51 protein-coding genes and 2 pseudogenes (2 of these 53 running past the window's edge) are annotated in these 56,486 nt (G+C 66.7%); 28 read left to right on the top strand and 25 right to left on the bottom strand.

What is annotated here, in order from left to right; translation table 11 throughout:
- Positions 1-336 carry the 5' portion of a ProQ/FINO family protein gene (locus tag A3CW_RS50120; protein ID WP_051481379.1) on the bottom strand. It extends 651 nt beyond the left edge of the window, so the window shows 336 of its 987 coding nt (coding positions 1-336); its start codon is at positions 334-336; its stop codon lies beyond the left edge, outside the window.
- 210 nt (positions 337-546) lie between these two features.
- Between A3CW_RS50120 and A3CW_RS0111055 the strand changes: the two genes are divergently transcribed.
- Positions 547-1,323 (top strand): SDR family oxidoreductase, encoded by a 777-nt coding sequence (locus A3CW_RS0111055; protein ID WP_028203623.1) that lies wholly within the window; start codon positions 547-549, stop codon positions 1,321-1,323.
- Between the two features lie 82 nt (positions 1,324-1,405).
- On the opposite strand, the gene A3CW_RS0111050 is transcribed toward A3CW_RS0111055, so the two are convergent.
- The gene (locus A3CW_RS0111050) at positions 1,406-2,494 is read right to left on the bottom strand and encodes an OpgC domain-containing protein (RefSeq protein ID WP_028203622.1); all 1,089 of its coding nucleotides are present in this window, start codon (positions 2,492-2,494) and stop codon (positions 1,406-1,408) included.
- 574 nt (positions 2,495-3,068) lie between these two features.
- Between A3CW_RS0111050 and A3CW_RS0111045 the strand changes: the two genes are divergently transcribed.
- The 9 genes from A3CW_RS0111045 (at position 3,069) to A3CW_RS45930 (ending at position 12,725) form a co-directional block, all read left to right on the top strand.
- Positions 3,069-5,429, top strand: a complete 2,361-nt coding sequence (locus A3CW_RS0111045; protein WP_028203621.1) for a bifunctional salicylyl-CoA 5-hydroxylase/oxidoreductase — start codon at positions 3,069-3,071, stop codon at positions 5,427-5,429.
- A gap of 2 nt (positions 5,430-5,431) precedes the next feature.
- Entirely contained in the window at positions 5,432-6,211 is a 780-nt protein-coding gene (locus A3CW_RS0111040) for an SDR family NAD(P)-dependent oxidoreductase (RefSeq protein ID WP_035512771.1), read from the top strand.
- Positions 6,208-6,771: a MarR family winged helix-turn-helix transcriptional regulator gene (locus A3CW_RS0111035; protein ID WP_028203619.1), complete on the top strand. Its 564-nt coding sequence runs from the start codon at positions 6,208-6,210 to the stop codon at positions 6,769-6,771. The genes A3CW_RS0111040 and A3CW_RS0111035 overlap by 4 nt, the downstream gene beginning before the upstream one ends.
- A gap of 35 nt (positions 6,772-6,806) precedes the next feature.
- Positions 6,807-7,661, top strand: a complete 855-nt coding sequence (locus tag A3CW_RS0111030) for an enoyl-CoA hydratase family protein (RefSeq protein WP_035512770.1) — start codon at positions 6,807-6,809, stop codon at positions 7,659-7,661.
- Between the two features lies 1 nt (position 7,662).
- Positions 7,663-8,850, top strand: coding sequence for an acyl-CoA dehydrogenase family protein (locus A3CW_RS0111025; protein WP_028203617.1), 1,188 nt, complete (start codon positions 7,663-7,665; stop codon positions 8,848-8,850).
- 41 nt (positions 8,851-8,891) lie between these two features.
- Complete coding sequence (locus tag A3CW_RS0111020; RefSeq protein WP_028203616.1) at positions 8,892-9,308, top strand: RidA family protein; 417 nt, start codon at positions 8,892-8,894, stop codon at positions 9,306-9,308.
- A 52-nt stretch (positions 9,309-9,360) separates the two neighbouring features.
- Positions 9,361-10,998 carry an AMP-binding protein gene (locus A3CW_RS0111015; RefSeq protein ID WP_028203615.1) on the top strand — a complete coding sequence of 546 codons (1,638 nt, stop codon included), beginning with the start codon at positions 9,361-9,363 and terminating at the stop codon, positions 10,996-10,998.
- A gap of 78 nt (positions 10,999-11,076) precedes the next feature.
- Entirely contained in the window at positions 11,077-11,493 is a 417-nt protein-coding gene (locus A3CW_RS0111010) for a helix-turn-helix domain-containing protein (protein WP_245623600.1), read from the top strand.
- Positions 11,490-12,725: a type II toxin-antitoxin system HipA family toxin gene (locus A3CW_RS45930; protein ID WP_028203613.1), complete on the top strand. Its 1,236-nt coding sequence runs from the start codon at positions 11,490-11,492 to the stop codon at positions 12,723-12,725. Before A3CW_RS0111010 ends, A3CW_RS45930 begins: the two co-directional genes overlap by 4 nt.
- 37 nt (positions 12,726-12,762) lie before the next feature.
- Here A3CW_RS45930 and A3CW_RS0111000 read toward each other — a convergent pair whose 3' ends face one another.
- Together A3CW_RS0111000 and ydiK are read right to left on the bottom strand one after the other, a co-directional pair.
- Positions 12,763-15,453, bottom strand: a complete 2,691-nt coding sequence (locus A3CW_RS0111000) for an ATP-dependent Clp protease ATP-binding subunit (RefSeq protein WP_028203612.1) — start codon at positions 15,451-15,453, stop codon at positions 12,763-12,765.
- Positions 15,454-15,653: 200 nt separating this feature from the next.
- Positions 15,654-16,751 (bottom strand): AI-2E family transporter YdiK, encoded by a 1,098-nt coding sequence (gene ydiK / locus A3CW_RS0110995; protein WP_028203611.1) that lies wholly within the window; start codon positions 16,749-16,751, stop codon positions 15,654-15,656.
- Positions 16,752-16,909: 158 nt separating this feature from the next.
- Here ydiK and surE point away from each other — a divergent pair, with 158 nt between their 5' ends.
- Positions 16,910-17,698, top strand: a complete 789-nt coding sequence (gene surE, locus A3CW_RS0110990) for a 5'/3'-nucleotidase SurE (RefSeq protein WP_028203610.1) — start codon at positions 16,910-16,912, stop codon at positions 17,696-17,698.
- A 24-nt stretch (positions 17,699-17,722) separates the two neighbouring features.
- On the opposite strand, the gene A3CW_RS0110985 is transcribed toward surE, so the two are convergent.
- Positions 17,723-18,160, bottom strand: coding sequence for an acyl-CoA thioesterase (locus tag A3CW_RS0110985; protein WP_028203609.1), 438 nt, complete (start codon positions 18,158-18,160; stop codon positions 17,723-17,725).
- A 33-nt stretch (positions 18,161-18,193) separates the two neighbouring features.
- Positions 18,194-18,784 (bottom strand): BPSL1445 family SYLF domain-containing lipoprotein, encoded by a 591-nt coding sequence (locus tag A3CW_RS0110980; protein WP_028203608.1) that lies wholly within the window; start codon positions 18,782-18,784, stop codon positions 18,194-18,196.
- Between the two features lie 464 nt (positions 18,785-19,248).
- Between A3CW_RS0110980 and A3CW_RS0110975 the strand changes: the two genes are divergently transcribed.
- The 4 genes from A3CW_RS0110975 (at position 19,249) to A3CW_RS53045 (ending at position 24,236) form a co-directional block, all read left to right on the top strand.
- Complete coding sequence (locus A3CW_RS0110975; RefSeq protein WP_028203607.1) at positions 19,249-19,620, top strand: DUF2946 domain-containing protein; 372 nt, start codon at positions 19,249-19,251, stop codon at positions 19,618-19,620.
- Between the two features lie 192 nt (positions 19,621-19,812).
- Entirely contained in the window at positions 19,813-22,116 is a 2,304-nt protein-coding gene (locus A3CW_RS0110970) for a TonB-dependent receptor (protein WP_154677906.1), read from the top strand.
- A gap of 101 nt (positions 22,117-22,217) precedes the next feature.
- Positions 22,218-23,747, top strand: a complete 1,530-nt coding sequence (locus tag A3CW_RS0110965; protein ID WP_028203605.1) for a PepSY-associated TM helix domain-containing protein — start codon at positions 22,218-22,220, stop codon at positions 23,745-23,747.
- Between the two features lie 117 nt (positions 23,748-23,864).
- Complete coding sequence (locus tag A3CW_RS53045) at positions 23,865-24,236, top strand: hypothetical protein (protein ID WP_028203604.1); 372 nt, start codon at positions 23,865-23,867, stop codon at positions 24,234-24,236.
- 88 nt (positions 24,237-24,324) lie between these two features.
- Here the strand turns inward: A3CW_RS53045 and A3CW_RS0110955 are convergent, their stop codons facing one another.
- Positions 24,325-25,035 (bottom strand): SDR family NAD(P)-dependent oxidoreductase, encoded by a 711-nt coding sequence (locus A3CW_RS0110955; protein ID WP_028203603.1) that lies wholly within the window; start codon positions 25,033-25,035, stop codon positions 24,325-24,327.
- A gap of 101 nt (positions 25,036-25,136) precedes the next feature.
- Complete coding sequence (locus A3CW_RS0110950) at positions 25,137-26,078, bottom strand: sterol desaturase family protein (protein ID WP_051481378.1); 942 nt, start codon at positions 26,076-26,078, stop codon at positions 25,137-25,139.
- Positions 26,079-26,410: 332 nt separating this feature from the next.
- Between A3CW_RS0110950 and A3CW_RS0110945 the strand changes: the two genes are divergently transcribed.
- From A3CW_RS0110945 to A3CW_RS0110925, 5 genes are all read left to right on the top strand, one after another.
- The gene (locus A3CW_RS0110945; RefSeq protein WP_028203601.1) at positions 26,411-27,388 is read left to right on the top strand and encodes a hypothetical protein; all 978 of its coding nucleotides are present in this window, start codon (positions 26,411-26,413) and stop codon (positions 27,386-27,388) included.
- 102 nt (positions 27,389-27,490) lie between these two features.
- Positions 27,491-27,796: an EF-hand domain-containing protein gene (locus A3CW_RS0110940; protein ID WP_028203600.1), complete on the top strand. Its 306-nt coding sequence runs from the start codon at positions 27,491-27,493 to the stop codon at positions 27,794-27,796.
- A 16-nt stretch (positions 27,797-27,812) separates the two neighbouring features.
- On the top strand, positions 27,813-28,526 hold the full coding sequence (locus tag A3CW_RS0110935; protein WP_028203599.1) for a response regulator: 714 nt from the start codon (positions 27,813-27,815) through the stop codon (positions 28,524-28,526).
- A complete protein-coding gene (locus A3CW_RS0110930) occupies positions 28,526-29,923 on the top strand; it encodes an ATP-binding protein (RefSeq protein ID WP_028203598.1) in 1,398 nt (465 codons plus the stop codon). The genes A3CW_RS0110935 and A3CW_RS0110930 overlap by 1 nt, the downstream gene beginning before the upstream one ends.
- Before the next feature lie 189 nt (positions 29,924-30,112).
- On the top strand, positions 30,113-30,880 hold the full coding sequence (locus tag A3CW_RS0110925) for a DUF4410 domain-containing protein (protein WP_028203597.1): 768 nt from the start codon (positions 30,113-30,115) through the stop codon (positions 30,878-30,880).
- Positions 30,881-30,962: 82 nt separating this feature from the next.
- Here the strand turns inward: A3CW_RS0110925 and dld are convergent, their stop codons facing one another.
- The 5 genes from dld to A3CW_RS0110900 all read right to left on the bottom strand — a co-directional run bounded on the left by dld (position 30,963) and on the right by A3CW_RS0110900 (position 38,040).
- On the bottom strand, positions 30,963-32,705 hold the full coding sequence (dld, locus tag A3CW_RS0110920; protein ID WP_028203596.1) for a D-lactate dehydrogenase: 1,743 nt from the start codon (positions 32,703-32,705) through the stop codon (positions 30,963-30,965).
- A gap of 124 nt (positions 32,706-32,829) precedes the next feature.
- Complete coding sequence (locus A3CW_RS0110915) at positions 32,830-33,729, bottom strand: LysR family transcriptional regulator (RefSeq protein WP_028203595.1); 900 nt, start codon at positions 33,727-33,729, stop codon at positions 32,830-32,832.
- Between the two features lie 129 nt (positions 33,730-33,858).
- Positions 33,859-35,403, bottom strand: a complete 1,545-nt coding sequence (gene hpnR, locus A3CW_RS0110910) for a hopanoid C-3 methylase HpnR (protein ID WP_028203594.1) — start codon at positions 35,401-35,403, stop codon at positions 33,859-33,861.
- 91 nt (positions 35,404-35,494) lie between these two features.
- Entirely contained in the window at positions 35,495-36,985 is a 1,491-nt protein-coding gene (locus A3CW_RS0110905; RefSeq protein ID WP_035512765.1) for a GntP family permease, read from the bottom strand.
- The gene (locus tag A3CW_RS0110900; RefSeq protein ID WP_028203592.1) at positions 36,982-38,040 is read right to left on the bottom strand and encodes a patatin-like phospholipase family protein; all 1,059 of its coding nucleotides are present in this window, start codon (positions 38,038-38,040) and stop codon (positions 36,982-36,984) included. The genes A3CW_RS0110905 and A3CW_RS0110900 overlap by 4 nt, the downstream gene beginning before the upstream one ends.
- 234 nt (positions 38,041-38,274) lie before the next feature.
- On the opposite strand from A3CW_RS0110900, the pseudogene A3CW_RS53830 reads away from it, so the two are divergent.
- Positions 38,275-38,874 (top strand): annotated as a pseudogene (locus A3CW_RS53830) (uracil-DNA glycosylase family protein); the annotation flags it as partial.
- A gap of 42 nt (positions 38,875-38,916) precedes the next feature.
- Positions 38,917-39,285 (top strand): DUF488 domain-containing protein, encoded by a 369-nt coding sequence (locus A3CW_RS53825; RefSeq protein WP_169739104.1) that lies wholly within the window; start codon positions 38,917-38,919, stop codon positions 39,283-39,285.
- A gap of 33 nt (positions 39,286-39,318) precedes the next feature.
- Here A3CW_RS53825 and A3CW_RS0110890 read toward each other — a convergent pair whose 3' ends face one another.
- Entirely contained in the window at positions 39,319-40,641 is a 1,323-nt protein-coding gene (locus tag A3CW_RS0110890; protein ID WP_028203591.1) for a TIGR00366 family protein, read from the bottom strand.
- A 282-nt stretch (positions 40,642-40,923) separates the two neighbouring features.
- Here A3CW_RS0110890 and A3CW_RS54545 point away from each other — a divergent pair.
- A pseudogene (locus A3CW_RS54545) lies at positions 40,924-41,166 on the top strand (SH3 domain-containing protein); the annotation flags it as partial.
- 373 nt (positions 41,167-41,539) lie between these two features.
- A complete protein-coding gene (locus A3CW_RS53820) occupies positions 41,540-41,884 on the top strand; it encodes a hypothetical protein (RefSeq protein ID WP_245623599.1) in 345 nt (114 codons plus the stop codon).
- On the opposite strand, the gene A3CW_RS0110880 is transcribed toward A3CW_RS53820, so the two are convergent.
- From A3CW_RS0110880 to A3CW_RS0110840, 8 genes are all read right to left on the bottom strand, one after another.
- Complete coding sequence (locus A3CW_RS0110880) at positions 41,872-42,861, bottom strand: hypothetical protein (protein WP_035512763.1); 990 nt, start codon at positions 42,859-42,861, stop codon at positions 41,872-41,874. The two genes, A3CW_RS53820 and A3CW_RS0110880, sit on opposite strands and share 13 nt — an antisense overlap.
- A gap of 242 nt (positions 42,862-43,103) precedes the next feature.
- Positions 43,104-43,265 carry a hypothetical protein gene (locus A3CW_RS53275; protein WP_169739102.1) on the bottom strand — a complete coding sequence of 54 codons (162 nt, stop codon included), beginning with the start codon at positions 43,263-43,265 and terminating at the stop codon, positions 43,104-43,106.
- Between the two features lie 159 nt (positions 43,266-43,424).
- The gene (locus A3CW_RS0110870; protein WP_028203588.1) at positions 43,425-43,637 is read right to left on the bottom strand and encodes a hypothetical protein; all 213 of its coding nucleotides are present in this window, start codon (positions 43,635-43,637) and stop codon (positions 43,425-43,427) included.
- Between the two features lie 236 nt (positions 43,638-43,873).
- Positions 43,874-44,305 carry an Hsp20/alpha crystallin family protein gene (locus A3CW_RS0110865; RefSeq protein ID WP_028203587.1) on the bottom strand — a complete coding sequence of 144 codons (432 nt, stop codon included), beginning with the start codon at positions 44,303-44,305 and terminating at the stop codon, positions 43,874-43,876.
- Positions 44,306-44,557: 252 nt separating this feature from the next.
- Positions 44,558-45,304, bottom strand: a complete 747-nt coding sequence (locus tag A3CW_RS0110855) for a beta-ketoacyl-ACP reductase (RefSeq protein ID WP_028203586.1) — start codon at positions 45,302-45,304, stop codon at positions 44,558-44,560.
- The gene (locus tag A3CW_RS0110850) at positions 45,294-45,845 is read right to left on the bottom strand and encodes a hypothetical protein (protein ID WP_028203585.1); all 552 of its coding nucleotides are present in this window, start codon (positions 45,843-45,845) and stop codon (positions 45,294-45,296) included. The genes A3CW_RS0110855 and A3CW_RS0110850 overlap by 11 nt, the downstream gene beginning before the upstream one ends.
- A 388-nt stretch (positions 45,846-46,233) precedes the next feature.
- A complete protein-coding gene (locus tag A3CW_RS0110845; RefSeq protein ID WP_028203584.1) occupies positions 46,234-46,695 on the bottom strand; it encodes a universal stress protein in 462 nt (153 codons plus the stop codon).
- A 153-nt stretch (positions 46,696-46,848) separates the two neighbouring features.
- Positions 46,849-47,835 (bottom strand): zinc-dependent alcohol dehydrogenase family protein, encoded by a 987-nt coding sequence (locus A3CW_RS0110840; protein WP_028203583.1) that lies wholly within the window; start codon positions 47,833-47,835, stop codon positions 46,849-46,851.
- Positions 47,836-48,165: 330 nt separating this feature from the next.
- Here A3CW_RS0110840 and A3CW_RS45920 point away from each other — a divergent pair, with 330 nt between their 5' ends.
- Positions 48,166-50,601 (top strand): phosphoketolase family protein, encoded by a 2,436-nt coding sequence (locus A3CW_RS45920; protein ID WP_035512761.1) that lies wholly within the window; start codon positions 48,166-48,168, stop codon positions 50,599-50,601.
- Positions 50,602-50,617: 16 nt separating this feature from the next.
- Here A3CW_RS45920 and A3CW_RS0110830 read toward each other — a convergent pair whose 3' ends face one another.
- On the bottom strand, positions 50,618-51,595 hold the full coding sequence (locus tag A3CW_RS0110830) for a hypothetical protein (RefSeq protein WP_028203582.1): 978 nt from the start codon (positions 51,593-51,595) through the stop codon (positions 50,618-50,620).
- 204 nt (positions 51,596-51,799) lie between these two features.
- Between A3CW_RS0110830 and A3CW_RS0110825 the strand changes: the two genes are divergently transcribed.
- Complete coding sequence (locus A3CW_RS0110825) at positions 51,800-53,473, top strand: bifunctional aminoglycoside phosphotransferase/ATP-binding protein (protein ID WP_051481377.1); 1,674 nt, start codon at positions 51,800-51,802, stop codon at positions 53,471-53,473.
- A 42-nt stretch (positions 53,474-53,515) separates the two neighbouring features.
- Here A3CW_RS0110825 and A3CW_RS45915 read toward each other — a convergent pair whose 3' ends face one another.
- A complete protein-coding gene (locus A3CW_RS45915) occupies positions 53,516-53,920 on the bottom strand; it encodes a transposase (RefSeq protein WP_051481376.1) in 405 nt (134 codons plus the stop codon).
- Positions 53,921-54,104: 184 nt separating this feature from the next.
- Here A3CW_RS45915 and A3CW_RS0110815 point away from each other — a divergent pair, with 184 nt between their 5' ends.
- Entirely contained in the window at positions 54,105-54,932 is an 828-nt protein-coding gene (locus A3CW_RS0110815; RefSeq protein ID WP_051481375.1) for a DUF72 domain-containing protein, read from the top strand.
- A gap of 177 nt (positions 54,933-55,109) precedes the next feature.
- The gene (locus A3CW_RS0110810; RefSeq protein WP_028203579.1) at positions 55,110-56,396 is read left to right on the top strand and encodes a cation:proton antiporter domain-containing protein; all 1,287 of its coding nucleotides are present in this window, start codon (positions 55,110-55,112) and stop codon (positions 56,394-56,396) included.
- Between the two features lie 51 nt (positions 56,397-56,447).
- On the opposite strand, the gene A3CW_RS0110805 is transcribed toward A3CW_RS0110810, so the two are convergent.
- On the bottom strand, positions 56,448-56,486 hold the end of the coding sequence (locus A3CW_RS0110805) for a TetR/AcrR family transcriptional regulator (RefSeq protein WP_081771600.1). 600 nt of this gene lie beyond the right edge of the window; only the last 39 of its 639 coding nucleotides appear in the window; the start codon falls outside the window, past its right edge; the stop codon is at positions 56,448-56,450.

Raw genomic sequence — 56,486 nt, 5'->3', positions numbered from 1 at the left:
CTGCTGCGGCCGGCGCGGCTGCTGCGCGCGCTGCCCCTGCTCGCCTTGATTCTGCTCCTGCGCTCGCGCGCCCTGAGGCCGGCCGTGGCGCGAGCGCGCACGCTCGTCCTTGCCGCCGGCCGCGCCAGCGGCCGCCGAACCCTCTCTCGGCGCACGCGGGCCCTTTTGGGCTTGCGAGCCGCCATGGCCCTTCGCGCCCTTGTGAGCGGGCTTGCCTTGCGATTTTTGCGCCTGTTCTTCGGCTGGCTGGCCTGAGCCGCCCCCCATGCTCTTCTTGATCTCAAGAAGACCATCCTTGAAGCTCAGGGTACGGCGTTGTTGCGATGCGGCTTTCACGTCCAGATCTCTTCCATATGGAACCGGACGCTATGATACCGAAAACACGGCCGACCCAACCGGGCAATCGCTTGCCGCGGCCGGTTTTGAGTCCGCTGTCGCGCGCCGCGCCACACCGCGAATCCACGCGGCGCGCGGCAAAATCCCTCGAATATCAAGCGTGAACACCTTGCGTGCGCAAGGATCGCATCCTTTTTTCATCACGACACCATGACGATTTCGACATCCGCCCCCCGTTTCACCATGCGCGCCATCGTGACCGGCCATACGCGCGGATTGGGCGCGGCGCTCGCGCAATCGCTGCTGCAACGGGACTTCGAGGTGCTCGGCCTCGGCCGCGGCACGCATGCGGAACTGGCTTCCCGCCATCCGGAACGGTTCGCCGAGGCGGTCGTGGACCTCGCCGATCCCGCCGCGCTCGAGCGCTGGCTGGCGGGCGACACGCTCAATGCATTCGCGCACGGCGCGCAGTGCGTGCTGCTCTTCAACAACGCGGGCGCCGTCGAGCCCATTGCGCCGCTCGGCGCGCAGGACCCGCTCGCCATTGCGCGCGCCGTGACGCTCAACGTGGCGGCGCCGTTGATGCTCGCGAATGCGCTCGCCGCCACGCCCGCGCCCGGCGCGAGCGCGTCGCGACGCATCGTGCATATTTCGAGCGGCGCCGCGCGCAACGCGTATGCGGGCTGGAGCGTGTATTGCGCGACCAAGGCCGCGCTCGACCATCATGCGCGTGCCGTCGCCCTCGACGCGCCAGCCGGCGTGCGCATTTGCAGCATCGCACCGGGCGTGATCGACACCGGCATGCAGGAGGCGATCCGCGCGACCGCCGTCGACCAGTTCCCGATGCGCGAGCGCTTCGAACAGCTCAAGCAGAACGGTTTGCTGTCCACGCCCGAAGCGGCCGCGCGGCAATTGATCGACTATGCATTGAGCGAGGCATTCGGATCGGTGCCCGCCACCGACGTGCGCGAACTCGGCAAGGCGTGAGCGCGCTGCGCGGTGAATGCACCTTGAATGCGGCCACGGAGGCTCCCGCAAACCCTCACCTTTGAATCGTCGCCGTCGCGCTTCACGTGAGCGCGACGCGCGGCCGTACCGCCTTCAGGCGCCGCACGCCACCCGCGAGCATGAGCAATGCGCCGACCGCGAGCACATCGCCCGCGAGCCGTGCGGGCAAGGAAGCCGTGACGTGCGTTGCACGCAGCAGCGTGTCGATGAGGTTCGAAGCCACCGCGCCCCCCACGAAACAGACGAGGCCCTGCTGCCCCACGGTGACGACGGCCGGCAGCCGTTGCGCAAGCCATGCTATCCAGCCCTTGCGCACCGCCTGCGCGGCGAGCCACGCCACGGCGGCGAAGTTCACGATTCGCACGCTCGCGAGATTCTGTTTCATGTAGCCAGGCTGAGGGTCCAGATCGGCGAACAGCTGGATGAACGCGAACGTGGCAACGAGCACCAGCGCAAACGCCGTCAAGGCGCGGCCCGTCCACGAGACCTGGAACCCGCGCGACACCGGATAGATGCGGCACAGCAGCCCCAGCATGAACATGGCCTGCCAGGCAAACGGGTTGAACGGCCAGATAGCGCCGGGCGCGGTAGGCAAATAACCCACGAGCCAGCACCCGCCGAACCACAGCACGAAGCTGCCCACGAGCACGAGATCGGGCGAGCGGCGCGCAAGCGGCATCACGAATGGCAAGACCATCACGAGCATGATGTACATGGGCAGCACGCCGGCCAGATAGGGCTGGTCGCGAAACACTGCGATATTCGCGAGCATCGTGAACGGCTGCGCGGCGAAGCGCAGATAACCCGACTCCGTCACCAGCGGCGAATCCACCCGCAGCATCACCGCGGCGGCGCCCGATAGCAGCATGAGCGCAGCGGTGCACAGGTAGGCGGCGTAGATCTCGCGCCCGCGACGCCAGAAGCGCCGGTTGGCCGCGCCCTCGCCCTTTCTCCCGGCAATGGCGAGCCAACTCGCCGCGCATACATAGCCGCTCACGAACACGAAAATTTCCGCAGAGTCGCAGAACGCGAAGTTGTGCAGCATCGCATGCGAAAGCACGCTGGAAGGAATGTGATCGAGCGCGATGGAAATCAATGCGAAACCGCGGAAAAAGTCGATTTCGATCGATCGCTTCGCTGTCTGACTCATTGGTGACGACTCCCGTTCGTGTCGAAGATTACGATTGAAGGGGCGCGCGACTTCGGTTCGATGAAGCTGTCAGCTTTATGAGTCTTTTTGTAAGGATGCCTGATCGATTCGTCGCCGCACGCACAACGCATGAAAGGGTTCCGTAAAAGGCTGCGCCAGAGCACCGCCTCACCATGCGACTTTAATGCCAGCTCGACACGAAATGCGGCTGCGTAACCTATGGTAAGCATTTCACCCGCTTCGCGCTTCCACGCGGTGGCGCACGCACGCCCGGACGGTGCGCGCCATGCACGCCGAGTCAGCGCCCGCCCTTTTCTGGTGCCACATCCTGCGGCGTCACGTCTGCGCCATCGCGACATTTCGGCCGCCGCGCCTCGTGGAAAGGCGTGCGAAAGCCTGCATGTTCCCTTTGCTTGCGTCATGGCAAGTTGACGCCGCGCCGCGCCGAGGGTTCCGGAAATATTCCGAAGATTCGCCGCCGCGCCCAGGGTCATCCCGCCCCCATCTGCGAATTACTTGACACCTAAAGTAATTGGACCTACATTGAGCTTGCAGATTGAACGAAGGAGCGAGCATGCGCATTGTTTGCATGGGTGGCGGGCCCGCAGGCCTCTATTTCGGCCTTTTGATGAAGCGCCGTCACCCCGACTACGAAATCACCGTAATCGAACGGAACCGCCCGTACGACACGTTCGGCTGGGGCGTGGTGTTCTCGGACCAGACGCTGGGCAACCTGCGCGCGGCCGACCCCGAAAGCGCGGACGAAATTCTCGACGCCTTCAATCATTGGGACGACATCGAGATTCACTTTCGCGGCAGCGCGATCCGCTCGTCGGGCCATGGCTTTTGCGGCATTGGCCGCAAGCGGCTGCTCAACATCCTGCAGGCGCGCTGCGAAGCGCTCGGCGTGAAGCTCGTGTTCGAATCGCAGATCACCGACGACGACGTCGCCCACGCGGACCTCATCATCGCGAGCGACGGCCTGAACAGCGCCACACGCCAGAAGTACGCCGCCACCTATCAGCCCGAAATCGATTTGCGCAATTGCCGCTTCGTGTGGCTCGGCACGTCGAAACTCTTCGACGCGTTCACGTTCGCGTTCGAAGAAACCGAATGGGGCTGGTTCCAGGCGCACGCCTACCGCTTCGACGACAACACGTCGACGTTCATCGTCGAAACGCCCGATCACGTGTGGCGCGCAGCCGGCCTCGACACCATGAGCAAGGAAGACAGCATCGCGTTCTGCGAGAAGCTGTTCGCGCGCTATCTCGACGGCCACGCGCTGCGCTCGAATGCGTCGCATCTGCGCGGCTCGTCGCAGTGGATCCGCTTTCCGCGCGTGGTCAATCGCGAATGGGTGCACTGGAAAACCGCGGCCGACGGCAAAGAAACGCCTGTCGTGCTCATGGGCGACGCGGCGCACACCGCGCACTTCTCGATCGGTTCGGGCACGAAGCTCGCGCTCGAAGACTCGATCGAACTCGCCAACAGCATGGAAGCTCACCCCGGCGATCTGCGCGCGGCGCTCACGCACTACACGAACGTGCGCAGCGTAGATGTCCTGCGTATTCAGAACGCCGCGCGCAATTCCACGGAGTGGTTCGAGCACGTGGACCGCTACGCGAAGTTCGACCCGGAGCAGTTCGCCTATTCGCTGCTCACACGCTCGCAGCGCATCTCGCACGAAAATCTGCGCGAGCGCGACGCGCGTTATCTGTCCGGCTTCGAAACGTGGCTCGCACAGCGCGCGGGTGGCGAGGCGCGTGCCGTGCCGCCCATGTTCACGCCTTATACGATGCGTGGCGTGACGTTGAAAAATCGCGTGGTCGTCTCGCCGATGGCGCAGTACTCCGCCCATGACGGCGTAGCCGGCGACTATCACCTCATGCATCTGGGCGCGCGCGCCATGGGCGGCGCCGCGCTCGTGATGACAGAGATGACCTGCGTCTCGCCCGAGGCCCGCATCACGCCCGCCTGCCCCGGCATGTATGCGCCCGAACATTTGCAGGCGTGGAAGCGCATCGTCGATTTCGTGCACGCGAACTCGGACGCGAAAATCGGCATGCAGCTCGGCCATTCCGGCGCCAAGGGCTCGACGCGCGTGGCGTGGGAGGGCATCGACCAGCCGCTCGACGACGGCAACTGGCCGCTCGTCTCCGCTTCGCCGCAGCAATATCTGCGCGGCGTGAGCCAGTGGTCGCACGAAGCTAGCGCCCAGGAATTGCGCGACATCGAGGCGCAATTCGTGCAAGCCACGCAAATGGCGAACGAAGCGGGCTTCGACTGGCTCGAATTGCACTGCGCGCACGGCTATCTGCTTTCCAGTTTCCTCTCGCCGCTCACGAACCAGCGCACGGACGAGTACGGCGGATCGCTCGAAAACCGTCTGCGTTATCCGCTCGAGGTTTTCAAGGCGATTCGCGCTGTCTGGCCGGAAAACAAACCGATTTCGGTGCGCGTCTCGGCACACGACTGGGTGGAAGGCGGCAACACGCCCGACGACGCCATCGAAATCGCGCGCGCGTTCAAGGCGGCAGGCGCGGACATGATCGACGTTTCGTCGGGCCAGGTCAGCAAGGACGAACAGCCCGTCTTCGGCCGCATGTTCCAGACCCCCTTCGCCGACCGCATCCGCAACGAAGCCGGCATCGCGACGATCGCCGTCGGGGCGATTTCCGAAGCGGATCACGTGAACGGCATCATCGCGGCCGGGCGCGCCGACCTGTGCGCCGTGGCGCGGCCGCACCTGGCCAACCCCGCGTGGACGCTCACCGAAGCCGCGCGCATCGGCTATCTCGACATCAAGTGGCCGAACCAGTACATGGCGGCCAAAACGCAACTCGAACGCAACATCGAGCGCGAACGCGCCGCAGCCGCCGCCGCGGCCGGCCTGTCGCCGATCGAGCGTGCGCAACGCGCCGAAGGAACCGTGTGAGCATGAACCAGGCAATCCTGAACGATCGTCATGCAGTCGTGACCGGCGGCGGCAGCGGCATCGGCGCGGCGACCGCCGCCGCACTCCTGCATGCCGGCGCGCGCGTCACGCTGATGGGCCGCGACGCCGCGCGGCTCGACGCCCAGCGTGCCGCGCTCGGCGGCGGCGAGAACGTGGCTTGCGTGAGCGTCGATATCACCGACGAAGACGCCGTGAACGCCGCGTTCGCGCGTGCGGCCGAAACGCTGGGCGCCGTCGATATCCTCGTGAACAACGCGGGCCAGGCTCAGGCCGCGCCATTCACGCAAACCGACCTCGCGCTGTGGAAGCGCATGCTCGACGTAAATCTCACCGGCGCGTTTCTGTGCACGCGTGCGGTGCTGCCCGGCATGCTCGCGCGTCAGGCCGGACGCATCGTCAATGTCGCGAGCACGGCGGGCCAGGTCGGCTACCCGTATGTCGCCGCCTACTGCGCCTCAAAACATGGCGTGATCGGCATGACACGCGCGCTCGCGCTCGAAGTGGCCACGCAAGGCGTGACCGTGAACGCCGTTTGCCCCGGCTACACGGAAACGGAACTGCTGCAGGCGTCGCTCGAACAGATCACGCGCAAGACCTCGCGCAGCGAAGCCGAGGCGCGCGGCATCCTCGTGCGCCACAACCCGCAGCAGCGTTTCGTCACGCCGGAAGAAGTCGCCAACGCGGTGCTGTGGCTGTGCGCGCCTGGATCGTCTGCGATCACGGGCCAGTCGATATCCGTTTCCGGTGGAGAAATCACATGACATCGCCCGCATCCACGCGCAAGAACGCCACCGCGAAGGCCGCAACGAAAGCGCCGCGCAAGGGCGTCGAAAAGCCGGCCGGGAATGTCGTCGACATGGAAATGAGCACGGGCGCCGACAGCCACATGGGCCTGCGCCTGTGGCTGCGCCTGCTCACCACCACGAACCTCGTGCAAGCCGAGCTGCGCCGCCGCCTGCGCGTCGAGTTCGATACGACGCTGCCGCGCTTCGACCTGATGGCACAGCTCGAGCGCCACCCCGAAGGTCTGCGCATGACGGAACTCTCGCGCCGCCTGATGGTGACGGGCGGCAACGTCACGGGCATTACCGATCAGCTCGAAAAGGAAGGCCTCGTCGTGCGCGACGTCGCCCCCGACGACCGGCGCGCCTTCGTGGTGCGCCTCACGCCCGAGGGCCGCGCCCTCTTCGACCGCATGGCGGCCGCGCACGAGCAATGGGTGGTGGAACTGTTCGGCGGCCTCTCGCTCGACGAGAAGTCGAAGATGCACGAGCGGCTCGGCAAGCTCAAGCAACATCTGCGCAACGGGCTCGAAAGCTGAACACACTGCAATTGCAAAGATCCGGGAGACCTATCTTGACGACACGTTCCAGCGCCGAAGCGCTCCTCGCGGGCAACCGCATCACGCTTGCCGGTTATGAGGCGCAACACTTCGGCTGGTCGGTTCAAGGCCGCGTGGCAACCATCACGCTCAACCGCCCCGAGCGCAAGAATCCGCTCACGTTCGAATCGTATGCAGAACTACGCGATCTGTTTCGCCAGCTCGCCTATGCGACGGACGTGAAGGCCATCGTGCTGCATGGCGCGGGCGAAAACTTCTGCTCGGGCGGCGACGTGCACGACATCATCGCACCGCTCATCGATCTGCCGATGCCCGAACTGCTGATGTTCACGCGCATGACCGGCGACCTCGTGAAAGCCATGCGCCACTGCCCGCAGCCGATCATCGCCGCCGTGGACGGCATCTGCGCCGGCGCCGGCGCGATTCTCGCCATGGCCTCCGACATGCGCTACGCCACGGCACGCAGCAAGCTCGCGTTCCTCTTCACGCGCGTGGGGCTCGCGGGCTGCGACATGGGCGCGTGCGCGATCCTGCCACGCATCATCGGCCAGGGCCGCGCGGCCGAGCTGCTTTACACGGGCCGCTCCGCAAGCGGGGAAGAAGGCCACGCCTGGGGCTTCTACAACCGCATCTGCGAGCCCGAAACGCTGCTCGCCGATGCGCAGAAGCTCGCCGCCGATCTCGCGTCCGGCCCGACCTTTGCGCACGGCATCACCAAGACGATGCTGCATCAGGAATGGACCATGAGCATCGACGAGGCGATCGAGTCCGAAGCGCAGGCGCAGGCGATCTGCATGGCCACGCGCGATTTCGGCCGCGCCTATGAGGCGTTCGCGGCCAAAACGCGGCCGGTTTTCGAAGGGGACTGAATTGAACGCTGCCGTTGAAACCAACCTCCACGACGCGCTCGCGTGGCCGTTCTTCGAAGACCGCCATCGCGCGCTCGGCGCGGGAATCGAGACGTGGGCGCGTGAGCATCTCGCGCACGTGCAGCACGACGATGTCGATGCGACCTGCCGCGCGCTCGTGCGCAAGCTGGGCGATGCCGGCTGGCTGCGCTACGGCGTGGGCGGCACCGCTTACGGCGGCCATGGCGACACGATCGACACGCGCGCCGTCTGCCTGCTGCGCGAAACGCTCGCGAAGCACTCGGGCCTCGCCGACTTCGCGCTCGCCATGCAGGGCCTCGGCTCCGGCGCCATCTCGCTGGCCGGCGACGAAGCGCAAAAGTCGCGCTATCTGCCGCGCGTAGCACGCGGCGAAGCGATTGCCGCGTTTGCGCTCTCCGAACCGGAAGCGGGCTCCGACGTCGCCGCGATGGCGCTCGCCGCACGCGCCGAGGGCGACGACTACGTGCTCGACGGCGAAAAAACGTGGATTTCGAACGGCGGCATCGCCGACTTCTACGTGGTGTTCGCCCGCACCGGCGAAGCGCCGGGCTCGCGCGGCATCAGCGCGTTCGTGGTCGATGCCGACACCGCCGGGCTCGAAATCGCCGAACGCATCGACGTGATCGCGCCGCATCCGCTCGCGCGCCTGCGCTTCACCGGCGCACGCGTGAAGCGCAGCCAGATGCTCGGCGCGCCGGGCGAAGGCTTCAAGATCGCCATGCGCACGCTCGATATTTTCCGCACCTCGGTGGCCGCGGCTTCGCTCGGCTTCGCGCGCCGCGCGATGGCCGAAGGACTCGCGCGCGCCGCTTCGCGCAAGATGTTCGGCCAGACGCTCGGCGATTTTCAGTTGACCCAGGCAAAGCTCGCACAAATGGCGCTCACCATCGACAGCAGCGCCCTGCTCGTCTATCGCGCGGCGTGGCTGCGCGACCAGGGCGAAAGCGTGACGCGCGAAGCCGCCATGGCGAAGTGGCATGCAAGCGAAGGCGCGCAGCAGGTGATCGATGCGGCCGTGCAACTTTGGGGCGGCATGGGCGTGCAAAGCGGCAACATTGTCGAGTCGCTCTACCGCGAGATTCGCTCGCTGCGCATTTACGAAGGTGCGACCGAGGTGCAGCAGCTCATCGTCGGGCGTGACTTGCTCAAGGCATACAACGCCGCGTAAGCGTGTGCTGCGCGACGTCTCTCTACGGAACCGGACGAAACATGAAACAAGCCTTTCTTCCCGCAGGCTGGGTCAAGCCGCGCGGGTATGCCAACGGCGTCGCCGCTACCGGCACGCAGGTCTATATCGCCGGCCAGATCGGCTGGGACGAGAACGCGCGCTTCACGAGCCGCGAATTCGGCGCGCAGGCCGTGCAGGCGTTGCGCAATATCGTCGCCGTTCTCGAAACCGCGGGCGGCAGGCCCGAGCACCTCGTGCGCATGACCTGGTACGTCACCGACAAGAAGGAGTACCTGGCATCGCTGAAGGAAATTGGCGCCGCGTTTCGCGAGCTGATTGGCGACTACGACATCGCCATGAGCGCGGTGCAGGTGGTTGCGCTCATGGAAGACGACGCCAAAGTGGAAATCGAAGCGACCGCCGTGATTCCCGACGACGCGCGTCTCACGCGCCGATAGACCGCCGCCCACGCAATAGAACGATCAGCTCATACAGACAGCCGGAGACGCCATGCAACCCACCGCCCATGTCGATACGTTCGCACGCGATCATCTGCCGCCCGAGTCGCAGTGGCCCGACATGCTGCTCGACAATCCCGACGTTGCCTACCCTGCGCGCATGAATTGCGCGGTCGAGCTGCTGGACCGCGCGATCGAGGCCGGGCACGGCGAGCGCCCGGCCATCTGGTCGGACATCGACGGCAAGCCGCAAGCCACCACGTACGCCGAACTGCTCGCGCTCGTCAATCGCAGCGCCCGCGTGCTGGTGGAAGACATGGGGCTGCAACCGGGCAACCGCGTCCTGTTGCGCGGGCCGAACACGCTGCAAATGGCCGTGGCGTTTCTCGCGTCGCTCAAGGCAGGGCTCGTGGTGATACCCACCATGCCGCTCTTGCGCGCGAAGGAGCTCAAGCAGATCGCAGACAAGGCGCAGGTGTGCGCGGCACTGTGCGACGTGCGGCTCACTGAAGAACTCGCGCGCTGCATGGACCCCGCCGACGAGTTCTTTTGCGTAGGCATCAAGCAGGTCTGCTATTTTCACGACACGGCGCCGGGCACGCTGGAAGCGCTCGCGGCAGGCAAGCCCACCGACTTCACGGCCTGCGACACGGCCAGCAACGACGTCTGCCTGATCGCCTTCACGAGCGGGACGACAGGCATGCCCAAGGGCTGCATGCACTTTCACCGCGACGTGATCGCGATGTGCGACCTGTTCCCGCGCCACATCCTGAAGCCCACAGCCGAGGACGTGTTCTGCGGCACGCCGCCGCTCGCGTTCACGTTCGGGCTGGGCGGGCTGCTGTGTTTTCCGCTGCGCGTCGGCGCGTCGACGGTGCTGATCGAAAAACTCACGCCGGCGCTGCTGCTCGACACGATCCAGCGTTTTCACGCGACCATCGTCTTCACCGCGCCCACGTTCTACCGGCAGATGGCGGCGCTCGTCACGCAGTACGACCTGGCCAGCCTGCGCAAGACGGTATCCGCCGGAGAAGCCCTGCCGCAGGCCACGCGCGATCTATGGCGCGACGCGACGGGCATCGAGATGATCGACGGCATTGGCGGCACTGAGCTGATTCATATCTTCGTCTCGTCCGCGGGCGCCGATGTGCGCCCCGGCTCGATCGGCCGCGCGGTGCCTGGCTACGTCGTGCAGGCGCTGGACAATGACCTGCAGCCGGTGCCGCCCGGCGTGACGGGCAATCTCGCCGTGCGCGGCCCGACCGGCTGCCGCTACCTCGCCGACGAACGCCAGGCCGTGTTCGTGCGCGGCGGCTGGAACCTGCCCGGCGACGCCGTATCCATCGACGCCGACGGCTATGTGTTCTATCAGGCCCGCTCCGACGACATGATCGTTTCGTCGGGCTACAACATCGCGGGGCCCGAAGTCGAGACGGTGCTCATGCAGCACCCCGCCGTGGCCGAGTGCGGCGTAACGGGCGTGCCCGACGAAGTGCGCGGCCAGGTGGTGAAGGCGTTCGTCGTCTTGCGCCCGGGCTTCAGCGCCGGCGACGCCCTGGTCACCGAGTTGCAGAACTTCGTGAAGAGCGCCGTGGCGGCGTACAAATATCCGCGCCTGATCGCTTTTATCGACGCGCTGCCGCGCACCGAGACCGGTAAGCTCAAGCGCTCGGCGTTGCGGTCGATGTGAAGCGGCGCGAGGCGGAAGAAATACTACGTAAACCGTTGAATCTTTAACGATTCTGCATCGCGCCCCTGACATGCCGATATGCGCAAAATCATGCGCATATCGGCATGTCAGCTGCAGCTTTGCGCAAGATTGTGCGCATTTTCCGCCACGGAATCCGGCTGCCTTGATGCGCAGAATTATGCGCAAAGTGCTCAATACCGGCCTATAATGCGCACCATGATGCGCAAAAAATCCGCGAACCTCTCGATCTCTAACGTCGAACGCCTGGCAGAAGGCCTGCGCGCGACGCGCCGCGAGCGCAAGCTGACCCAGCAGGCCCTCGCGGAGCAGGCGGGCGTCGCCCGCCGCACCGTCACGAACGCCGAACACGCAGGCAACGTCGGCGTACGCGAACTCTGCCGTCTCGTGAACGCGCTCGGCTATGAAGTCGTGCTTCGCCCCATGGATACCGTCATCCTCGAGGACCTGAACGACATATTCAGGGACGACGAATGACTGCCAGCGCCGCATTCGACCTCGAGAGGCTCCTGCGCGAAATCCGCAACCTGGAAGTCCATACACCGCAGGGACCGAGCGGTCTGCTCGCGCGCGAAAGCCGCTTCGTCTTCAATTACGGGGACGCGCCGGACACGGCCGCCGTCTCGCTCACCATGCCGGTGCGGCGCCAGAGTTATGCGAGCGGCGACCTGATGGGCGTCTTCGCGATGAACCGGCCGGAGGGCTACCTGCGCTTCGTCATCGAGGAACGGCTCGCGCGTTACGGCGCGCCGAGCGACATGTTCCTGCTCTTTCTCGCCGGCACCAATCAGATCGGGCGGCTCACCTATTCCGTGCCGGGAGAGCGCGTGCCGCAAAGCGACGGCGAGCGTCTGGACGAATTGCTTTCCTCGCCGTCGGGGCGGTTGTTCGAGCGCCTGATCGACCGCTACGCGCTCGGCTCAGGCATTTCCGGCGTGCAGCCAAAGGCGGTCGTTCCGCTCGCCGCAGAAACCGCCTCGCGCCCCGCCGAGCACACGGCACTGCCCCTGCGCACGGTGATCGTGAAGGCCGAAGGCGACGACTTCCCCGGACTCGCGCGCAACGAATACTTCTGCATGTCGGTGGCGAAAGAGGCGGCGCTCGAAGTCCCCGACTTCTGGCTTTCCGAAGACGGCAAGCTCTTCGTCATGTCACGTTTCGACCGCGAACCGAACGGCACGCCCATCGGATTCGAGGACATGAGCGTGCTCACCGGCAAGGCCAAGTACGAGGGCAGCTACGAGATGATCGCCAAGGCCGTGGACATCTATACGCGCTCGGACCCGGCGCAGAAACGCCGCCTGTTCGAGCGCATCGCCCTCTCGTGCCTGTTGCGCGACGGCGATGCCCACATGAAGAACCTGGGAATCCTCTATATCGATCCGACCGGGCCGCGCCGTCTCGCTCCGGTGTTCGACGTGGTCTGCACGGACATCTACCCGGATCTCGACGGGCGCATGGCGCTCAGCCTCAACCGGAGCAAGACGTTCCCGCTGCCGGCGGAACTCCATGCCTTCGCCCGGCGCCTCGGCCTGCGGCAGTCCGAAGGCGAGGACATCATGAGCCGCCTGCACGGCGCCTATCTCACGGTTGCCGAGCGCTTCGGCGAGGACCGGCGATTCCACGAGGGCGACCTGCTCGCCAGGATCCGGCGGGCCGTCGAACGTCCGGGCGTCAAACCCGTCTCGCGCCCGAAGCTGGTGCGCTAGGCGCGCGAGCACGGGCAACGCCGCCCGGCCGCCCGCATCAGCCTTCGCCCGCCCCCTGCAACGCGAATGCCATGCGTTTGCCCGCCGCGTCGTAACGGCATACGACTTTGGCGCCCTCTTTCACGCCGCCCTTGAGCATTTCCTTCGCCAGTTCGTTCTCCACCGCCTGCTGCATCTTGCGCTTCAACTCACGCGCACCGAATTCCGGCCGATACCCCTCCGCCGCGAGGTAATCGATCACGCTGTCGTCGAACGTCAGGTCGATGTCCTGGCTGCGCGCCATCCGCCGGACCTGTTCGAGCTGCAGCCGCACGATCGAGCGCAGCTCGTCGCTGGTGAGCGGCTGGAACATGATGATCTCGTCGATGCGATTCAGGAACTCGGGCCGGAAATGCTGGCGCAACTCGCCCATCACGGCGCCCTGCATCGACCCTTCGGCGCTCGAGAGGAACCCCGGCCCCGAGCGCTTTTGCCCCGAGACCACGTCGGAACCGAGATTGCTCGTCGCAATCACGACCGTATTGCTGAAGTCGACCACACGCCCCTTGCCGTCGGTGAGCCGGCCGTCGTCGAACACCTGCAGCAGCACGTTGTAGACGTCGGAATGCGCTTTCTCGATTTCGTCGAGCAGGATCACGCAATAGGGGCGGCGGCGCACCTTCTCGGTCAACTGGCCGCCTTCGTCATAGCCGACGTAACCCGGCGGCGAGCCGATCAGCCGCGACACGGCGTGGCGCTCCATGTACTCGCTCATGTCGATGCGCACGATGGCGTCTTCGTCGCCGAACACCACTTCGGCCAGCGCCTTCGCAAGCTCCGTCTTGCCGACGCCGGTCGGCCCGAGGAACAGGAAGACCGCCGTGGGCCGGCGGCCGCGCCGCAGCCCGGCGCGCGAACGGCGCACCGCATCGCTGACCGCGACGATGGCCTGCTCCTGGCCGATCACGCGCTCATGCAGCCGCTTTTCCATTTCGAGCAGCCGCGTGCGCTCCTCGGCGGTCAGTTGCGTAACCGGCACGCCCGTGAGCTTCGAGACGATCTCCGCGACGTCTTCGCTCGTCACGTCGGAGGTCACGGTGCCGAGCTGCCCTTTCCAGTCACCGGTGGCCTGCGTGAGCGCCTTTTCCTTGTCGGCAATCGGCTCGTCCAGCGTATGGGCGCGCTCGAAGTTCTTGCGCGTCGCCGCGTAGTCCTGCTCGCGCCGCAACTGCGCCAGCTCCGCTTCGAGTTCGAGGATCGCCGCCGGCCGCGAAGTGGCCGAAAGATGCACGCGCGCCGCCGCCTGGTCGACCAGGTCGATGGCCTTGTCGGGCAGGAAGCGCCCCATCACATAGCGGTCCGACAGCTCGGCCGCCGACACGAGCGCGTCATCGCGAATGGTGACGTGGTGATGCACCTCGAGCTTGTCGCGCAAACCGCGCAGGATGTTGATCGTCTGATCGACGCTCGGCTCGGAGACGAACACGGGCTGAAAGCGCCGCTCGAGCGCCGCGTCTTTCTCGATGTACTTCTGGTACTCGGAGAGCGTCGTCGCACCGATCAGGTTCAGTTCGCCGCGCGCCATGGCCGGCTTGAAGACATTGGCGATGTCGAGCCCGCCCTCGCCGCCGCCCTGGCCCGCGCCGACGATCATGTGCACTTCGTCGATGAAGAGCACGAGGCTTTCGCGCTGCGCCGAGATTTCCTCCATCACGCCCTTCACGCGCTCTTCGAATTCGCCGCGATACTTCGCGCCCGCGATCAGCCCGTTGACGTTCAGCTCGACGAGCCGCCGCCCGCGCAGCGATTCGGGCACGTCGCCGTTGAGCATGCGTTGCGCGAGGCCTTCGGCGATCGCGGTCTTGCCCACACCCGGTTCGCCGATCAGCACCGGATTGTTCTTGCGCCGGCGCGCGAGCACTTCCACCACGGTCTCGATCTCGCTCGAACGGCCGATCACGGGGTCGAGCTTGCCCTCGCTCGCGAGCGCGGTGAGATCGCGGCTGTATTGGTCGAGTTGCGGCGTCGTGCTCGGCCCCTTCGCGGCAGGACGCTCGCGTTTGTCGCCCTGGGCCTCCACGAGCCGCTGCAGCACCTTCTGGGGCGTGACGCCGTAGCGGCCCAGCAGATGGCCCGCGAAGCTTTCCGGCACCTGTGTGAGCCCGAAGAGCAAATGCTCGGGCGCGACGTAGCTGTGCCCCAGTTCGCGCGACACGAGAAACGCGCGGTCGAGCGCGCCCTTCAGGCGCGGCGAGACGCCGATGCGGCCGTCCTCGGGCGCGGTCGCGCCTTCGCGCTTTTGCGCATTGGCGTCGATGAACGCGCGCACATCGTCGGGCTGAATGCCGAGACGCTTGAGGATCGCCGCGCCTGCGTCGTTGCCCGCGAGTTCGTAAAGCAGATGCTCGGTATCGACCTCGCGCCGCCCGAACTGCACCGCCCGCTCCGCCGCGCGCTGGAGCAATTCACGCGCCACGTCGCTGAAATAGCGTTCGACGACGGCGCCGTCGCCCGCTTCCATGGCTTGTGGCGCAGGTTCGGCCGCCGGGCCGCCGGCATCGTCCGCGCCGTCTGCCTGTTGCGAGGCGCGAAACAGCGCCTCCAGCGGGCTCAAGGTGCGCTGATGCCGTGTGAGCTGTGCGTAGTGATAGTCGCAGACATCGAGAAAACGCCGCCTGCCGTCCTGCAACACGGCGACCCGCACCGTAGCGGGGCGCACGCCGCAGATATCGCAGTTGAACTGAGCCATTTCGTCTCCTTGGAAGCGCTGCGCAGCGCGCGCGGATGCGCTACCCGCGACCAGGAATGGCACGAGGCATGCCCGCGCGAGCGCCGCATGAATGCTCTAACGAATGCCGAAGCGAAGTTCAGACGTCATCGTAACGTCGAATCGAACTGCGCGTCGTCAAGAGGAGACGTTTGCTAATCGATGGCGTTGCCTGCGCGGCGTCAAACGTCCTGGCGGGCAGCCGGGCTGGACGCCCCGCGGGCTTGCGCCGCCGGGTCGCGTATCCAGGCGCTCAGCAAGGTGGACGAAACGGCGAGGATCACCGGCCCGATGAAGAGCCCGACGATGCCGAAGGCGAACAAGCCGCCGAGCACGCCGGAGAGAATCAGCAGCATCGGCAGATTGACGCCGCGCCGGATCAGCACCGGACGCACGAGGTTGTCGAGCATGGCGACCATCACGGACCACACCGCGAGCAGGATGGCCGTGACATGCGCGTCGTGCACGAACAGCCAGATCACGCCGCCGAGCAGCGGCAACGTCGGGCCGATCTGCGCGAGACACAGCATAAGCATCACGGCCGTGAGCACGCCCGCGCCCGGCACCCCGGCCACCCACAGACCGATGCCGCCGAGCGCCGACTGCAGGATCGCCGTCACGACGATGCCGAGCGCCACGGCGCGAACCGAAGCGCCCGCGAGCTTGACGGCCTGCTCGCCATAGGCGGGCGCCACGCGAATGGCGAAGCGCGTGACATAGTCGGCGGCATGCTCGCCGTTGCTGTACAAAATGCCCGTGATGATGACGGTGATGAACATGTGCATGACGAACACGCCCACTGAGGCCGCGTGGCCGATCAACCAGTGCGCCGCGATCGAAACGTACGGTTCGAGCTGCGCGAGCAGACCGCCGGGGCCGGCGTCCGAAAACTCTTGCCACTTGCCGGCAATGCGAGAGCCAACCACGGGAATGTCGCTGACCCACTGCGGCGGCGCGGTCAACGTATAGTCGGGCAGCTTGCGGATCAGTTCCATGATCTCGCCGCCGTGCAACGCGAGCGTCGAGATGGCTTCATAGAGCGGCAGCACGATCACGACCAGAAGGATCAGAAGCATGACGAGCGTGGCGAGCCAGCGGCGATTGCCGCAGCGCCGCTCGATGGCTTTCATGGCGGGCCAGGTCGCGACGACGATGGTCGTGGCCCAGATCAGCCCCGGCAGGAATGGGCGCATGACGTAGAGGCTGCCGATCGTCAGCGCGCAGAGTATGGCAACAACGAAAAGGATGCGGGCTAGGTCCGGCGTGGCTTGCGGCTTCACGTACTTCTCCTCACGGCAGGGCGCGCCTGATGGCGCCGACGCGCTAGTCTATATCGGATAGGCTACGAATCCCTTTTAAAAGTCCCGCACGACTGCCGCCCGGAACGCACTCTGGAATAATGGCCCTTTCCCGACCTTGCAACGAAGAAGAGCCAGCCATGACCGCAACCGATACGAAACTGCCCTGCGTGCTCCTCACCAACGACGACGGCATCGACGCGCCCGGCCTCGCCGTGCTCGAAGCCGTGGCCGCCGAACTCGCGCACGAAGTCTGGGTCGTCGCGCCCGAGCACGACCAGAGCGGCACCTCGCACTCGATCAGCCTGCATACGCCGCTGCGCGTGAGCCGGCGCGGCGCGCGGCGCTTCGGCGTGCTCGGCACGCCGGGCGATTGCGTGGTGATGGCGGTGCGCCAGCTTATGGGTGACGTGCGCCCTTCGCTCGTGCTTTCGGGCATCAACCGCGGCGGCAACCTCGGCGTGGAGACGATGTTCTCGGGCACGGTCGGTGCAGCCATGACCGGCCTGTTGCTCGGCCTGCCGTCCATCGCCTTGAGCCAGACCTTCCGCGACCGCGAGCGGGTGCGCTGGGACACCGCCCGCACACTCGCGCCGGACGTGATCCGCCGCCTCGCCGCCGTGGCGCATGACGCGCCCGTCTGCCTGAATGTGAATTTTCCCGATATCGACGCGAGCGCGGCGGGGCCGCTCACGGTCACGCGCCAGGGCGTCGGGCTCGTACAGGGCATCGACGTCGTGCCGCAGATCGACCCGCGCGGCGTGGACTACCACTGGCTGCGCTTCAATCGCGGCCCGCGCGAAAACGGGCCCGACAGCGAAACGGCCGTGGTGAACTCCGGCCGCGTTTCGGTCACGCCGCTGCATTTCGAGCGCACCGACGAAAAAACGTTCGTCACGTTGCAAGCGGCGCTGGGCGCTGGCGCCTGAACATGGCTCGATGATCAAACGCAATCAATCGCGCGCGGCGGCCGTCATCGCCCGCGCGATCGCATCGCGGATGTCCTCAGGAATGCCAATCGACTTGTGAGTGTCGAGCGAGGTGGTCACGATGGTCTGCCGTGCCGCCATGCGCAGCACGCCGTCCACGCCCGTGCAGGCCCACGCGAGCGTGAGCGACGCCCCGCCCAGGCGTTCGACGTCGAGCGAGAGCCAGACCTCGTCGCCCATCTTGCTGACCGCCTTGAAATCCACTTCGAGCCGCACGGTCGGCATGCCCACGCGGCGAGCGCCTATCACGCCGTGATAGCCCTCCTGCGGCAACAACTCGTCGATCCACGACTCGACGAGATCGTTGAAGAGGACGAAATACTGCGGATAGAACACGATCCCGGCGGGATCGCACTCCGAGAAGTGAATCTTGTGCTTGCGGCGGTAGGTGGGCGTCGCCATGCGTGTGTCTCCTTCCATGCCTGCGCGCCAGCGTCAGATGACGAGCCGCGACACCTTCACGCCTTCCAGCGACACCCCGGCCATGAGGCCCGCGTTGGTCAGCACGAAGGCTTCCACGGGGCTCGTCGCGGTCGAGGTATCGACGTTGCCGTTCGCGCCCACGGTGACGAGCGCGACCGTGGCGTCTGCGCCTGCCGACCAGCCCTGGCTGCTCGTGAAATCGTTGAGCGCGACCGGGTTCATGAACGCGAAGATGATGGCCTTGGACTGCGCGCCGATCTGCAGGCCGAACGAGCCCGCAATGGTGCTGTAGTAGCCCGTCGTGCGGCCATCCACGCGCAGCGCGCCGGTGCCGTACTGCCCGCCGATCCAGAAGCCTGCCGAGAGAACCTGCGGAAAGACGAGCACGCCGCTCGACTTCGAGATCAGCTCCTGCGACCCGCTCACCGTGCTGAAGAGGCGCGAGAGCGTGGCGTCGACGCCGGCGTCGATCGAATTGCGCTTCGCCGTGTTCTGCGAAGCGCTGTTCTGTGAGCCGAGCGGCGTTGTCGTGCAGCCGGCAAGCGCGAGGCCGCTGGCGGCGAGAGCGGCACTGGAGCTGAGAAGAAATTGACGTCGGCGCATTACGTGGTTTTCCTGTGCAAATGGGACTTCGGGTGCCCGCGCCGGCCCGATCGTGGGCAGCCGGGCCGCGCGCAAAGCGCTACAGGATAGCGCGCATGGCCGTCGCCGGTGCAATCCCGCAATCCGGCGCGTGGGCCCCGGCCGCCTGCGGCGGCCATGACCGCTCATCCTTGGGGGTATAGGACCATGCAGCAGGCATCGAGTTCGCGCGAAGATGTAAGGAAATCCCCAGCCCCGGGCGTTCGATGCAACGCAACAGCGTCCGCTTCCCAAATTCCTTCGATATCGCCAGGACGATCCCCGCCGCCTTGTGAACATGCCAGGGAGGTCTGTACCGGCATGCTGTTCCTGCGCCCACGGCCGCGACATCACACCGCGCTTATTGCCCCCCTCAAGGCGGCGGGACCGCATGCGCAAACGCGAAAGGCCGTGTTAGACTCCGCCGCGCAATCATTCTCATTCTCATGAATTCACGCAAGCATTCACTGCTGACCGCATGGCTTGGCCTCGTCGCCATGTGGCTCATCGTGCTTGCGCCGCTCGTGAGCCAGCTCGTCGCCGCGCAGCACGCGCACGAGCCGGATGCCACGCTCTGCTCGGCCATGCAGCCGGCGCAGGCCGGTAGCGCGCCGCATCTTTCGCATGACGATGCATTCGGCGCCTGCGGCTACTGCCATCTGCTCGAGCATCATGTGGTGATGCCTTCGGTCGCCGCGCCCGCTGCGCTTGCCGCCCTCGTGCTCGCGCGCGAGACGATCGCGCCGCCCGTCACCCACGACCTCCCCTTAGGCGCCTTCCCTTCGGGCAGGCCGCGCGCGCCACCCGTCCTTTCCTGAGTTACGCCTTCACCGGCCGGCCGATCGCGATCTGATTGCGTGCGAAGAGCACGCACGACGCGCGCGGCTGCTCGATTCCCGTTTTCAGGAAATCACCTCATGTCCACGCTCACCACGCGTGGCGCTGGCGTTCGCTCGCGCGAACGCGCAACGCCGCGCGCGCTGCGGCACGCCGGGCGCCTCGCGCTCGTCATGCTGCCGCGCGTCTTGCCGCTGCCTCTCGTTGCCCCCATCGCCGTTCATGCGGCCCAGGCTGCCGAGGCGCAACCGGCCGATGCTGCCTCGTCCGCCACGCTGCCCACCGTCAAGGTCAGCGCCACCGCTAGCGGCGCCGCGGCGCCCGCCGTCGACCCCAACCTGCCCGCGACGGTGGAAACCGTCACGCCCGCGCAGTTCGCGAACTGGAACGTCGTCAACACCGAGGACGTGCTCAAGTACCTGCCCAATCTCGCCGTGCGCAAGCGTTACGTGGGCGATCTGAACTCGATCATCGCCGTGCGCGGCACGAGCAATACGCAAAGCGCGCGCGGCCTCGTCTATGCCGACGGTCTGCTGCTCTCGAACCTGCTCGGCAACAGTTACAGTTTTCCGCCACGTTGGTCGATGGTGTTCCCCGACCAGATCCAGCAAGTAGATGTGATCTACGGGCCGTATTCCGCGCTCTATCCCGGCAACTCGCTCGGCGCCACCGTGCTCATCACCACGCGCATGCCGAAGGCGTTCGAAGCGAACGCGGACGTGAAGGCGTTCACCCAGCATTTCAGCCTCTACGGCGTGAACCAGAACTTCAACGGCAGCGAGATGAGTGCGTCGATCGGCGACCGCATCGGCAAGTTCTCGTATCTGCTTGGCGTGAACCACCTGGAGAACACGAGCCAGCCGCTGCAGTTCGCCACGCTTGCGCAGTCGACGAAACCCGCGCAGCCGGGCGACGTGCCCGTGCGTGGCGCCTACTTCTACAACAACCACACCAACACGCCCACGGTCGTGCTCGGCGTGAACGGCGAAGGCATGCAGCACACGGTGCAAGACCAGTTCAAGCTGCGCATGCAGTACGACTTCACGCCCACCGTGCAAGGCGGCGTGACGCTCGGCTACTGGCATCAGACTTATAACAACGCCACCTCGACCTTCCTTTACGATGCGAACGGCAACCCCGTGTACAGCGGCAAGGTGTCGATCAATGGCTACGAGTACACCATTCCCGCCGCCGCGTTCGCACCGAGCCGCGGCTGGAGCGAAAACTGGCTCTACGGTGCCACACTGCGCACGCATCAGGCCACCGGCTGGAATGCGGAAGCCGTTGCTTCGTACTACGACGTAAGCAACAGCGTGGGGCGCACGGCGAATGCCGGGGGACCCGGCAACGGCCCCGGCGTCATGACGCTCGGCGACGGCGCCGGCTGGAAGACGCTCGATCTCAAGACGACGTGGACGCCCGCCACCCCCGACGCCGGGCTCGCCGCCCACTGGCTGACGTTCGGCTATCACTACGACGACTACGCGCTCGACAACCGCACCTACAACACGCTCGCGTGGCGCGACGGCGGCGCGGACAGTTTCGCCAACGCCTTCGCGGGCAAGACCGAAACCCAGGCGCTCTACGCACAGGACGCCTGGCGCTTCCTGCCGCGCTGGAAGCTCGTGTACGGCGTGCGCTACGAGAACTGGCGCGCCTTCGACGGCTATCAGGCGCTCGGCAGCGTGAACGTGCCTTATGCGAACGTGGGCGACCATCACTTCTCGCCGAAGGCTTCGCTCTCGTTCGACGTGACCGACGACCTCACGCTGCGTGCATCGATTGCGCGCGCCTACCGCTTCCCGACTGTGAGCGAGCTGTTCCAGGGGCAGGTGAACGGCTCGTCCATCGTCAACAACAATCCGAATCTGCGCCCCGAGGACGATCTCTCGAAGGAACTGAGCGCCGAATGGGCGCACTGGAACGGCCTGTTCCGCCTGACGCTCTTTCAGGACGACGTAAAAAACACGATCTTCAGCCAGACCGATACGACGGTCATTCCGAACGTCACGAACTTCCAGAACATCGGCAAGGTGCGCTCGCGCGGCGTGGAAACGAGCTATCAGGGGGAAGACGTCATCCTGCGCGGGCTCGATCTCGCGGCGAGCGTGGCGTATACGCAGTCGAAGATTCTGGAGAACGCGCAGAATCCGGCAAGCGTCGGCAAGTACTTCTACCGCATTCCGCTGTGGCGCGCGAATCTCGTCGCGACCTACCGCTTCGATGCACGCTCCGCGCTCACGCTCGCCGCACGCTACTCGGGGCGCCAGTACAACACGCTCACGAACACGGACACGAATCCGAACGTATTCGGCGGCACGAGCACCTACACGGTCGCCGACGTGAAGTACACCTTCCGGCCGACGAAGAAGAGCGAGATAGGCGTGGGCATCGACAACCTGTTCGACGCGCGCTACTTCGTCTATCACCCGTATCCCGGCCGCACGTACTACGTCGAAGCGAAGCTCGGCATTTGAGCGGCGCGCTCGCGGCCTTCGCTTCCGTGCGCGTTTCCGTGCGCATTTTCGTCTGAATCATCCATGCATTCGAGCCTTGCCGGCTCGACAAGGAGTCCCCGATGTCCACCATCTCCGACCCGGTGAGCGCGCCGCCTGCCCGCGCGGTGCAGCCCGGCTACCGCACGCTGTGGCGCTGGCATTTTTACGCAGGCCTCTTCGTCATGCCCCTGCTGCTCGTGCTCGCCATTACGGGCACGATTTACTGCTTCCAGCCGCAGATCGAACCGCTGCTTTACCCGCATCGGCTGGTGGTCGCGCCGGCGGCTACACCGCGCCTGCCCGTGGACGCGCTGCTGGCCCGCGCGCGAACCGCGCTGCCGCCGGGCGCGCGTGCGCTGCGCGCGCACGTCGAGTCGAATCCCGCGCGCAGCGCCGAATTCGTTTTCGCTCTGCCCGGTGGGACCAAAGAGAGCGTCTACGTGAATCCTTACGATGGCGCGGTGCTCGGCACGCTCGACGTCGATCGACGCTTCATGCAGGTCGACCGCATGCTGCATCGCAAGCTTCTGCTCGGCAAGCCCGGCGAACTGCTCATGGAACTGGCCGCCTGCTGGACGCTCGTAATGCTCGCCACCGGCATCGCGCTCTGGTGGCCGGGCGCGGGCGCGTCGTGGCGCGCCGCGCTGCTGCCTCGCTTCGGCGCGCGCGGACGGCCGTTCTGGAAGAGCGTGCACGCGAGCGTCGGCATCTGGCTCGCCCTGGGCGCGCTCGCGTTCGTGCTGAGCGGCTTGCCGTGGACGGGCTCGTGGGGCAAGCAGTTCAAGGCGCTCGCCACGCGCGCGAGCCTCGGCGCGCCGCGCGGCGCGTGGGGCGGCGGCCTCGCGCTGAAGTCGGCCTTGCCGGGTGCGCCGGCCGCTGCCGCGGCAGCAGCAGCCAGCGGCGCAGCGGCGAACCCTCCCGCAGGCCACGCCGACCGACAGGAACACGGCGGAGAGCACGCGGGCCACGACATGGCGTCGATGCCGGGCATGGTGATGGACGACATGCCGCTACCGCTCGTGCCCTGGGCGGTCGGCGCGGTTCCCGTGCCGCACTCGCCCGACGCGTCCAGCGCACCGCAACACTGGACGCTCGCTCAGGTCGTCGCCCAGATGCGCGATCTCGGCGTGCGCGACGGCTACGACATCGTGCTGCCCGCCACGCCCGATGGCGTCTACACAGTCTCGTACTTTCCGCCCGATCCGAAAGCGGAGCGCACGGTGTATATCGACCAGTACAGCGGCGCCGTGCTCCGGGACATTCGCTATGAGGATTACGGCGCAGTTTCGCAAGCCATCTCCTATGGCACGTCGCTGCACATGGGCCGCTACTTCGGCCTCGCGAACCAGCTGATCTGTGCGGCGATCTCGCTGGGCCTCGGCGCGCTAGCGGTCACCGGCTTCGTGATGTGGTGGATGCGCCGTCCCGCGCGCGCGAAGGGCGCATCCAGCGCACCGGGCATGCTGGCCGCGCCGCCACGCGAGCGCGCCGCGCCCCCGCTGCGCGCCTGGAAGACCGGTCTCGTGCTCCTCGGCATCGTGTTTCCGCTGATGGGCGCGACGCTCGTGGCGGTCTGGCTGTTCGACCGCGCAGCCTTCCGACGCGCCTAGAAGCTGTCCTCTTGCCGGCATCGGCGGCCGCAGCGGCCCTGCGGTAATCTGTGGACACAATTGCGTCTGAACCTGGCTGCGCCAAACGGTTTCAAACGTAGATATGTGGAGATTATCGTGTTGCGGCTAATTTCAGCGCTAGGCGCGGCCGCGGTGCTCGCGGGCTGCGCGGTCGCGCCCTATCCCGGTTACCCGGGATACTACGGCTATGACTACGGCTACCCCTATTACTCGGGCTATCCGTACGCCTACGGTTACGACTACTACCCCGGCTATTTCGGCGGCGGCTATGGCGGCGTCGCCATCTGGGGCGGTGGCGGCGGATGCTGCTATCACCACGGCTGGCATGGCTGGCACGGCGGCGGCCATGGTGGCGGCTGGCACGGCGGCGGTGGGCACGGCGGCGGCGGGGGCTGGCATGGAGGCGGAGGCGGCACGTGGCAAGGCGGCGGCGGTGGCATGGGAGCCGGCGGCGGCCACGGCCACTAACGGACCGCCGCGCGATCACGGCGGGATCACAGCGGGACCGCTCTGCTGAAACGGCCGCCGCACCGTGTGCGCAGGCGCGGCGCCCCGCTTACACGCGCCCGTTCACGGGAATCAGCGCTCCGGTAATCGCCTGCGCGTCCGCGCCCAGCAAAAACGCGATCACCGTGGCGATCTCGCGCGGCTGCACCCAGCGCGTGAAATCGGCGTCCGGCATGTCGGCGCGGTTTGGCGGCGTGTCGATGATGCTCGGCAAAATCGCATTCACCGTCACACCCTTGTCCTTCAACTCTTCCGCGAGCGCTTCCGTCAAGCGCGCCACGCCCGCCTTCGACGCCGAATACGCGCCCATGCCGAGCCCCGCCTTGAGTCCCGCGCCCGCGCCGATGTTGACCACACGCCCCGCGCCGCTCTGCACGAGATAAGGCAGCGCAGCCTTCGAGGCATTGAGCGCCGTCTTCACGTTCAGATCGAACATCAAATCCCACGTGCGCGCGTCGCCGTCGTCGATGGTCTCCCACCGGAACGCGCCCGCCACGTTGACGACCGCATCGAGCCCGCCCAGCTTCCCGTGCAACGCGCCGAACGCAGTCTGGGCTGCGTTCGCGTCGACGAGATCGATGCCGCCCATGCACAGCGCGCCCGCGAGCGCGGCGGGCAGCGCCGCCGTTTCGGGGGCCGCGCCGCGGCCGATCAGCGCCACGCGCGCGCCGCGTTCGGCCAGCAATTGCGCGCTCGCCAAGCCCAGGCTGCCGAATCCGCCCGTCACCGCGACCACTTTGCCGTTCAAACCGTTTTCCATGCGCCTATTCCTCTCGTTGCTTCACTAACCTCAATTCGATGCGGCCCGCGCGACCGATGCTGGCGCCGCTGGCGCCACGTTACGCGAGACGCGACCTTCCATCAACCCGCGCTCGGGCGTCCGCGCCGGGCATCCGTGCGTACCGTGGCGAGCGCGTGCTGCTTGCGCAGGTTCTCCGTGGTGTCGCCGCCGCCGTCCGCGCGCCAGCCCGGCGGCAGGAAAACGTAGCGCACGGCGGTCCAGAGATTCTTCGCCATAAAGACGTCGCGTGCGAGCGTCGCCCAGTGCTCCAGTTCGACGACGAACGGATTGCGCGAGCGCACGGGCGTCACGAGCCCGTAGCGGCAAGGCTCATCGGCACGTTCCTGCACATAGGTGCCGAACAGGCGGTCGAAGATGATCAGGACTCCGCCATAGTTTGCATCGAGATAGTCGACGTTCGAGGCATGGTGCACGCGGTGGTTGGACGGCGTGTTGAACACGTACTCGAGCCAGCCGAGCTTCGGGATCCACGTGTTGTGCAGCCAGAACTGGTAGAGCAGGTTGAGCGAGAGGATGGCGAGCACGACTTCGGGCCGCACGCCGAGCCACACGAGCGGCGCGAAGAACATGGCCGGGCCGGTGAGCTTGCCGGTCCACCCCAACCGGTAGGCAGACGAAAGCGTCAACTGGTTCGGCGAATGGTGCACGGCATGCGTGGCCCAGAAGAAGCGGATGCGGTGCGACGCGCGGTGATACCAGTAATAGCAGAACTCCTGACCGATGAAGACCAGCAGCACGAGCGCAACCGTGTCGATATTCAGCGTGAAGAGCCGATGCTCCCACGCGAAATCCAGGATCGGCGCGGCGAGCGAAAGCGGCAGGAGCGCGAGGAGCTTGCGGCCCGCGAGGTCGGCGAGCGAAAGCCAAACCTCAGACCAATCGAAAGCCGCCTCGCCCGCTGCATCGCGGCGCTTCCTGAAGGTGAGCACGCACGCCTCGATCAGCGAGACGGCAACGACGAACAGCGTGACATACAACGCGAGTTTTCCTGTGGTGAGCATGATGGATCGTGTGCAATAGGCGCGTCTTGCGCGGTGAAGAAAGACGCGTGTTGCACGCAGGAGTCGCGGCGGCGCGTCGGATGAAGGGCACTGTAGTGGCGCGCAGCGGGAAAAACCACGCGCAAAGTATGTCGGGGTATGTCACGCGCCCGGCGCGCGAAACACGCCAATACGCCTGCCGCGCCGCGCGCGCGGGGAGGTCGCGCCAGAGGCCTCGCGGCATGTAACACGGCGACATGGTTTATGACGCGACTTGCGCAGGGCCCAGCCCTATAGTTCGTTCCGCTGACACGCCGCAGCGTGCCCCCCGAAACGAACCGCAAGGACCTCTGATGAAAACGCTCCCCCTCGTCGTCGCCGCGCTCATCGGCTTCGCCAGTGCCCCCGCCTTCGCCGGCTGGTCCGGCCACGGCACAGCGTACACGCCGCACGGCACATACAACGGCGCGCATTACGGTTCCTGCAGCGGCGGCACCTGCTCGCATGCGGGCGGCGTGGCCGGTCCCTGGGGCGGCGTCGCCACCAACAGCGGCTCCGTCACGCGCACCGCGCCGGGCCAGTTCAGCAACAGCGGCACGGCCTACGGCCCGAACGGCCGCTCGGTCCAGCATTCGGGCGATACGAGCTGCGCGGGCGGCACCTGCTCGCACACCGGTTCGCTCAACGGCTCGGATGGCCACAGCGCGAGCACCTCGGGCAGCGTGACGCGCACGGCGCCGGGCCAGTACTCGTCGACGGGCACGGTCACGACCGGCAACGGCAACACCTACGGGCACTCGGCGTCCACGGCCTGCGCGGGCAACACGTGCAATCGTTCGGGCACCGTCACCGGCACCCAGGGCGGCAGCGTCTACCACTCGGGCAGCGCCACGGGCGTCGGAACCGGCGTGGTGACCACGGGCGGCGGCACGACCGTCGTCCACGGCGGCACGGTGTCGACCGCCGGCACGGTCACGACCACGGGCACGACGGTCGCCGTCGTGGGAGTCCCGGCCCCCGCGCCCGCACCGGTCGTCGTCACGCCGCCGCCCAGCACCACGGTGTATGTCGCCCCGCCGCCGCCCGCCCCGAAGACGGTGGTCGTCGCGCCGGCGCCTGCACCGCAGACGGTGTATGTCGCGCCCGCCGCACCGAAGACCGTCTATGTCGCGCCAGCCGCACCGAAGGTCGTCTACGTAGCGCCGCCGGCGCCCAAAGTCGTCTACGTGGGCCAGCCGCTGCCGCGCGCCGTGTACATCGCGCCGCGCCCCGCCGTGTGGATTCCCGGCCACTGGGTCGGCCGCGTATGGGTGCCCGCCCACTGGGCCTGACCCCTCGCCGGCGGCTGCGGTTTCGCTTGATCCGCAGCCGCCCGCCACTTTCGTTTTATCAACCGGCCGGCAAGCTACGTCGGCCACCTCACGGAGAACACCATGAAGAAGATGATCGCTGCCCTCGTTTTGTGTATCGTTTCAGCAGCGGTTTGCGTGCCGGCATCGGCTCAGGCCTTGCCAGGCGGCTCAGGCGACAGCGCCCGCGTCGAACGCATGATGGCGCAGCTGCAAGGGCGTTTCGCCGCCGCTAACACGACGCACGACGGCAAGCTCACGCGCGAACAGGCGCAGGCGGGCATGCCGAAGGTCGCGCAGCACTTCGACGAAATCGACACGCAAAAGGCCGGCTTCGTCACCCTCGCGCAGATCGAGGACTTCATGCGAGCGCGCGCAGCAGCCCGATGAACGCCGGAGGCGTCACATGGAGCAGGCAAACAGGATCATCGTGCTCGACGACGAAGCCGAACTGCGCAACATGCTGCAGCGCTTTCTCACGAGCCAGGGTTTCGAGGTGCGCGCCGTCGCCGACGGCAAGCGCCTCGACCGCCTGCTCCAGCGCGAGCCCTATGACCTGCTCGTGCTCGATCTCATGATGGAGCCCGAAGACGGCCTCACGGTATGCCGCCGCCTGCGCGCCGAAGGCCAGACGCTGCCGATCCTCATGCTCACCGCGAAGGGTGACGCCGCCGACAAGGTGATCGGCCTCGAAACCGGCGCCGACGACTACCTCGCCAAACCGTTTCTGCCCGACGAGCTGGTCGCGCGCATCCGCGCCCTGCTGCGCCGCCAGAAGATGGCCTCGGGCGAGCCCACGGTCACCTCGCAACTGCTGCGCTTCGGCGACTTTCAGTTCGACGTTGGCAAACAAACGCTCTACCGCGACGGCGCGCCCATCGAGGTCCACTCGGCGCAGATGCTGCTGCTCCATGCGCTCGGCTCCTCGCCGAACCGCGCCGTGAGCCGCGAGAATCTGCTCGCCCGCGCACGCGGGCGCGACCACAGCGCGCTCGACCGCAGCGTGGACGTGCAGATCCTGCGGCTGCGCCAGATCGTCGAGGACGATCCCGCCAAGCCGCGCTTCATCAAGACTGTCTGGGGCATCGGCTACATGCTGGTGGCCGGCGTCGAAGCGTAATGCGCCTGCGCCTGCCGCGCTCGCTGCTCTCGCGCAACATCGCGCTGCTGGTGGCGCTCGTCGCGCTCTCGCAGATCTGCTCGCTCGCGGTCCTGCTGCACTACGTGCAGCGCCCTCGCATCGAGCGCGCCTCGATCATCTTCGCCGATTACGTCAAGCTGCTCGATACCACGCTCGCCGCCATGCCGGCCGACGAAGGGCGCGCGGCGGCCGCGCGGTTCGATGCGCGCAGTGCGGCGCCGCCACAAGCGCCTGCCGAAACCCACCCGAGCCTCGTCGACTTTTTCCGCACCTGGCAACGCGACGTGTTCGTCGAAGCGCTGCAAAGCCATCTGCCGCCCGAGCTGCTGGTGCGCTGGGACGCGAGCCACGACGAGACCGAACCCGCAGCGGATGGCGAAGCCGCGCAGGAGCGCCTCTGGATCCGCCTTCACGCAGCGGGCGAACCGATCTGGATCGCCCTGCCGGTGACCGCCGACGCGCGTGCGAGCGGCATCACCACGGCGTTGATCCTCTCCGCCGCGCTCGCGCTGCTCGCCGCGTTCACCGGCTACCTGTTGCAGCGCCACATCAACCGGCCGCTGCGCAAACTCGCGCGCGCGGCGCGGCGCGTGAGTGCCGGCGAAACGCCGCCGCCGCTGCCGACCAATGGCCCGACCGAAATCGCGCAGGTGAGCCGCGCCTTCAACCAGATGACCGAAGCGCTGAAGCAGGCCGAGGCCACGCGCGCGCTGATGCTGGCCGGCGTCTCGCATGACATCCGCACGCCGCTCACGAAACTGCGCCTCGCGATCGCCATGGCGCTGCCGCGCGGCAGCAACGACGCGCTCGTGGCCTCGTCCGAGAGCTATCTGGACCAGATCGACACGATTCTTCAGCAGTTCATGGACTACGCCGGCAGCGGCGAGCGCGAAGCACCGCAAGCGGGCGACCTCAACGCGCTCGCAGGTCAGCTCGTCGCCGACTTCGCGGGGCTCGGCCATGAATTCGACTTCGACGAAGGCGAGTTGCCGGTGTTCGCGTTCCGGCCCATCGCCGTTATGCGTCTGCTGATGAATCTCATGCAGAACGCCGTGAACTATGGACGCACGGGTCTGACGATTCGCACCTGGCGCGACGGCGATACCGCCTGCGTGATCGTTGCCGACCGCGGCAACGGCATCCGCGCCGAGGAGCTGGAGCGCCTCAAATCGCCCTTCAGCCGCGGCGCGAACGCCCGTACGCATTCGGGCGGCTCGGGCCTCGGGCTTGCCATCGTCGAGCGGATCGCGCGGCTGCACGGCGGCTCGCTCACCTTCCGCGACCGCGAAGGCGGCGGCCTCGAAGCCGTCGTGCGCCTGCCGCTGAACCGTCCCTCATCGAGTCAGAACGGCGCGCCGCCGGCCGCGCGCGCATGACATGACTCGACATAATTTGCGCGTGGATTTCGCGCGCCCTTCCCCCCATACTTGCGCCTGAGCCTGAGCAACGGAGCGGAACAAACCGGAGCCCAGACGCCGAAGCACCATAGTCGATAGTTCGCCATCCTGAATAAATTGCGAGTATCGGCAGACACGAGACACTCTTTCAGGCAAAAGGACATCGACATGCAAACGATCATCAACTTCCTCGTCAACAAGGCCAAGCGCATCGCGGGCACCACGTTCCTCGCCGGCGCGCTGTTCGCGAGCGGCTGCGCGTCGGCAGCGCCGGTCGTGCAGACGAACGGGCCGCTCCCGCAACTGCACGCCGACGTCGTCTACGTCTACACGTTCGACGCCGCCGCCGACCAGGTGAAGCTCGACAGCACCGGCATGCTGCACAAGCTCAAGACGATGACGAGCGGCGAGTCGTCGGCGCAGCAGCAACAGCAGGCCGCGCTGCAAACGCGCGAGCATCTCGCCGATCAACTCGTGAGCGAACTTCAGAAAATGGGCCTGCCCGCCGTGCGCATGGACGGTCCCGCGCCGGCCGGCCGCAACGCGCTGATCGTGGAGGGCCGCATCGACACGATGGACGCAGGCAGCAGCCGCCGCCGCATGCTGATCGGCCTGGGCGCGGGCAAGAGCGAAGTGGGCGCGACGATCGCGGTGCTGTTCCAGCCCGCCAACGGCGGCGAACCGCAACCGCTCCTGAGCTTCGAAACGAAGGCCGATAGCGGCCATATGCCTGGCATGGCCGAGACGGCGGGCGTGGGAGCGGCGGCTGGCCATGTGGCGACGGCGGCGGTGGTGGGCGGCGGTCTGCACGGCGCCTCGGAGGCGAAGCGCGACACGCTCTCGTCGGATGCCGGCAAGCTGGCCCGCTCGATCGCGAAAGAAGTCACGCAGATCAGCACGCAGAACGGCTGGATGACAACGACGACGAAGAGCTGATACGGGGGAAGCGCGCAGCGCCGCGCAGCGCGAGGTTGGTGCCCTTTGCGGCGACGGTTCGATACCGCCGCCGTCTTTTTGTTTACTGGGCCTGCGGCTCGCGCTGCATCTGCGGCTCGCGATAGCGCGCGAACTTCGAGGTATGGCCGATACCCGGGTTGAAGCAGTTGCACGGATCGAGCGTTTCGTAGAACGACTTCAGCGCAGGCTTCGCATCGTAGAGATGGCCGACATTGTGCTCGGCGGGATATTCGGCACCGCGCGCGTCGAGCAGCTTCCACATCTCGTGTTCCAGCGCGAGGCAGTCATTGCCCTTGCGGACGATGTAGTCCTGATGAAACACATGGCAAAAGAAGTGCCCGTAATAGAGCTTGATTGCGATGGGCTTTTCCACCGCTTCGGGCAGTTGCTCGAACCAGTCGCGATCGTTGCGGCGCAGTGCGATATCGAGCGCAACGATATCCTCCACTTCGTCGCCATGCACGGCGCGATAGCGCACCGCCGCGCCCGCCGCCGCGAAACGATGGAGAAACGCTTTGCTGCCCTCTTCGTCGGTGCATTCGAAAAAGTCGCCGCTCGCGACGCCGAAAAACGTGTTCAGGTAAGCACGCGTTTCGTCCACCATATCGGCCGATACCTTCAGCATCAGATGATGTTCGTAGCGCTGCCGGTAGTCCTTGAGCCGCGCGGGCAGATGGCCTGGAAAGCACCGGCTCACGGCCTGCGCCACGCGGTCGGTGAAATGCGCGGGGAAGAACGGCAGCCGCTCGAAAATCGCGTCGCAGCGGCTCTTGAAGGCGAACAGCGCGGGCAGGCGCTGCGTGCCGAGATGCTGGATCAGGAGGAACATGTCCTTGCCGTAGCGCTCGGCAATATCGAAAGCGTCCCGATGCAGGTATTCGCCCGCGATCGGCAGTTTCGAGAACTTGCCGAGTATGTCGCGGCGCAGGTCGGTCAGTTCAGCCGTCTCGTTCGTGCCGAGGTAGAACACCTTCGCGCCCCGCTCGATGGGAAACGTGTCGAGCCGCACCGCGAAAACCATGACCTTGCCCGCAGAACCGGCCGCTTCGTGCAAACGAAGCGGGTCAGCGTTGTAGCGCGCAGGCGTGTCCGCTTCGATGTCGCGCACGTGATCCGCGTAACCCTGGTCGGAAGCCGCGCCCGCGTCGTGGAGGATATCGGCTTCGGGCAGTTCGCCGCGATCGAGGCGGCCAAGCACCGCTTCGGGCGTCTCGCCAAGCCGGATGCCGAGATGATTCACGAGCGCAAGGCGCCCCGCTGCATCGACCTGTGCGAACACGCTCATTTCCGTATAGGCCGGGCCGCGCCGCACGAGCGAGCCGCCCGAGTTGTTGCACACGCCGCCCACGACCGAAGCGCCCAGGCATGAGGAGCCGATGACCGAATGCGGCTCGCGCCCGAGCGGCTTGAGCGTCTGCTCCAGCTGATCGAGCGTCGAACCCGGCAGGCAGACCACCTGCTTGCCGCCGTCGATCACATAGACCTTGCGCATGCGCGTCATGCTCACGATCACGACCTCGCGGTCGTAGTCGTCGCCGTCGGGCGTGGAGCCGCCCGTGAGGCCCGTGTTCGAAGCCTGCGAGATGACGATCGCGTTCGCGGCCACGCAAGCCTGCAGTACCCGCCACTGCTCGACGAGCGTGCCGGGCCGCACGACCGCCGCCACCTTCCCTTCGCCGAAGCGGAAACCCTTGCGGTAGCGCCGCGTGGCTTCGTCGCCGGTCAGCACGTGCTGGCGGCCAACGACGGCGCGCAACGACGCGACAAGCGGCTCGCGAGCGGCGCTCGGGTTCGTGGTGGACATGCGAACGGCTCCTGCAGAAAACGATGATCGCGGAAGGATAGAACCCGCGATCCATTACGTCCAATATCGCAACCACGCACAATCAAGACGAAAAAGATATGGATCGGCTTTTGAACCCGCAGAATCAGCCCTGCGACGCATGCCGCGCCGCATCGCGCACGATGCGCACGAAGTTCTGCACCGTGGGCGCCGTTTCGCGCGGACGGTGCACGAGCGCGATGGTCGTGTGCAGCGTGCCGCCTTTGAGATCGTGGTACGTCACGCCCTTGGCCTGGATCTGGCGCATCGACGAAGGAATGAGCGTGACGCCGAAACCCGCCGCCGCCATGTTGACGGTCGAGGAAATCTGCGGCGACTCCATGCTGATCACGGGATTGAAGCCCGCCGCGTGGCACGCGCTGATGATCGAGTCGTAGAGATCGGGGCCGATCGGGCGCGGAAACAGGATCAGCGGGTCGCCCGCGAGATCGCCGAGATCGAGGCTGCGGCGGCGCGCGAGGCGATGGCGCGGCGGCAGCACGGCGAGGACGTCCTCTTGCACGAGCGCCTGCGTGGCGAGGCCGCGGCAATCGAGCGGCAGGCGCACGAAGGCAGCGTCCACCTTCGCTTCGCTCACGCGTTCCAGCAGCACCGAGCTGTTGCTCTCCTCGCACCCGATCACGACACCGGGATATGCGCTGCGAAAGCGCTGCAGCACGGTCGCAACGAGCGGATGAAACACCGTGGAACCCGCGAAACCGAGCACGAGCCTCCCGCTCTCGCCACGCCCCGCGTTTTGCGCCTCCGCGAGCGCCAGATCCGCGTCGTCGATGAGGCGTTGTGCGCGCTCGCGAAAGAGCCGCCCGGCCTCGGTCAGCTCCACGCGCCGCGAGTGGCGGATGAAGAGACGCGTGCCGATTTCCTTTTCGAGCTTGAGGATCTGCTGGCTGAGCGGCGGCTGCGCAATGCCGAGAAAGGCTGCCGCCTCGCTGAAATGCAGATACTCCGCGACGGCGAGAAAGTAGCGTAGTTGCCGGAATTCCATATCTTTTTCGTCTTGATGCAACCGGTGGATTGTGAACCCGCAACGCGCGCGCGTCCAACCCCGACGTTCGGCCTCGACGGCAGGACGCGTGCGCAACCGGTATGCATCGTGACGGCGCAGGCCGGACAATCAGCCGAGCCCCATGCGCGTCTCGTCGACGAACTTCTCCGTGGCGTCGTCGATCTTGCGGCCCTTGCGACCGGAGGGACCATGAATGTAGACGGTTTTCATATCGACCTGCGGCGCGCCACTCGTGCCGGGCGGCGGCGTCATCTCGTAGTGGACTTCACGCGCGTGATCGGCCATCTGCAGGCGCGGATCGAACACCGAGTTGAAGCGCCACAGCATGCGCACGAAATTGGTCTGGCCGTGCAACAGCAGGTGCGTGGCCTGCCCCGCCGCGCCACGCAGCGCAGTCCAGCCCATGTGCTTGCGATTGAGCACCTGCTGCGTGCGTACGAGTTCCGCGTAGAACTCGGGCAACGGAAGCTTCGTCGGCACGACGGCGTGCTGGATGTCATATAGACGATAGTCGAGGCTCGTGAGGCGCCGCGCCTCGCGCTGCCAGTTCTCCGTGCCCGGGTACGGCGTATTCACGCTGATATTGACGATCTCGGGAATCTCCAGGCACCACTGGCGGATCGTCTCGAAGCGTTCGCGGTCCCAGTCCGGATCGGCAATCAGATTGATCGCAACCGTAATCCCCAACGAACGCGCGAACTCGAGCGCCTCGAAATTCCGGTCGAGACTGATCCGTTTGCGAAACGCCTTGAGCCCCTCCTCGTCGATCGCCTCCAGACCGAGGAACATGTACTTCAGGCCAATGGACTTCCACAGGCGGAACACGTCCTTGTTGCGCAGAAGCACGTCGCCACGCGTTTCCAGGTAGTAGTGCTTGTCGATGCCGCGTCGCTTGATCGCCTCGCCGATCGCCATGCCGTGTTCGGCGTGCACGAATGCCACATCGTCGACGATGAACACGCCCGGCTCGCGCAGCGCCGCCAGTTCGTCCACGACGACTTCGGGACTGCGCGTGCGGTAGCTGCGTCCATAGAACGTCCACGCGCTGCAGAACGTGCAGTCCCACGGGCAGCCGCGCGCGAATTCGATGGAGGCGCAAGGATCGAGCGTGCCGATGAAATACTTGCGGCGATGGCGCAGCAGGTCGCGCGCGGGCCGCACCGGATCGAGATTCTCGACGAAGCGTGGCGGCGGCCCCGATCCGTGGCTCGTCACGACGCCCGGCACCGCGAGCAGGTCGGCGCCGCGCGACACCGCTTCGAGCAGTTCGTTGACCGAAGCTTCGCCCTCGCCGCGCAGCACGCAATCGATCGCGCCTTCCGCATGGCGCAGCAGATCGTGCGCGGTGAACGACACGCTGTGGCCCCCCACGAAGACGAAACACGAGGGCAGCGCGGCCTTCACGGCCTTCGACAGGTCGATGATCTCGGGAATGTTGGCCAGATAGTTGCCCGAAATGCAGAGCGCCTCGGGCTGCCAGTCGCGCACCATGCGCATGAGGTCGCGGTGTGTCTCGACCTGCAGATCGAGCAGGCGCACCTCATGGCCCGCCTCGCGCGCCGTGCCAGCTACGGATTCGAGACCCAGCGGCTCGAGCCGCAGGAACACGCGCGTGTACATCAGTCCGCTCGGGTGGACAGCAAGCAATTTCATGAAGCCTCCTTGCGAAGGGCCGCTGCTTCGCGAGAGTCTACGCGCGTTGGCGGATCGCTGCCCCGCGGCGTGTCTCGCGCAGGAACGACGTTCAGAAACTGCCGAACAGCGACCCGAGCACGATCACCACGGCGAGCGCGATGAGCGCGCCGACGATGCTCACCACCACGAGGTCGCGGTAGCTTTCGCGATGCGTCGAGCCGCACACGGCCAGCAGCGTGACGACGGCGCCGTTGTGCGGCAGGCTGTCGAGCGTGCCCGACGACATCACGGCCACGCGGTGCAGCAACGCGGGATTGATGCCATGCTGGGCGGCGAGCTGCATGTAGGTGCCGCCGAGCGCGTCGAGCGCGATGGTCAACCCGCCCGACGCCGAGCCCGTGAGCCCGGCAAGCAGGTTCGTAGCGACGGCGAGCGAGACGAGCGGGCCGCCGCCGATGCCGAGCACCCAGTCGCGCACGGCCTCGAACGCGGGCAATGCGGCGATCACGGCGCCGTAGCCCACGAGGCTGCCCACGCTCAGCACCGGCAACACCGACGCGTTGGCGCCCGCATCGACGCTTTCGCGCAGCGCGACGAGCCGCCCGCGATTGAGCGCCACCAGCACGATAATGCCGAGCGCGAGCGCAACCGAGACACCCCACACGCCCGCCACCGCCGAAAGCGTGGTCGAACCCCAGCGCGGTTCGGCGAGATACGAGGCGTCGATGCGCGGGAACACCACGACGTTCATCACGAAGTTCATCGCCACGACGACCACGAGCGGCGCGAGCGCGGCGAAGGGCGACGGCGGTCCGGCATGGTCCGATGCCGCCGCGCCGTTGCCGATCTCGGCGGGATCGAAGGCTTGCGCGAGGCTCGCGCGCTCGCGCACGAGCGAGGACTTGGCGCGATCTTCGTCATCGGCGCCGCCGTTGTCAGGCTCGACGAAACCCTCGCCGTTGCGCCGCGCCGCTGCCGCCGCGCGCCCGAGCCACCAGAGTCCGAAGCCCGCCATCACGAGGCTTGCGATCACGCCGAGGCCCGGCGCCGCGAACGGCGTCGTGCCGAAGAACGGCATGGGAATGGCGTTTTGCAGCGCGGGCGTGCCGGGCAGCGCCGACATCGTGAAGGTCGCCGTGCCGAGCATGATCGTAGCGGGCATCAGGCGGCGCGGGAGATCGGCGGAGCGAAACAGCGCCTGCGCCATGGGGGCGAGCACGAAGAACGCGACGAACAGGCTCACGCCGCCATAGGTGACGAGCGCGCCGCCCAGCACCACGGCCACGAGCGCGTGGCGCGTACCGAGTTTGTCGATCATGAGGCGCGCCACGGCATCCACCGAGCCGCTATCTTCCATCAGCTTGCCGAACAGCGAGCCGAGCAGAAAGAGCGGAAAGAACTGGGCGAGAAAACGACCCGTGCTCGACATGAATGTTTGCGTCCAATGCGCGAGCACCGGCTCGCCGGAAATGAGCGCGGCCAGCATGGCGCACAGCGGCGCGAGCAGCAGCACGCTCCAGCCGCGATACGCGAGCCAGATCAGGAGCGCGAGACTCGCGAGCATGCCTCCGAGGCCGATAACGAGTGTGCCCGCGCTCATTGCAATACCCCTTCGAGCAGCGCTTCGAAATTGAACGTGGACGCCTCGCCGAGTTGCGCGCCGTGCTGCGCGAGGAATTCGTCGGCGGCGCGGCGGCCTTCGTCGCGCAGCATCGTGATGAACGACCATTCGGCGTTGAGCTTCGACGACGAGCCCAGCGTGACGAGCTTCGCGCTATGCACGCGATGCAGGCGCATATGCGCCCAGCGGCGGCCCTCCTCGCTGCCCGCGTCGGCGACTTTGTGCAGCAGCGCCATCATGCGCAGTTCCTTGATGAGCGGCGAATTGAACGCGATCTCGTTCACGCGGTTGATGATGTCGCGCGCCGAGCGCGGCGTGCCCGCGCGCTCCACGGGATTCACCTGCACGAGGATCGTATCGATCGAATCGGTCTCGCGAATCAGCGGCGTAATGGTGGGATTGCCCGCGTAACCGCCGTCCCAGTAGGCTTCGCCGTCTATCTCGACGGCCTGAAAGAGCGTCGGCAGGCAGGCCGAGGCGAGCAGCGCGTCGGGTGTGAGGTCGGCGTTGCGGAACACGCGCGCCTGGCCGTTGGAGACGCGCGTGGCCGTGACGAAGAGCTTGATGCGCGAGCGGCGCAACGCGTCGAAGTCGATGGTGTCGGCGAGGATCGTGCCCAATGGGTTCACGCGGCCCGGATTCAGATCGTACGGGGAGACGACACGCGCCATCATGTCGAGCGCGACGAACAAGGGCGAATGGTCGAGCGTCCAGCGGCCGAGCAGGATGTCCACGGGGCCGCGCCGGAACGGGCTGAAGCGCGCGGCGTCGGACACGCGGCGCCAGAAGCGCTCGAGCGCCTCGCGCGCGCCGGCCGCGCCATCGCGCGCATGGCCGCTCGCGAGCACAGCGGCGTTCATCGCGCCCGCCGACGTGCCCGAAATGCCTTCGATCTGCAGCCATGGCTCTTCGAGCAGGCGGTCCAGCACGCCCCACGTGTATGCGCCATGGGAGCCGCCGCCTTGCAGTGCGAGATCGACGAGCAAGGGCTCGGTGGGGGTCGTGCGGGTTGACGTCTCGGCTTCGGCAGGCATTGCGGCTCCGTTCCAGACAGACCACGGGCGAGATTACAGGAAAAGCGTAAATGACCGCGCGAGAATGACGCAGCGCGCAATTATGGTTCAACCGCGCTGGAATCACGCCTGAATCGCCCATCAATCGCCCTTCGACCGGCACGCCGCGGGCCGGTCGCAGCAGCGCACCAGGGCGTTTGGTAGACTGGATCTCCCGTCACGCTTTCCCGCCTTGCCGTGTCGAACGTCCATCCGCTGCGGGGGCCGCTTTCGCTCTCGGGCCCGCTTCCCGCGCTGCTCGCCGAAATCCGCGCCTGCCATGCCTGCGCCGACGCGCTGCCGCTCGGGCCGCGCCCCGTGCTGCAGGCGAGCGATACGGCAAGCCTGCTGATCGTCGGCCAGGCGCCGGGCGCCAAGGTCCACGCCTCGGGCGTGCCGTGGGACGACGCGAGCGGCAAACGGCTGCGCGCGTGGCTCGGCATCGACAGCGAAACGTTCTACGACGCCGCCCAGGTCGCGCTCGTGCCGATGGGCTTTTGCTACCCCGGCCGCGGCGGCGGCGGAGACAACCCGCCGCGCCCGGAATGTGCCCCGCTGTGGCACGCGCGGCTCGTCAAGCAGTTGCGCGGCGTGCGCCTGACCTTGCTCGTCGGCCAGTATGCCCAGCGCTATTTTCTGGGCAGCGAGCGCCGTGGCTCGCTCACCGAAACGGTGGCGGCCTGGCGCGACTATGCACCCAATTTCGTGCCGCTGCCGCATCCGTCGCCACGCAACCAGGCATGGTTCAAGCGCCACCCGTGGTTCGAACTCGACGTCCTGCCCGCGCTGCAGGAGCGCGTGCAGGCATTGCTGGCACCCGGGGGCCGCCACGCGCAAACCACAAAAAAGGAGCCGACGATGACGAAACCGGCAATCGACATCCAGCGTGTCTACGAACCGCTGCCTGAAAGCGGACACCACTGCTATCTGGTGGACCGGCTGTGGCCGCGCGGCCTGAGCAAGGAAAAGCTCGCGAACGTGGAGTGGCTGAAGGAGGTGGCACCGAGCACCGAACTGCGCCAATGGTTCCACAAGGACCCGGAGCAGTGGAGCGAATTCAGGAAGCGCTATCTGGCCGAACTGAATGCCAATCCCGACGCCTGGCGGCCGCTCGTCGAAGCGGCCGCGAACGGGCACATCACCCTGCTCTATGGCTCCCACGACACAGAGCGCAATCACGCAATCGTGCTGCGCGACTATCTGGCAAAACACGCCAAGGACAAGTGAGCGGACGGCGCTCGGACGCCGCCCGTTTCAAGCTCAGAAGAGATACATCCCCGCGACGAATACCACGCCCGAGAACAGCAGCGTGGTCACGCAGTAACCCATGATGTCGCGCACGCCGAGGCCGGCGATCGCGAGTGCGGGCAGCGCCCAGAACGGCTGCGCCATGTTGGTCCACGCCTCGCCGTAAGCGATCGCCATCGCCGACTTGCCGAGATCCGCGCCGAGCGCCTGCGCCGCCGGCATCACGAACGGCCCCTGCACGACCCAGTGGCCGCCGCCCGAAGGCACCGCGAAGTTGATCACCGCCGAGCTGAGAAAGACGAGCAGCGGAAACGTGTGCACGTTCGCGATATCGACGAACCACTTCGTGATGACGCCCGCCAGACCCGAGTGGTCCATGAGCGCCTGAATGCCCGCGTAGAACGGGAACTGGATCATGATGCCCGAGGCGCCCCTCGCGGCGCCGGCCACGGCGCGCGCGTAGGCCATCGGCGTCTTGTGCAGCACGAGGCCTGCGGCGAGGAACACGAGGTTCACGGTGTCGATGTCGAGCGCGAAGCCCTTGGTGTGAAACCGGAAGCCGAGGAACACGAAGCACAGCGCCGCCACCAGCAACGAGAGCGCGCGGCTTTCCTCGATGCGCTCGGCGAAGGTCGCGTCGGGCCCGAGCTTGCGCTCGACGCTCGGCGGATCTTCGAGCAGCGCGGGGTCGACCGAGACGACATCTTCGGGCTTCGGCATCATGAGACGCACGAGAATCGGCAGCAGCACGATCAGTCCGAGCGTGATGAACGCGTTATAGCCCGTGAAGATGGTTTGCGAGACCGGGATCAGGCCGACGGCCTTTTCCATGGGGTTGCCCTTCGTGGCCGCGACGAGCGGCACCGAGCCGGAAAGGCCGCCGTGCCACGTGAGAAAGCCCATGTACGCGGCGGCGACGAGCAGCCGGTAGTCCGCGCCGCGCACGCGCCGCGCCACTTCGCGCGAGAACATCGCGCCGAGCACGAGGCCGAAGCCCCAGTTGATCGCGCATGCAATCGCACCCACGAATGCCACCAGCATCACGCCCTGGCCCGGCGTACGCGCGCAACTCGCCAGCGCGACCAGCATGCGCTTGACCGGGCCGGAGCTGGCGAGCGCGTGGCCGGTCACGAGAATCAGGACCATCTGCATCGCAAACGCGAGCAGGTTCCAGAAGCCCGAACCCCACATCAAGACGAGCGCTTCGGGCGGCTGCGGCGTGAGCGCGAACGCCAGCACGAAGGTCACGACGGTGAGGAGAATGGCGAAGATGAGCGGGTCCGGCAGGATCCGATGCACTACGCCGGTAAAGAAATGGGAAATACGCTGAATCACGGTGGTCTGCTCCTCGTCTGCTGATACGGAATCGGCCGCCTGTTTTCTTCTTTGCGAACCGAGGCCGCGATTTTTGCACAGCGCGGCACAATGCGTGCGCCGCGCCGGCAATTTGCCGAATGCGCGCCGAACGCGAGCTGAACGCCGCGCCTGACCGGTGATTGTGCGCCCGCACGAAGTAAGCCGTTACATGCCTGGACGCGCCCTAAAAGGCTTATCTGCTACCGTTATGGTTGCTATCTCAATAAATATCCGGGTGGCTCCACCCAGCGGGAGGCAGCAATGCGCAAGCAGTTTCTCGGTGTCGTGCTCGCCGCGCTAGCCGGCATATTCGTGGCGTCGCCGCCCGCACACGCCCAGTCGCAGGCATTCACGAATCAGACCGTCAACATCTACGCAGGACCCGCGGCCGACTTTCCGATCGTCGCCCAGATTCCGGGTGGCGTGGCAGTGACGGTATGGGGCTGCGTCGCCGGCTTCAGCTGGTGCGACATCGGTTTTCCGGGCCTGCGCGGCTGGGTCTACGGCACCTTCATCAGCTATCCGTGGCAAGGACAGCGCGTGCCGGTGATGGGCTATGGCCCGCGCATCGGTCTGCCGATCGTGACATTCTCGCTCGGCGCGTACTGGGGCCTGCACTATCGCGACCGGCCGTGGTACTCCAATCAATCGCGCTGGGCGCGCCATCCAGGGCCGCGGCCCATGCCGCCGCCGCCCGTGCGGCCGCGTCCGCCCGTCGCCCGTCCGCCCAGCGGCGCACGGCCGCCTAATCAGGGCGGCGGGAATCGTCCGCCCAACAACAACGCCGGACAGGGAAACCGGCCACCGGGCGCGGGCTCTGGCAACAACAACGCGCGGCCGCCAGGTCAAGGGAATGCGCGGCCGCCCGGACAAGGGAATGCCCGTCCGCCTGGCCAAGGGAATGCCCGTCCGCCTGGACAAGGCAGCGGCCGGCCGCAGGGGCAAGGCGGTGGGCGGCCGTCCGGCGGCGGGAGTAATCGACCGCAGGGCGGTGGCGGTGGTGGTGGCGGGCCTGGTGGCGGTGGCGGTGGGTCTGGTGGCGGCGGTGGTGGCGGCGGCGGGTCTGGCGGTGGTGGTGGTGGGCCTGGTGGCGGCGGTGGGCCTGGCGGCGGCGGTGGTCGTCCGCCTCAGGGTAGTTAACGTCGCGACGAGCGCGCGGGCAAGTCATGCCAAACCACGGCATGCCCGCGCTGGCTACGTCACCATCGCTCAGAACCGGTAGCCGATACCACCCAGGATCACGTCCGTATCGCGGCTATAGCGCGTGACCACGCGGTTCCACGTGACGCGCGCAGCCCAGTGCTGCGTCAAGCGATAGGAAGCCGAGACGGAGATCAGCCCCGAGAGAATCCCGTCGCCGGTATCACGCTCGTCGGGATGCTCGCCGTGATGGATTGCCGCGTAGAGACCCGCGCCGAACCCGAGCGTGAGACGTTCGTCGAAGAACGCGCGCGTGAGCCAGAGCTGTGCGGTCGCGCCATCGCGCCGCGCCGAAATGCCATTGCCCTCGTGCAGATACCCCACCGTAGCGTCGACAAAGGAATTGATGCCGCGCCGGTACTCGATTGCCTCGGCCGCCGAAGTCTGCGACTCGAGGCTGTTGAGGATCGTCTCGCCCGCCATCAGCGTGATTTCGTTGTTCGTCACTTTCTGCGTGCGCGGCAACGCGAAATCGCGCGGGCCTGGCGTGTCGGGCGCGTCGAGCTGGTAGCCCACGCCCAGCATGAGCGATGTCGTCGATGGCCCACGCGACACCTGCACGCGGTTGAGCTGCAGGTTCGCCGTCCAGCGATGCGTGGAGTACCACGTGGCGCGCGCACTGTAGAGCACGCCCCAGCCGTGTGTATCGGACCAGCCCTGGCCCTGTGACGCGGCCTCGGTATCGAAATAGCGATACGGCCCGACACCCAGCGCGAACACGAAGCGGCGCTGCGCGAGCGGCAAACGCGCCCACGCCTGGATGGCCTGGCCGTCACGGTGATGATCCGGAATATGGCCTTCGTTCAACCACGCAATGCTGCCGGCAAAATACTGGCCGAAACCCTCCGTGTAATCCATTTGCCACGAATAGGTATGGTCGGCGCCGCTTTTGAGCGGCCCCGTGTAGAGCGTGAATTCCTGCGCGCAAACCGACCCCGAAGCCATGGCGAGCGCGCTGCCGACAACACCGGCTGCGGCTAGCGACGTGATGTTTTTCATTGCGTGCGTTGGCCTTGCGGTTGGGATGACGTGACTCGCTGCAAGGAAAATGTATGCAACGGAACGCGGAGCATACCGTGCCGCGACATTTTTTGTGTAAACCCACTCTTTCAATTAATTACGATATGACGCAGCACAAACTTCTGATACTTATTTCGCTATCCTAATTACTCGATAGCAAAAGAAACGCCGCACAAAAAGTGCGGCGTTTCCCTGCAGTCAGCTTCGCAATCGGCGCAATCTCAGTGCACGTGATGGCAGACGCGCTCAGCGTGATGGTGAACGTGCTCGATGTGGCACACCTCGTGGTGATACGGTGCGGCGACAGCAGCGAGCGGCGCGAAAAGTGCGGCGCAGGAAATCAGGGCGAACAGGCGGACAGCGGGCTTGATAACGGCGTTCATGACTCGGCTCTTGCGTGTGAAAACAGCGTGGGTAGGAATCAAAAGCCAGCACTGTATCGCAGAGTGTTCCGCGGCGTATTACACGGATGTAACGGGCGTAGCGCTCGATGAAACGCTCTTGACACGCCTTCCTGCGCAAGACCGGGTCGCGGCGGCCGCTCAAATAGTGGGCTCGCCACCCTCGTCGTGTGTGAGACGCCGCAGCAGTTCGCGACCTCGGGTGGTGAGGCGCAGCGTGGGGTCGCCGCCCGCCTCGTCCATTTCGACAAGACGGTAGTGCTGAAGCGCCAGGAAATCGGAATCGAGCGTCTGAATCGGCGCGTCCGCATCACGGATCAGCAGCAAGGTCGCTAGTTCGTGGTGGCTGAGCATCGGGTCTCTCCAGTTGTTGGCCGGAGTCAAGGCGTAAGCGCCGATTCCAGCCACATGCCCGAAAAGCAATCGACCGGACGGCCGTGGGCTTGAGTCTCCCCAGCATAGCGAGTCAATCGTACAGTTTCGCTACAGTCGTGTTTCGCTGTGTTACGCGTCGGTGTCTGAAGCAAGAAAGCGGCGCGCAGCTGCACGATATGCAGTCTGCGCGCCGCCCGCTCGACGCCTTTTCCGCCTTAGTTGATTTCGAGGCGCTTACTGGCGCTTGCGGCCCGCTTCGGTAGCGTCAGCGTCAGCACGCCATCCTTGTATTGCGCGCTCGCCTTTTCATCGTCGATTTCCGCGGCGAGCGTGAACGCGCGGCTCACGCTGCCCGCATAACGCTCGCGACGCACGACGCGCTCGCCTTCCTTCAGTTCGCTGCCGCGCTCGACTTTCGCGGCAATCGAAACGAGATTGCCATCGATTTTCACGTCGATGTCTTTGCGCTCGACGCCGGGCATTTCGGCCTTCACCGTGAAGCCGGCCTCGTCTTCCGTCACGTCGATCCGGATACTGGCCCCCTGCCCCTCCACGCCGCTCGTAGCACGCAACGGCCGGAACAGGCCGTGAAACAGATCGGGCACACCTTCCATCGAAAACGGATCGTAACGCGAGATAGTGCTCATTGATGCCTCCATAGGCCGAACGATTTTCGTGTCGACGCAACGACGATGTTGCATCGGATTCCTGAATTTCCCCGTTAGTTGGCGCAGATGCATGACGCCTCTGCGGCCAACGATGGAGAATCGCCTGCACCGAAGCGCGCCGCTCGCGCGGCGCGGTCGCTGCCGCTTACCGTTCCAACATGAAGGCGCCTTGCGCGTTTGCAAGACCCTTTTTTTGCCGCACGCGAAATTTTTGCATCGCAGCGCGGCGCGTCATTGCATGTGCATGCCGCCGTTGATCGCGATATCGGCGCCGGTGATGAACGCCGCGTCGTCCGAGCAGAGGAACGCCACCAATGCCGCGACCTCGTTCGGCTGGCCGAGACGGCCGACCGGAATCTGCGGGAGGATGCGCGTGTCCAGCACGTCTTTCGGCACGGCTTCCACCATTTGCGTGGCGAGATAGCCCGGCGACACGGTGTTCACCGTCACGCCTTTCTTCGCCACTTCCAGTGCGAGCGCCTTCGTAAAGCCATGCATGCCCGCTTTGGCCGCCGAATAGTTGGTCTGGCCGAAAGCGCCGCGCGAGCCGTTGACCGAGCCGATATTGATGATGCGCCCGAAGCCGCGCGCGATCATGCCGGGCAAGAACGGCTTCGTCACGTTGAAGAGCGCGTCGAGATCGGTGCGCAGCACGGAGTCCCAGTCGCCTTTCGACATCTTCACGAAGCTGCGGTCGCACGTAATGCCCGCGTTGTTGATGAGCACGTCCACCTGGCCGAGATTGTCGAGCGCTTGCTGCGCCGCGCGCTCGCAGGCCTCGCAGTCGGCGACGTTCATCTGGTGGCAACCGAAGTCGCGGCCCGCCGCGCGTTCGGCGGCAAGCCAGGCATCGGCGCGCGTGTTCGCCGCCGAGCACGAGACGGCGACGGTCATCCCCGCGTCGTGCAGGCGCCGGCTGATCGCCTCGCCGAGTCCGCCCATGCCGCCCGTGACGAAAGCAACGCGCTTAGTGGCCATGCTGGCCTCCGCCCGCGCTCGCGCCCTGCGCACGGCCCGCGCCCGCCGGCTTGCCCGGCTGCGCGGCGCCATTGGCGGCGCTGCTCATCGCACGCTCGAAGGCGTTCATCCACTCGCGCATCGGCAGTGCACCCGGCACCCTGGACGCGCTGGCTTGCGCGCCCGCGCAGGCCTCCTGCCACTGCTGCGTGAAGTCGCGCGCACTGTCGGACCACGTGCTCGCGCCCTGCATCGCCGCCGCGACGCCCTCTTGCCAGAGCGTGGTGCTCGCGCCGAGATAGTCGCGCCAGACCGATTGCGTGGCGACCGCGAAATCGGTCCAGTCGCGCGCGGTGCGCAACGATTCGAGCAGGCCTTCGACCGCCTCGCGGTCGCGCGCGATGCGGCGCTGCTCCAGCTTCAACAACTGCTCGCGCCATTGCTGCTGCCCGACGAGCAAGCGCAGCGCGGCCGACGTGTTGGCACGGTACGTGTCGAATGAGGCGCCCATCGCGTTGCCGAGCGAGGCGGCGTCGAATGAGGGATGGGAAGCGGTTGCCATGGTCAATCTCCTCCTTATGTAGCTTTCGCCCGGCGCGGCCGGATGCGTTTGCTGCCAAGGGACCGCGGTGGACCGCGACGGGACGCGGGCTGCGGCGAGCGAAATGAAAGCGCTTCACGCGCGACGATGGGGAACGGGATGCTTCGGAGTGCCGTGTGTTCGCAAGACAGCCGGCTCAAGCCAACATCATAGGCAGTAAGACGGGCTCCCGCGCGACGAATGGGCGATTTGTCGCTTGAGCGACGTCTCATTTCGAGATAGTTGATGCGCAGCGAGTCAAAACCAGGCTTGCTAATGCGGGTATTTCGCGACGGATTGTAAGGGCGGAAACGCTGCCCGGCCGATCGCGCCCTCGCCGCGAACCGGCCGGTGGAACCGGGCGCCCCAGTCAGGCGGCCGGCGCCTCTTCGTCGCGCACCAGCATCACCGGCCGGTCCGCCATGCGCAGGAACGATTCGGCCACGCTGCCGAGCAACAGGCGCTTCATGCCCGACAAGCCGCGCGTGCCCATCACGACGAGGTCCGCGCCGTCCTCGGCGGCGATGCGCGAGATCACCGCGGCGATCTCCTCGCCGCTCGCATCGGCTGCGCGCGTGGAGCCCGGCACCTGAGCCTGGGCGAACACCAGTTTTGCTTCTTCGAGCGCCGCCGTTGCCGCGTCGTTTTCCGCCGAGTGGCGCGCCTGTTCCTCGGCGAAGCCGGAACTCACGTCCACGAGCCGCGCCGGATGCCGCACGACACATAGCGCCTGAACGGCCCCGCCCGTCGCCTTCGCGATCTTCACGGCCTCCTCGAGCGCGCGCCGGCCGCTGCGGCTACCATCGACCGCTACCAGAATCTGCTTGTACATCGTGGACCTCCCGGGCCTTGCCCATGTTGCGCGGCATGCTCGCCGCGCGCCATCTAGATAAAATCGTTGTAGCGCATTTGGGTACGGATGCGCGCCCCGGCCAGTGCGACCCGTTGTCTCTACTGCGTCAGCCTCGTGATCCACTTGACCCGCTCAGCGCATCGTCAACACCGCCGCGCCCGTAAGCCGTCCCTCGCGCAAATCGGCCAGCGCCTCGTTCGCGCGCGCGAGCGGGTACGGCGTGGTCTCGATTTCGAGCTTGTGCCGCGCGGCGATCGCCATGAAGGTCGCACCGTCCTCGCGCGTGAGATTCGCCACCGAGACGATGCGCCGCTCTTCCCACAGCCAGGCGTAAGGAAACGAGGGAATGTCGCTCATGTGAATGCCGCCGCACACGACCGTGCCGCCCTTCGTCAGCGCCCGCAGCGCGGCGGGCACGAGTGCGCCGACCGGCGCGAACAGCAGCGCCGCGTCGAACTCCTCGGGCGCGCGCTCGTCGCTGCCGCCGGCCCACGTTGCACCGAGGCGCCGCGCGAACTGCTGCGCCGCGGCATCGCCCGGACGCGTGAACGCATAGACGGTGCGTCCCTGGTGGCGAGCAACCTGCGCGACGATATGCGCGGCCGCGCCGAAGCCGTAGATGCCGATGCGCCGTGCATCGCCCGCCATCGCGAGCGAGCGATAGCCGATGAGTCCCGCACAGAGGAGCGGCGCGGCCTCGACGTCGCTGTACTGGCGCGGCAGATGGAAGCAATAGCGGGCGTCGGCGACGGTGCGCGTCGCATAGCCACCGTCGATCGTGTAGCCGGTGAAGCCGGGCGCGTCGCAGAGGTTCTCGCGCCCGTCGGCGCAGAAACGGCAATGGCCGCAGGTGTGGCCGAGCCACGGCACGCCCACGCGGTCGCCGGGCGCGAACCCCGTCACGCCTGCCCCGAACGCCGCGACCGTGCCGACGATCTCGTGGCCGGGAATGACGGGCCTTTTCGGGTGTGCGAGATCGCCGTCCACGACGTGCAGGTCAGTGCGGCACACGCCGCACGCGCGCACATCGATCAGCAGTTCGCCCGCGCCCGGCGCCGGGTCGGGTAGATCGGCTTCGCGCAACCGCTGATTCTCGCCGTCGAACAGCATTGCCCGCATCGCCATCCTCCTCGCCAGATCGCGGCAGACGCGCCGCATCGATCACCATAAAACCATGTTATGCAATCGGGCCGCGCGCTGTCGTGCATTGCGCGCTGCGCCGCAGCTACACGCCCGATGCGACTCGCCGCCACAGGACATCCACGCGTGGCGCGCCGCGCGATCGTGGCACCATAAGACGAATCCCACAGGACCACGAGGGCCGCCGCCCGGCCTCGCGCGCGGAGTCCGTCCGCCGTGCGGGCCGCTGGCTCGCGCCACGCGCGCCGCCGCGCCGCGCACGCAGTCCGCCTCGGTCCGCCTTCCGCCGCCGCGCAACCGGAGTCCCGCATGAACGCCACCGACACCCCTGCCTACCCGCCGCTGTCCGACGACCTGCTGCGCCGCATGGACGCCTGGTGGCGCGCCGCCAACTATCTCTCGGTCGGCCAGATCTATCTGCTTGCCAATCCACTGTTGCGCGAGCCGCTGCAACTCGCGCACGTGAAGCCGCGCCTGCTCGGCCACTGGGGCACCACGCCGGGCCTGAACTTCCTCTACACGCACCTGAACCGCATCATCAACGCGCGCGATCTCGACGTGCTGTTTCTCGCGGGGCCGGGCCACGGCGGCCCCGCCGTCGTCGCGAACACCTGGCTCGAAGGCACCTACAGCGAGACTTGGCCGAACGTGCCGCTGGACGTCGAGGGCATGGCCGTGCTCTTCAAGCAGTTCAGTTTTCCGGGCGGCATTCCGAGCCACGTCGCGCCGCAAACACCGGGGTCGATCCACGAAGGCGGCGAACTCGGCTACGCGCTCTCGCACGCCTACGGCGCGGTGTTCGACAACCCGGATCTGGTCGTCGCCTGCGTGGTGGGCGACGGCGAAGCCGAAACGGGGCCACTCGCCACCGCCTGGCACTCGAACAAGTTCCTCAACCCCGCCACCGACGGCGCGGTGCTGCCCATCCTCCATCTGAACGGCTACAAGATCGCGGGGCCGACCGTGCTCGCGCGCATAGGCGACGACGAACTCGCCTCGCTCATGAAGGGCTATGGCCACGAGCCGATCTTCGTGGAAGCCGAGGAGCCCGACGTCGCGCATCGCCTGATGGCCACCGCGTTCGACACGGCGTTCGACGACATCGCGCGCATCCAGAAAACTGCGCGCGAACTCGCGGACGAACACGGCAACCTGCCGCCCGGCTACGTGCGCCCGCGCTGGCCGATGATCGTCATGCGCACGCCCAAGGGCTGGACGGGCCCGAAGAGCGTGGATGGCCAGAAGACCGAAGGCTCGTGGCGCTCGCACCAGGTGCCGCTCGCCAACATTTCGAAGCCGGGGCATCTCGCGCTGCTGGAAAGCTGGATGCGCAGCTACAAGCCCGAGGAACTCTTTGACGCGCAAGGCCGCCTCGTGCCCGACATCGCCGCGCTCGCGCCGCAAGGCGAAAAGCGCATGAGCGCGAACCCGCGTTCGAACGGCGGCGGCCGCGTGCGCGAACTGCGCGTGCCGCCCTTCGAGCACCACGCCGTGGATGTGCCCGCGCCCGGCCAGGTGGACGCCGAAGCCACGCGCGTGATGGGCGCGTTCCTGCGCGAAGTGATGCGCGTAAACGACGCCACACGCAACTTCCGCATCTTCGGGCCCGACGAGACTGCGTCGAACCGCTGGAGCGACGTATTCGACGTGACGTCGCGCACCTGGCTCGCCGAGGTCACGCCCGACGACGTCCAGCTCGCGACCAACGGCCGCGTGATGGAGATCCTCTCCGAGCACACCTGCCAGGGCTGGCTGGAAGGCTATCTGCTCACGGGCCGCCACGGCTTCATGTCGTGCTACGAGGCGTTCATCCACATCATCGACTCGATGTTCAACCAGCACGCGAAGTGGCTGAAGGTGATCCGCGAGATTCCGTGGCGGCGGCCGCTGCCGTCGCTCAACTATCTGCTCACCTCGCACGTATGGCGCCAGGACCATAACGGCTTCAGCCATCAGGACCCGGGCTTCATCGACTATGCGGTGAACAAGAAGTCGGACACCGTGCGCGTGTATCTGCCGCCCGACGCCAATACGCTGCTCGCCGTGACCGACCACGTGCTGCGCACCTGGAACCGCATCAACATCATCGTGGCGGGCAAGCAGCCGCAGGCGCAATGGCTCGACATGGACGCCGCCATTCGCCACTGCGCGGACGGCATCGGCATCTGGCAATGGGCGAGCAACGATGATGGCGGCGAGCCCGACGTGGTCATGGCCTGTGCCGGCGACGTCCCGACCATGGAGACGCTAGCCGCCGTGGACCTGCTGCGCACCTGCCTGCCCGACCTGAAGATCCGCGTGGTGAACGTGGTGGACCTGATGACGCTCGAACCCGCCGACCGCCATCCGCATGGCCTGCCGGACGCCGACTTCAACGCGCTCTTCACGACCGACAAGCCCGTCATCTTCGCGCACCACAGCTATCCTTCGCTGATCCACCGGCTCACGTACCGGCGCGCCAATCACGCGAACATTCACGTGCACGGCTTCATCGAGGAAGGCACGACAACCACGCCGTTCGACATGACGGTGCTCAACCGGCTCGATCGCTACCACCTGTGCGAAGCCGTGATCGACCGCGTGGACGGACTCGCGCAGCGCGCAGCGCACCTGCGCCAGACACTGCACGACAAGCTGGCCGCGCACCGCCGCTACGTGGACGAGTACGGCGACGACATGCCCGAAATCCGCAACTGGCGCTGGCCGGCGGCGCGCGCGGCGCACGGCCCAGGCGAAACGGCTTAGTTGCGCCTTGCGCCGCTCAGGCCGAAGCCGGCTTCCCGCGCCCGAACACGCGTGCGAACGCGGTGACGAACGCGTCGAGCCGGGTCGATTCGAGACAGTCGATGCCCGCCGCGCCTACCCGGCCGTTTCCGCCAGGGAACGCGCGGCAGAGGTCATCCGCGCCGCGCGGTTCCGTGAGCGGCGCGCGCACGCTCACCGCGTAGTTGCCGTCCGCGTTCACGCTCAGCACCGCGTGCGCGCGCGAGGGTTCCTCGTTCGCGAGCACGTTGGCGAACACGCCGCGCACGCGGCGCGCCCACGGCTCGTCGGGCAACACGCAAACGCTGCCGTACTGGAGCGCGATGAGCGGCGCAATGGCCTGGGCCAGTTCGAGATCGTCGTGACGGCAACGGGCGAGCTGTCCGACGATGGGCTCCGAGGCGATGAAATCGAACGGGTCGGCATAGGGCTTCATCGCCGCGTACAGGTCGAGCGGCGCGATCACGAGATCTTCGACGCAGTCGCCGTAAGCGTTGTAGTTGATCGACTCGCCCAGCTCGCGCAGCTGTTCGGCCTGCGCGGCGTCGAGCCCGGCCTGCTGGGCAAGCGCCTGCGCAGTGGCGGGCAGGTTGTCACCCCAGGCCGCCGCGATCGCCCACAGCCGGTATCGGCCGGCGAGATGCCGGTCGACGAGCACGCTCGTGCAGACCTGTGCCGTCGTGTCGATGTGCGCGACGAGATTCCTGTTCACAGGCAGGTCGCCCGCGTGGTGATGGTCGAAATATTCGACCGCGACGTCCTTCGCGAGCAGCGCGGTGAGCGCCTTGCGATTCACGTCGAACGAAATGTCAAGCACCGTGAGCGAATCGCCCGGCTGAGCGGGCACGCGCTCGACGAGTGCGATGTCGCGCTTCGCGCCCGTGATGAGCGTCGCCTCGCGCGGCCTTGCGAGCCGCAGCTGATGCAGCGCGCAGATGCCGTCTGCGTCGCCGTTGAATACGTCGAAATGCGCCATGTCTCCGAGATTCCGTTGGGTTGAGCTTCACAGTATCGCGCAGCCTCGTCGGATTGCACAAAACGTCCAATCCGGCGATGCCATGCAGGCCGTTTCGATCAAGGCCTTGACATGCCGCGCAACGGCCTTCCAGCGCTGGCTCGCGCTATGCTGGTTCCGACGCGGATCGCCCCGTAGCCCTCTATTCCCACGATAGCCACGCCGATGTCCGACACACCGATCTCACACCATGTCCTCAACCGTCAGCGCACGGCGCGCCGCCACCGTCGCCTCGTGGACGCCGCGCTCTCGCGCGCTTCCACGTATGCGCACCCGGCCGGGCGCATCGTGCGCATCGAAACGCATATTTCCGTGGTGTATCTCTGCGGGCGGTACGCGTACAAGACCATGAAGCCCGTCGATTTCGGCTTCGTCAATTTTGTGCGGCTCGATGCCCGACTCCGCTGCTGCGAAGCTGAGATTCGTCTGAACGCGCCCTTCGCGGGACCGATTTATCGCGACACAGGCGAGCTATTTTTTGACGGTCGGCGTTGCCGGCTCAAGCCCAGGCGCGGTGCTCGCGGCAATGTAAAAGTCGTCGACTATGCGGTGCGTATGCGCCGTTTCGACCAGCGCCTGCTGTTTTCGAACCTGCTCGCGCACGGCGAACTGGGCACGGCCGATCTCGATGCGGCCGCAACCAGCCTCGCCGCGAGCCATCGGCATGCGCGCCGGGCCGGACACGGGCCGATGGCGCCCGCGGCGCGCCTTGGCTCGGCAGCCCTGCTGCGCGACCAGGTGCTCGCGGCGCTCGCGCCCCTCGAAGCGGATCCGCGCACAGCGCACGCGTTGGCAAGCGCCGCGTTGCGCGCGACTTGCGAAAGCGAACTCGCACGCCTCGCCCGGCACCTCGACGCACGCCGCGCGAACGGATTCGTGCGCGCCTGCCACGGCGACCTGCATCTCGACAACATCGTGCGGTACGGGCGGCACGCGCTGATGTTCGATTGCATCGAGTTCAGCGACGAACTGCGCTGGATCGACGTGACCTGCGATCTTGCGTTCCTGCTGATGGATCTGCGCGCGCACGGCCACGCGGCCTATGCCCACTGTCTGCTCAATCGCTACCTCGAAGCGACGGGCGATTTCGCGGGGCTCGCCGCGTTGCGGCTTTATATCGTTTATCGCTCGCTGGTGCGGGCATTGGTCGCAATGCTCAAAGCGGGATCGCCCGCGCGCCCCGACGCGCAAGCGAGCGCAGGCGCCGCCTCGCGCTACCTGGCGCTCGCGGCCGGCGAAGCGCGCGCCATGCGCGAGCCCGCGCCCTGGCTCCTGCTCTGCCACGGCTTTTCGGGGTCGGGAAAGTCGGTGGCGAGCCGCGCGCTCGCCGAATTGAGCGGGGCGATCCGCGTGTCGAGCGACCTCGAACGCAAGCGGCTCGAACCCTTCGCGCCGCCCTCGCTCGACGCGCTGCCGGCAAGCGCCTACACGCAAGCCGCGCTCGACGCGCATTACGAACGCCTCGTCGCCCATGTGCGCGACGTGCTGAACGCGGGCTACACGGCGCTAGTCGATGCGACGTTTCTCAAGGCAACGCATCGCGCGCGCTTCGCAGCGCTCGCGCGTGAGCTGAACCGGCCAATGCTGATCCTGAACTTCCACGCGCCGCAAGCGCGGCTCGCCGAGCGTGTGAACGCCCGCGCGCGCGGGCCGCGCGACGCTTCCGACGCCGGCGCCGACGTGCTCGCCGCGCAGGTCGCGCAAGCGGATCCACTCGATGCGCGCGAGCGGCAGCGCACGGTTGATCTCGACACCGACGTGGAAATCGGGGCATTCTCGCGCGAGCCGTGGTGGACGCCGCTGTTCTCACGCATGCGTGCGGAGAGTGGGGAGATTTGAAGCGGCGGCGGACTCATGATCCGCCGCCGCAGCCCTGCTGGCTCAGCGTTCCACGAAAGGCCGCGCGAGCGGCCAGCGCAGCGAGGACGCCACCGGAAAGCGCGGCTTGCGGCCGGCCGGTGCGCGCCATGGCTGCATACGTGCGGCCATGGCCGCGCACAGGGCGATGCCTTCCTCGCCGTGCAAACGCTCCATGGCGTGATGCACGAGACCGGCGTCGAACCACAGCTTGAAGCGGCGATGGCAGGTGCGGAAATCGGGATACTGCTCGGGCAACTTCGACCAGACCGAGCCGGTGGCCAGTACCCAAAGGATGCCCGCGAAAACGTGACGAGGATTGTGCGCCGGGCGCCCGCGACGACGACCGTCAACGCGGATTTCGTGAAACATGGGCGCGATGCTGCGCCACTGCGCATCGGTAAGTTCCGGAGAAATGCGGGAAGACATCTGATGGTCCCTGTAAAGTTATCTGACACAACAGGACTAAAGTAGCCTCACAGAGGACAAGAAAATATCGGACTATGCCTAAAAATCGAGATGAACTCGCCGGTTCCGGGTCGGCACACTAACCAGCGGCCGTGGCCATGGCTGCGCTACACTGCGCCATCCCGGCTTCGATGACGGACTTCCCATGGCGCCTTCATCCCCTTCAAAAGCCCGGCACGGCCGGATTCGCGTCGGCGTGGGCGGCTGGATTTATGCGCCGTGGCGCGGCGCGTTCTATCCCGACGGCCTTGCGCAGCGCCGCGAACTGGAATATGCGAGCCGGCATCTCTCGACGCTCGAAATCAACAGCACGTATTACGGCGCGCAGCGCCCGGAAAGCTTCACGCGCTGGCACGACGAAACCCCCGAAGACTTCGTGTTCTCGCTGAAGGCCCCGCGCTTTGCGATGAATCGCCGTGTGCTGGCCGAAGCCGGGGCCACGATCGAGCGCTTCCTGGGCGGCGGCGTGCTGAACCTGCGCGACAAGCTCGGGCCGATCAACTGGCAGATCACGCCGGGCAAGCGCTTCGATCCCGAGGACTACGCACGATTTCTCGAACTGCTGCCGGGCGAGGCCGAAGGCCGCCCGCTGCGCCACGCGCTCGAAGTGCGCGACGAGAGCTTTTGCACGCCGGAATTCATCGCGCTCGCGCGCAAGCACAAGGCGGCGATCGTCATCAGCGGCGATTCCAGCTACCCGCTGATCGGCGATACGAGCGCGCCGTTCGTCTATGCCCGCATCATGGGAACCGCGCAGGATCACCCGCAGGGCTATGCTCCCGCCGACCTCGACCTCTGGGCGTCGCGCGCGCTCGCCTGGGCGCGCGGCGAAACACCCGACGACCTCGCCACCTACGCGAAGCCGCTCGCCGCGAAGGCCGGCCGGGACGTGTATCTCTACGTCATCAGCGGCTTCAAGGAGCGCAACCCGGCGGCAGCCATGGCGCTGATCGAGCGCCTCGGCGCGAGCTAGCCGCGCACGGCGAGTCTCATCCGACACGTAAAAGACCGTAATGCCGCCGTAATGACTTGGTCAGCAGCGAGTTGATATGGGTCAACATGCAAACTTGCAACGCAGCGAGATACTGAATCGATGCGTTGCGGGCACAGTCGCTCCCGCCGCCCAACCGCACCACGGAGTGTCCTGCCTTTGCAAACCGCAATCGAATTCACCGTCCGCACCGGTGTCCTGCTACTCCTCATCGCGCTCTGCCATGCCGCTGCGCAGCGATTTCGCCTCTCCGATTCGTTCGGCCTGACCAGCGCCGGCGTGCTGCTCGGCGCCGGCTACCTCGCCTTGCTCAACCTCGCGCCCGGCTTCACCGCTTCGAGCGTCGTACCCTTGCTGACGCCTTCGCTTCCGCCCGAGGCTTATCTCTGGATCTTCCTGCCGCCCATCCTCTTCGAAGCGGCATTGCAGGTCGATACGCGCGGTCTTCTCGCCGATCTCGCGCCCATCCTGTTGCTCGCGATCGGCGCGGTGGTGGCCGCGGCGGCAGGCGTCGGCCTCGCCACGTGGATCAGCAGCGGCGAGAGCCTGATCGTGTGCCTGCTGCTCGGCGCCATCGTCAGCACGACGGATCCTTCCACCGTGATCGCGCTCTTTCGCAACAGCGGCGCGCCCGAACGCCTGATCCGGCTGGTCGAGGGCGAGAGCCTGCTCAACGATGCCGCCGCCATCAGCATCTCCACGCTCCTCACCAGCGCGCTGGTGCTCACGCCGCCCGCCGCGCACACGCACAGCTACCCGCTCGCCGCGTTCCTCGTTTCGCTCGTCGGCGGCTGTGCGTTCGGGGCGCTCGCGGGAGCACTTTTCGTCGCGACGTCGAGCGCGCTGCGCAGCCTGCCTTTTTCCGAGTACGCGCTCTCGCTCGCGCTGCCCACGCTGCTCTATCCGGCCGCGGAACACGGGCTTCACGTGTCTGGTGTCGCCGCAGTGGTGTGCGCGGGTCTCGCGGCCAGCCAGCTCATGCGAACACGCCGGGCCGCCGCGAGCCAGGGGCTGTTTCGCCAGCTATGGGCGTACCAGGCTGGCATCGCCTCCGCCGCTGTCTTTCTGCTCGCGTCGGCGCGCGTGCCCGGTCTGGTGCACAAGCTGCATCTGCGCGACGCCCTCCCGCTCGGGCTCGCGCTGCTGGCCGCCACTCTGAGCCGCTTCGGCATCCTCACGATCTTCGTGCCGCTGCTGAGCCGCTTTGGCATCTGCAAGCCGCTGCCGCGCGCGCATCAATGGCTGATCGCATGGGGCGGCGTGCGCGGGCCCGTCACGCTCACGCTCGCGATCTGCGTCGCGCGCAACGACGCGCTCTCGCCCGACACCCGCGCGTTCGCGGCGGCGATGGCCGCTGCCTTCGTGCTGCTGAACCTGCTCTGCAACGGCCTCACGTTGGGGCGTGTGGCGCGATGGCTCGGCATCGCGCCACACACTTCCGGCTAACGCGCGGCGTTTCGCCCCGACCGTGGACGCAGGCAGGCCAGGCCGCGGACGCTACTCGCCGCGCTCGGTGCGCCACAAATAGCCGATCAC

Origin of the sequence: Paraburkholderia nodosa DSM 21604, assembly GCF_000519185.1 — a bacterium.
GTDB classification, from domain to species: Bacteria; Pseudomonadota; Gammaproteobacteria; order Burkholderiales; family Burkholderiaceae; genus Paraburkholderia; species Paraburkholderia nodosa.
The sequence above is the reverse complement of the archived record's forward strand: the minus strand, read 5'-3'. Positions and strand labels throughout refer to the sequence as shown.

Excerpts from the sequence above, each read along its gene's own strand:
- A3CW_RS0110840 (WP_028203583.1), bottom strand. The coding sequence starts at position 47,835 with ATGCGGGCAATGCTGTTCGACGGCGAGAATCAGCGGTTGCGCGAAGCC.
- A3CW_RS0111035 (WP_028203619.1), top strand. The coding sequence starts at position 6,208 with ATGACATCGCCCGCATCCACGCGCAAGAACGCCACCGCGAAGGCCGCA.
- A3CW_RS0110965 (WP_028203605.1), top strand. The coding sequence starts at position 22,218 with ATGTCCACCATCTCCGACCCGGTGAGCGCGCCGCCTGCCCGCGCGGTG.
- A3CW_RS0111050 (WP_028203622.1), bottom strand. The coding sequence starts at position 2,494 with ATGAGTCAGACAGCGAAGCGATCGATCGAAATCGACTTTTTCCGCGGT.
- A3CW_RS0110985 (WP_028203609.1), bottom strand. The coding sequence starts at position 18,160 with ATGGCGACGCCCACCTACCGCCGCAAGCACAAGATTCACTTCTCGGAG.
- A3CW_RS0110955 (WP_028203603.1), bottom strand. The coding sequence starts at position 25,035 with ATGGAAAACGGTTTGAACGGCAAAGTGGTCGCGGTGACGGGCGGATTC.
- A3CW_RS0111000 (WP_028203612.1), bottom strand. The coding sequence starts at position 15,453 with ATGGCTCAGTTCAACTGCGATATCTGCGGCGTGCGCCCCGCTACGGTG.
- A3CW_RS53825 (WP_169739104.1), top strand. The coding sequence starts at position 38,917 with ATGACGAAACCGGCAATCGACATCCAGCGTGTCTACGAACCGCTGCCT.
- A3CW_RS0110845 (WP_028203584.1), bottom strand. The coding sequence starts at position 46,695 with ATGTACAAGCAGATTCTGGTAGCGGTCGATGGTAGCCGCAGCGGCCGG.
- A3CW_RS0110880 (WP_035512763.1), bottom strand. The coding sequence starts at position 42,861 with ATGAAAAACATCACGTCGCTAGCCGCAGCCGGTGTTGTCGGCAGCGCG.
- A3CW_RS0110870 (WP_028203588.1), bottom strand. The coding sequence starts at position 43,637 with ATGCTCAGCCACCACGAACTAGCGACCTTGCTGCTGATCCGTGATGCG.
- A3CW_RS0110950 (WP_051481378.1), bottom strand. The coding sequence starts at position 26,078 with ATGCTCACCACAGGAAAACTCGCGTTGTATGTCACGCTGTTCGTCGTT.
- A3CW_RS0110825 (WP_051481377.1), top strand. The coding sequence starts at position 51,800 with ATGTCCGACACACCGATCTCACACCATGTCCTCAACCGTCAGCGCACG.
- A3CW_RS0110930 (WP_028203598.1), top strand. The coding sequence starts at position 28,526 with ATGCGCCTGCGCCTGCCGCGCTCGCTGCTCTCGCGCAACATCGCGCTG.
- A3CW_RS0110975 (WP_028203607.1), top strand. The coding sequence starts at position 19,249 with ATGAATTCACGCAAGCATTCACTGCTGACCGCATGGCTTGGCCTCGTC.
- surE (WP_028203610.1), top strand. The coding sequence starts at position 16,910 with ATGACCGCAACCGATACGAAACTGCCCTGCGTGCTCCTCACCAACGAC.
- A3CW_RS0110925 (WP_028203597.1), top strand. The coding sequence starts at position 30,113 with ATGCAAACGATCATCAACTTCCTCGTCAACAAGGCCAAGCGCATCGCG.
- A3CW_RS45915 (WP_051481376.1), bottom strand. The coding sequence starts at position 53,920 with ATGTCTTCCCGCATTTCTCCGGAACTTACCGATGCGCAGTGGCGCAGC.
- A3CW_RS0110830 (WP_028203582.1), bottom strand. The coding sequence starts at position 51,595 with ATGGCGCATTTCGACGTATTCAACGGCGACGCAGACGGCATCTGCGCG.
- A3CW_RS0110850 (WP_028203585.1), bottom strand. The coding sequence starts at position 45,845 with ATGGCAACCGCTTCCCATCCCTCATTCGACGCCGCCTCGCTCGGCAAC.
- A3CW_RS0110945 (WP_028203601.1), top strand. The coding sequence starts at position 26,411 with ATGAAAACGCTCCCCCTCGTCGTCGCCGCGCTCATCGGCTTCGCCAGT.
- A3CW_RS0110980 (WP_028203608.1), bottom strand. The coding sequence starts at position 18,784 with ATGCGCCGACGTCAATTTCTTCTCAGCTCCAGTGCCGCTCTCGCCGCC.
- A3CW_RS0110815 (WP_051481375.1), top strand. The coding sequence starts at position 54,105 with ATGGCGCCTTCATCCCCTTCAAAAGCCCGGCACGGCCGGATTCGCGTC.
- A3CW_RS0111015 (WP_028203615.1), top strand. The coding sequence starts at position 9,361 with ATGCAACCCACCGCCCATGTCGATACGTTCGCACGCGATCATCTGCCG.
- A3CW_RS53820 (WP_245623599.1), top strand. The coding sequence starts at position 41,540 with ATGCCCGTCCGCCTGGCCAAGGGAATGCCCGTCCGCCTGGACAAGGCA.
- hpnR (WP_028203594.1), bottom strand. The coding sequence starts at position 35,403 with ATGAAATTGCTTGCTGTCCACCCGAGCGGACTGATGTACACGCGCGTG.
- A3CW_RS0110940 (WP_028203600.1), top strand. The coding sequence starts at position 27,491 with ATGAAGAAGATGATCGCTGCCCTCGTTTTGTGTATCGTTTCAGCAGCG.
- A3CW_RS0111020 (WP_028203616.1), top strand. The coding sequence starts at position 8,892 with ATGAAACAAGCCTTTCTTCCCGCAGGCTGGGTCAAGCCGCGCGGGTAT.
- A3CW_RS0110900 (WP_028203592.1), bottom strand. The coding sequence starts at position 38,040 with ATGCCTGCCGAAGCCGAGACGTCAACCCGCACGACCCCCACCGAGCCC.
- A3CW_RS45920 (WP_035512761.1), top strand. The coding sequence starts at position 48,166 with ATGAACGCCACCGACACCCCTGCCTACCCGCCGCTGTCCGACGACCTG.
- A3CW_RS0111055 (WP_028203623.1), top strand. The coding sequence starts at position 547 with ATGACGATTTCGACATCCGCCCCCCGTTTCACCATGCGCGCCATCGTG.
- A3CW_RS0110905 (WP_035512765.1), bottom strand. The coding sequence starts at position 36,985 with ATGAGCGCGGGCACACTCGTTATCGGCCTCGGAGGCATGCTCGCGAGT.
- A3CW_RS0111040 (WP_035512771.1), top strand. The coding sequence starts at position 5,432 with ATGAACCAGGCAATCCTGAACGATCGTCATGCAGTCGTGACCGGCGGC.
- A3CW_RS45930 (WP_028203613.1), top strand. The coding sequence starts at position 11,490 with ATGACTGCCAGCGCCGCATTCGACCTCGAGAGGCTCCTGCGCGAAATC.
- A3CW_RS0110915 (WP_028203595.1), bottom strand. The coding sequence starts at position 33,729 with ATGGAATTCCGGCAACTACGCTACTTTCTCGCCGTCGCGGAGTATCTG.
- A3CW_RS53275 (WP_169739102.1), bottom strand. The coding sequence starts at position 43,265 with ATGAACGCCGTTATCAAGCCCGCTGTCCGCCTGTTCGCCCTGATTTCC.
- A3CW_RS0111010 (WP_245623600.1), top strand. The coding sequence starts at position 11,077 with ATGCGCAAAATCATGCGCATATCGGCATGTCAGCTGCAGCTTTGCGCA.
- A3CW_RS0110855 (WP_028203586.1), bottom strand. The coding sequence starts at position 45,304 with ATGGCCACTAAGCGCGTTGCTTTCGTCACGGGCGGCATGGGCGGACTC.
- A3CW_RS0110935 (WP_028203599.1), top strand. The coding sequence starts at position 27,813 with ATGGAGCAGGCAAACAGGATCATCGTGCTCGACGACGAAGCCGAACTG.
- A3CW_RS0110865 (WP_028203587.1), bottom strand. The coding sequence starts at position 44,305 with ATGAGCACTATCTCGCGTTACGATCCGTTTTCGATGGAAGGTGTGCCC.
- A3CW_RS0110970 (WP_154677906.1), top strand. The coding sequence starts at position 19,813 with ATGCTGCCGCGCGTCTTGCCGCTGCCTCTCGTTGCCCCCATCGCCGTT.
- A3CW_RS0111045 (WP_028203621.1), top strand. The coding sequence starts at position 3,069 with ATGCGCATTGTTTGCATGGGTGGCGGGCCCGCAGGCCTCTATTTCGGC.
- dld (WP_028203596.1), bottom strand. The coding sequence starts at position 32,705 with ATGTCCACCACGAACCCGAGCGCCGCTCGCGAGCCGCTTGTCGCGTCG.